Genomic DNA, 42,859 nt, shown 5'->3' on the forward strand with positions numbered 1-42,859 from the left:
TACAAGGAGTTAAAGGAAAGGCCCCAGTCATATCAATTATGCTTGGAGATTTACAAAATAACAAAAAGACTTAAGAGTGATATCGAGGAGGTTGAGCGGATGCTCAAGGCACTGATCAAGTCACTGGAAAACAAACACTTGACCCCTTGAACCCTGGAATCCTTGACCCCTTTTTTTACCCACTAAATGGGAGAAGAACCTATATATTGAAATCCGCATAATTGTAAACTTTACATAAAAGTGGAAAAAATTTACATAAAAGTGGAAAAACTTTTCACACTCATTTTTAAGCGGTTCCTGATGCCGGGGACGGAGCTTGGATCCCATGAAAATATCTTCAAGGAAAACAGATAGTTAAAAAAAACAAAAAATATTTTTGCGGTAGGGAAAGTTGGTACGATAATTGCTCACTAAAAGCATGAAGGTTTAGCGTTTTCAAAAAAGGATACGAATAAAACTATTTTTGTTTTGAAATTTTTTTGAAACAAAGCAAGGGGGATTACTTATGTTTAAGCCAAGAAAACTCTTACTATTACTTCCGGTTCTTTTATTGACCTTTCTCTTATCGGCCGGCGAGGCGTTAGCCATTCCGTTAGCGGATTTCGGTGGGGCTTTTTCTTTCACCATGGCCTATTCGGAGAAAGACAAAGGTAATACTACATACTATCCTTCCACGCTCTCTCTAAATTCCATGGACATCACCGCCGTGGAGACCTGGGCCGGTGGGGTTAATTCAACGGACCCGATCGTGACCAATCGTGCCTACATCTACATCGGGGGAATGCTGACAACCCCGTATGGAAGCCCCGCAAACCCGTTCCAGTCCCTGACCGGGGGAGACGGTGTTTTTAGAATTACCGACGGGACGAATACCTATCTGACCGGTAGCTTAGCCCTTCCGGTTGATTTCTACGTGCAAGGGTCTGCTCAAAAGGCTGTTGTCACTGTAAGCGGGATCTCTGTTTTCAATACCATCGGGTCCGCTTACCTAAGCGAACTCTCCGGCGTCAGTTCGTTCTCCTTTGCACCAAACCTGACTTTTTGTAACCCACATGCCAATAATTTTCTATCCAGCGGTACGGGAAGCATAGGGGGGAAACTTAACGCCTATACGGCCCCGCCGGTAATTCCTGAACCGTCCAGTCTGGTCCTGCTGGGGTCGGGGGTGGCCGGGCTGCTGTTGCTGCGCAGAAAAAAATAGAATAGAAGGGTTTATACCCATTAGCTTTATAAAACGATTATAACCTAAAGGAGGAAGACAAACCATGAAGCGCCAAATCAGAAATCTAAAATCGTTCTTGCTCTTGCCCATATTTTTTTTACTTACGGGGTCAATGAGCGCCTATGCAACCCCTTCACTTCCAAGTGCCAATATCACCGGCCGTCTGGTGACCGATGCCAACAACACTCTATCACTTTCTTTGAGTTTCATCAGCCAGGTTAATTACCTGGACACAAGCTATGCCCAGGGCAATACCCCGGGGATTGAGAGTATCATCGGGGCAACGGTGACCATGACCGGGGCCACAAGGGTTTCACCGGGAAGCCTGACATTTACTGATGGCCTGCTGGAGGTCAAAGGTTCGGACAGTTATACCTACATCAGTGCCACGGTTAACAGTATCTCCCTGACGATTTTCCCGGATGGGACCGTGGCCCTCAATCCGAATCTGGACGCAACAAACCCCGCCACGCTGAACCTCGTCATGAGTGCCCTGAACACGGACACAACCCACCCGTCCCGGTTTGTGGATGAGTGGAGAACGGCCCTGAATGGGGGGACAATAGCCGGGATGCTGATCATGGCCGAGCTTCAGAGGGATAATTATGGGAATATCATCGGCGATCCCACGGGGGTCAGTAATTCGAACATCTCTATGGGCCTCCTGGATGGGTCGCCTGCAGCCCCTCCGGCTCCGATTACGGCCAGAAGCATGGGGTATTGGAAGACGCATGATGCGGAGCGCGGGCAGTATCTGTCTTCGGCAATTGCCGTGGATAATAGACACAAGGGAGCGTTTCATAACTCATCCTCCCAGTTGGAAGATGCCGTGATCACCAAAGGTAAGAAGACCATGTTACAGAAGGCGCAGCAGGAGTTGGGCGCGCTTTTGTTGAATATCGCTGCGGGATTGAGTGAGGGCAATCTACTGAGTGTTTCACAGCTTGAACTGATTGACCCGGTACTGAATACGCCAACGGTTGTGGAGGATACAGTCGGTGAGGCCGTGGATGATATCGAGGCGGTGATCCTGAATCCTCTCAGCACTTCAAGCGACCTGGAAAGGGTCAAGGATCTTGCGGAATCGATCAATACGGCGGAATAGATCAGGTATTTAAGGTATTACCGTAAAAGGCGGCGTATCGAAAATCATACGCCGCCTTTTTTTATCCCTCCCTGAGAAGAGAAGAAAATCCTATAATTGACAAATATATTGCAGTTGTTTAGAGTACCTCCTGCAGATTGAATCATAAGAAGGACCCTGCGGCCTTTTGAAGAGACGTGCAGGAACACGTCATACAAAGTTGACGGCTTCGTAAAAAGTCCGTCTGCGGCGTTGCGCTTCATTCTTCGTCGTTGCAGCGTACTTCTAAGTACGCCTCATTCCTCAGAATTCGCGCGCCTGGCATCCGGAGCTTTTTACTGTGCCGTCCCACTTGTGGACTTTTTACGAGTCCATCAAAGTTGATCAGCCCATGTTCACGGATCGGGTTGAAGGGGCATTCAGTTCTCTATGGTCTTAAAAATTCTTAAAAAAAAGATCCTTTTACCCCTGATCCTGGCGTCTGTCCTGATTCTCTTCCTTTTCACGCTTCAGACTACGCTTCAACGGATACTTCCCCGGAATACGATCACAAACTGGGCCGCCCAAACCATGGGAAAAAAGCTTTCCGTGCGGACCTCCATCGAGGATGTGCGCCTGAGCGTCTTTCCCCGCCCGTCCATACGGATGCGCAACATCCGGCTCTCGGACCTGAAGACGGGCACGGACTGGATCAGGGCCGAATCCCTGGAGGTCAAACTGAAAATTTTTCCCCTTCTCTTCGGCCAGGCCCTTGCTTACAAGGTCTATCTGAAACACCCGGAGATCCAAATCCTGAGAGACGACCATGGACGATGGCTCTTTATGAGCCCCGCCCCACCCGTAACTTCCGAAGAAGGGGTCAAAAAACACGAACCGGCGCTTAACCTGCAGACGACGATCAAAAGCATCTTTTTCAAGAACGCCTCCCTCGTGATTCTGGACCGGCGGGATCCATCTAAAAGGCCTCATCTTGTGCTTCAGGAAGTTGACGGTTCCTTGAAACGGCCCTCCGAAGGGGCCCCGGTCCAACTGAAGATCAAGGGGCGGTTCCCGCACAGGCTCCTCGAGCTGAACTCCTTTTCCATCAAGGGAGAGATCGAGCCTGATGCCGGGACACTGGACCTAAAACGCGTGAAGGTTGATGCCGGCCTTGACCTCTACCGAATGCCGGCGGAAATCTCCAGGCCCTATCTGCGTGAATTCCTCGATCTCCAGCAGATTTCAGGAACGACCGATCTGAAGGCACATTTTATCATCCATCCGGACCACGGGCTCGACCTATCCGGAGATCTCTCGATGAATCATTTTCATTTCGTGGTCCCTCAATATGCCTCCCATCCCCTCATGGGGAAAGAGGCCCTCCTGAAATTTTCCCTCCATACCGCTGAAGGCATCGTCAACGTCAAACACCTGGATCTCAGGCTGGGGGATCTCTCGGCCTGGGGGCATGGCATCTGGACCGGGAATCTCAATGGAAAACCCTGGTACGGGATTTCCCTGCACGCATCGAATCTCTCCTTCGAAGGAGTGCGGGGTTACCTTCCGGACCGGCTCCTGCCTGAAAAAATAGCACGCTCCATCAGGCATGTCTCTTCAACCGGAAGCCTGGATATTCCTTTACTTGAGATCACGGCAGCCGGCAAACCGCCATCGGAGACCGCCCAGGAGATAGCCGCCGGAGAAGGTCTTGCAGGATACGAAAAGCGTTTCTCCATCAAGGTCGCCTTTCATGATTTCGGTTTGAAACAGGGCGGAGACATCCTGACCCTCTCACCGGTCAACGGGGAGATCTCCGTGGACCAGGATGCCGTTCAATTCCTGGACCTGAGCGGGGGGTATGGGAACTCCCGCTTCAATAAAATCACCGGGACTTTTTCCAGGACCGGGTCCAGGGAGACGGACCTTGAGATTGATGCAGGCCTGAACCTCCAGGAGATCCAGACTCTTCTTCTGCAATTACCGGAACCCATACGCGATACACTCCCTTTCTCACACGTCCGTCAGTCCATAGGGTATGCCGGCGTACAGATCAGCCTGCGCTCTTCAAAAAACAAGGAGACGCCGTTTTCAATCCAGGGAACCATGGACCTAACTGGGGCGGGGTTCGCTTTCCCCCTGTCTCCTTTTGCCATCTCCGGGATCGAGGGAAGGCTGACCTTCAAAGAGAACGAAGTCCTCCCCTTCTCCCTGAAGGCAAAGATCGGCAATCTCCCGACCCTGATCCAAGGGAAGGTCTCCAGGGTCGGGAGCAACGACCCCTCTATCCGGCTGAAAATCTCTGCCATCCCCACGGAACAGGATCTGACCTCATGGTTTCCCATATTTCAGAGAATCCTGAAGATCAGGGATGGGAATCCTGAACTCATCCTCCTGCTGGACGGAACCCCCAGCGACATGAATATGGATACCAGTCTTGACCTGACCAAGACCTCCTTTTCTCTCTCGGACTGGATGTCTAAGACCGCCGGGACCGGGAGCCGCTTAGGTTTTACCGGCCATGTGCTAAACGGGAAGGAGATGATCATTCAGAAGGGGGGATGGAGGCTTGGCGGGGAATCCCTCCTTTTTACAGGGAGTGTCAAGGAGAGCGCCGGGCTTTCCATTAAACTCGACATCAAAAATGCGGGAATCTCATTGCAGTCTCTTGCCGGGATCTTCCCCGTTTTGTCGGACAATCCGCCGGACTCCCATGTGTCAGGAGATCTCACGCTTTCATACAAGCCAAAAGATAAAGACCCCGTGGACGTGAAAGGAGACCTTCTCCTGAACCATGTCTCGGCGCATCCCCGCATGAGCCCCTGGACATTCCGCAAGATTGACGGGACCCTGCATTTTGCCGGCAAGGAGGTCTCGGCCAGGGGTGTCCAATGTGAATGGGGGGATGTTCCCCTTTCTTTTGACCTCAGGATCCCGAGGTTGGGCTCACCGGAACCGGAGCTCCGGATCGTTTTCCCTGACCTGGACCTGGCCCCCTTGGAAAAGGAATTCTTCTCCCCCGAAAGCGCCCTTCATAAGACCGACAGGGCGGCCTTGAAAAAAACCCGATTCAAGGCCGATCTCACCATGAACAAGGTCCGGTACAAACAATATGAACTGCAAAACTTCCTGGCCGGCCTGGACATGAAAGACGGGGCGCTGACGATCCCATCCTTCACAACAGCCGGACTGGAGGGCACAGCAACGGGCAAGGCCGGTATCGACTTCCTTTCCGCAGAGATCCCGCGGTTCCAGGCCGAGGCGCAGATCGCCGGGGTGAGCGCCGAAAAGTACCTCCAGCTTTTCCCGGACAACCGCACCTTCTATACCGGCGAGATCAGCGGATTCATCCGGGTGGAAGGCCATCTTTATCCGTCCCTTGAAGAAACATCCCGGCAAATGACCGGCGGGGCGCATCTTAGGATCCGATCCACACGGGAACGTAATTACCTCTTCAATCTCATCAAAGAGATCATCAACCGTGTTGAGATCATGGCAGGGAGGAAAGACGATCTCTTTCGTATCCTTGAATACGATACCATGGGCGGGGATTTCACCATCCATGATGGAAAATTTCATTCAGAGAACTTTTACATCAGTCAATACAACAAATTCGATGTATCGGGGCTGACCCTGGACAAGCTGACCGCAGCGGTCCCAATCCGTGTCAAATACAACGTCGGGGCGGCAGGGAGCTATAATTTTCTCAATTCATACATCGACTGTTATATCATGGCCCAGCCATTCTCCATGGCCACCGATATCATCAAGATGGTCCCTATCGCCGGCAAGGTGCTGACCGGCAAAGATGAAAGCCTCTATGCCGTTTATTATCATTACAAGGGACTGACTTCCAATGCGTTCCAGGATAAAAAGGAAGAGGCGCAGATGAAGAGCATCTCTTTCAAAGAGATCCCTGAACCGTTCAAAAATTCCCTGATCAAGAAGGAGTGACCGGCATCGGGGTTATCTTCCAAGGATCTCACTGCATAAATTTTAAGCACATTCCCATATTCGGGCATCATGGATAGGCAGCTCGGCGCTTCCTCATAACTATTTAAAATTTCAGATCCATTTATCCACAGGCTGCCGTAAGACCGGGCAGGGTGACTAAGAAATAAGCTCATCACGTATAGGCCATGTCGTGAAGCTGGCATAACTGCCGGATTTCCTATGATATTTCAAATGGTTGTTTTTTCTGTAATTCAGAGGGAGTTGGCATCAGGGTTGCAAAGACCGAATAAAAGGGATCCGTTGTTTTTGAGCCGTATCTCCATAGGATGGAGGGTCGGACGGATGCTGCTTTTTGATTCGTCAAGACTGGATTGGATCAAAGCGGGTTCTAAGATCAGGAGACGAGCGGGAATGATCTCTTGTGGAAGAATCCCGGCTGGAGGAGGTGATAAAGCCTTTACAAAAAAACAGGTTCTGTGATATTTTTTAACCTCTTCATCCGGTTTTATTCCAATAAGAATCAAACAAGGAGACGGACATGAAAAAGGTGGAAGCGATCATCAAGCCCTTCAAGCTGGAAGAGGTTAAGGACGCGTTGAATGAGATCGGAATACAAGGCATCACGGTCAGCGAAGTCAAAGGATTCGGCCGGCAGAAAGGTCACACGGAACTCTATCGTGGAGCAGAATACGTGGTTGACTTCCTTCCAAAGATCAAGATTGAAATCGTCATGGAAGATGATCAGGTGATACGCGTGGTTGATACCATCCGGCAGACGGCGAACACCGGAAGAATCGGTGACGGGAAGATCTTCGTGATCCCTGTGGAGGAGGTCGTTCGCATCCGGACAGGCGAAAAAGGCAAAGAGGCCCTATAAATTTAGATTTTAATTATCTCTCAGAAAGGAAAACGGCAATGACACCACAAAAGGTTCTGGAGTATGCCAAAAAGAACAATGCAAAGATGGTGGATCTTCGGTTCATGGATTTCCCCGGATTATGGCAGCATTTTTCCGTGCCCATCTGCAAACTGGAGCTTTCCATATTTGAGGAGGGATTGGGATTTGACGGGTCCAGTATCCGGGGATGGCAGGCCATCCATGCCTCGGACATGCTGGTCCTGCCGGACTCTGAGACGGCCATCATGGATCCCTTTACCGAGCAACCCACGCTCATCTTGATCTGCAACATCGTGGACCCGATCACCAAGGAACGCTATTCCAGAGATCCGAGATACATCGCCCATAAGGCCGAGGCCTATCTCAAATCCACAGGGATCGGGGACACGGCCTATTTCGGTCCGGAGGCGGAGTTCTTCATCTTCAATGACATCCGTTACGACCAGAACCAGCACTGCGGTTACTATTTTCTGGATTCCGACGAAGGGATATGGAATTCCGGCCGGGAGGAAACCCCCAACCTCGGCTACAAGCCCCGAAACAAAGAGGGTTACTTCCCTGTTCCCCCCACGGATAAATATCAGGACATCCGAACAGAGATGAGCTTGGTGCTCGAACAGATGGGGATTGATATCGAGGCGCAGCACCATGAAGTCGCCACAGCCGGGCAGGCCGAGATCGACATGAAGTATGCCCCCATGTCCAGGATGGCGGATCAGCTCCTTGGTTTCAAGTATGTGGTCAAGAATGTGGCGCGGAAACACGGCATGACCGCCACCTTTATGCCGAAGCCGATCTTCGGTGACAACGGTTCGGGCATGCATGTCCATCAATCCATATGGAAAGATGGTAAGCCCCTTTTCTCCGGCAACAAGTACGGCGGCATGAGCGATATGGGCCTTCATTACATCGGCGGGATCTTGAAGCACGCGGCAAGCCTCGTGGCCCTGACCAACCCCACCACCAACTCTTTTAAACGGCTGGTGCCCGGATACGAAGCGCCGGTGAACCTGGCTTACTCATGCAGGAATCGAAGCGCCGCCATCCGAATTCCCATGTACTCTGCCAATCCCAAGGCCAAAAGGATTGAGGTCCGCTTCCCCGATGCATCCTGTAACCCATACCTGGCCTTTTCGGCCATGCTCATGGCCGGTCTGGATGGAATAGAGAACAAGATCGATCCGGGAGACCCGCTCGACAAAAACATCTATGACCTTGCGCCTGAGGAATTGGCCGGGGTCCCGTCGGTTCCAGGCTCTCTTGATGCGGCCTTGGAGTCGCTCGAAGAGGATCACGAATACCTTCTCAGGGGGGATGTCTTTACTCAGGACGTGATTGACACCTGGATCTCTTACAAACAGGAAAACGAGATCGATGCCATCCGGCTTCGCCCTCATCCCTATGAGTTTTACCTTTACTTTGATATTTAAGACGCAAGACTTTTCTCCTCTCCGGCGGCCATAAACACGGCCGCCGGATGATCTTCTCACGGCATCGTTATCCCTCAATGAAGATTTTTTAGTTTGTGCTTTACATTCTTTAAAAACGTGGTATATTCTCAGACTTAAAAACAGAGGAAAAAATTTTATTTACACTCTGTTATGAAAGGAGGTGATACATGATGAAAAAATCCATACTCTTTTTATCCTTGGCTGTAAGTTTGTTTATTATGATCGGTCTTTTTGGACTGACTTCGTGCAAAAAAGCAGAAGAACAGGCACAAGACGTCATGGGGCAGGCTGGACAGGCGGTTGAGGAGACAGGATCGGCCAAAGAGGAGAAGGCCGGCGAAATGGGGAAGGCTGAAGAAGCGGGTCCCGCGCCCACTGAAGAGGTAGCCCCTCAGGCTGAAACCCCGCCGAGCGCAGGAGCACCCGAAACAGAGCCCAGTGGAGTAGCGACCGAAACCCCGCCGGCCGAGGAGGCCCCTGCAGGCGCCGCCAATCCTGACACGGAGGCCGGTCAGCCCATGGAGAAAAACACCCAGGAAAATATGCCGGGAATGCCAGAAACTGAGCCAAAATAACCCAAAGCTCAGAACGATTGTTTGATGAAGAGGGGCTCAAAAAAAGTGAGGCCCCTCTTTTTTTTACGCCTCTTGATTTGAACCCCTTCAAACAGAAGGACCCTCTCCCACCTTCAATAATCTCTTGACAAATTCCATAAGATGCATATAATACAAATATGATATTAGTAATATGTATTGTATTGTATTATGACTCTTTATAGAATATGGAGAAAAACATGACCTGCCCAAAATGTTCATCAAAAATGTATAAGACCAATCTCATGTATGAATCCAATGGCACGGGTAATTTTTCAATTTCAGACGAGCCTTTTTTTTATAAATGTCTGATGTGCGGTCATAATCATTTTCTGACAGAGCCGGGCTCAAAGAAGACTTTTATTAACGGCCAGAAAATCAAGGGGGTCCTGGTGGACGTGGATTAAGCGGGTTTCATTCCCCCCCCGGATTCCGGATGATACAAAAATTTGCATGCTTCCTTTCGGGCCGGGCATTCCAAGTGACAGGGCTCTACATGGATGACCACATCAGAGTTTTTGATGAGCGCCTCGATCTCCTTCTCAATATGGTCCGTAATCCTGTGCGCCTCGTCCAGGTTTTTGTCCTTGCAGGTAACCAGGTGAAGGTCGATCAGTTTCAGGGAGCCTGACCGCCTTGTTCTCATCTTGTGATATTCAATGATTTCCGGGGAGTGGCTCAGAATAATTCTGTTGATCTCTCGTTGAATATCCTCGGGTATATATTTGTCCATGAGGGCATCCGTGGAAGAACGAAAAATCTTAAATGCCGAATAGATCACCCAGAGCCCGATCAGGATCGCGATGATCTGGTCGAAGATGATCCTCCCTTGCAGTTGAGCGAGGATCAGGGCGATCACTACACCGGTGTTGGTGTAGGTATCCATGACAAAATGAAAGGAATCGGCTTGCAGGAGCGGAGAATCGGTCTCCTTGCCGATCCTTGCCAATCTCCTCCCCACCCAAAAGCTGATGATACTGGAGCAGATCATGACCAGGATGCCCGCGCCGAAATCAGGGGCCCGGCGAACGTAAAGCGCCTCACGGATGCCCTCTCCGATCAGGAGTAATCCGGCGATCCCAAGGAACAGGGCTTGAAACAGAGAGGCGATGTTCTCGACCTTTCCATGACCGTATGGATGTTCCGAATCGGCCGGCTGGACCGATTGCTTCATGGAAATAAAATTGATCGTCGAGACAAGAACGTCCATCAGAGAATCCACGCCTGACGAGAGCATCCCCAGAGAGTTGAGCATCAAGGCGGTTGAAACCTTGGAGACAGAGAGGAAAATGGCTGCCGCAACTGAAAATCGCGCAGCTTTCATTTTTTTCACTTCATCCGCAAGCTTCATGATCCCATATCTCCGAATCTCTTACCGGGTATCCCCGCAGATGCGGCGCTCCAGGTCCAGGAGAGATTTTTTGATCTTCAATCCTGCGCTGAAACCGCCCAGGGCGCCATCCTTGGAAATCACCCTATGGCATGGAATCAGGATGGGAACCGGGTTGGCCGCGCAGGCCGCACCCACGGCCCGGCATGCCTGGGGATGACCGATCTGCTCCGCCACCCATTGATAACTTCTTTTCGCCCCGAAGGGGATCTCACGCAAGGCGTTCAGGACCCGCTGCTGGAAAGGGGTCATCCTGTTCAGATCGATTTTTGAGTGAAACTGCCGGATTCTCCCTTGGAAGTAGTTCTCCAGTTCTCTTGCCGTCTCATGCAATGGGTCACATTCACGCGCGGGTGTCATATGGAACGCATTTACGGCCTCGTTTAAAAAATCCTGGAATGTGCTTTCCTGTAATGTAATCCTGCAGATTCCTCTCCCCGTGGAAAAAACGCCCACGGCTCCGAAAGCCGCAGGAACCCGGATATAAGATAGGGATAACGGGCGGGCCATCACTGCTCCTGATTCAATTTTTTCAGGTTAACACAAAAATCCGATATATCACAATGATTTTTGAATGGGGCGCTTGAAAGGTCCGCCCGCAAGGTCTTTTCAAAACGTTTTGACCTTGACACGTCTTCACCCCTATTATATATTTCATCAGAATTTTATCGTTATTTTGGAGGTGTTATTCATGAAAGTCATTCTCAGAGAGGATGTTGAAAATCTTGGAAGGATCGGCGATATGGTGCAGGTCAAACCCGGCTATGCACGGAACTATCTGATCCCTCAGGGAAAGGCCGGCGAGGCTACGGTGCGTAATATCAAGGCGCTTGAACATCAGAAGAAGCTGGTGCAGGACCGGATCATGAAGACCGTCAAGTCGGCCGAGGCGCTTGCACAGAGGATAGAATCCGTTTCCGTGACGATCTCACAAAAGGTGGGTGAAAACGACCGCCTCTTCGGTTCCGTCACGACCTTGCATATTGCAGATGCCTTGAAGGAAGAAGGGATCGAAGTCGACAAAAAGAAAATCCTTCTGGAAGAACCGATCAAACAACTCGGAGTCTATAGTGTCCCCATCAAACTGCATACGGAGGTGACTGCGAATCTGAAGGTCTGGATCGTAGAAGATAAGGAATGACTTCTTTTGATGTCTCAACCATGAATTGATCGGAAAGATTCGCCGGCTGCTTCCCAAAAAAAACTTATGAATTCGTGAGGAAACAAACCTTGCTCCCATCCGGAGAAATCCTGGAGAAAGTCCCTCCTCAGAACATCGAGGCCGAACAGGCGGTGCTGGGGTCGATCCTGCTTCAGAACACGGCCATGAACAAGGCCCTGGAGCAGATCGTCAGCGCCGATTTCTATACGACCGGCCACCAGAAGATCTTCGCCGCCATGACCCAGATGAACATGGCCGGCGAGGCCATAGACCTGGTGACCCTGCGGGAGCACCTCTCACGAAAGAACCTCATGGATAGCGTGGGCGGAACGGCGTATCTCTCCCAACTGACCGATGTCGTTCCTACGGCGGCAAACATCCTGCATTACATCCGTATCGTCAAGCAGAAATCGATCGCCCGCAGATTAATCCACGTGGCCACAGATATCGTCCGAGAGGGATTCAGTGAGGGGTTGAGCGTGGAACAACTGCTGGAGTCCGCGGAAAAGCGGATCTTCGAAATCTCAGGCGAGAACATCCGCAGGGGATTCGTGGATATCCGCAGCATCCTTAAAGACAGTTTCGAGGTCATCGAGCGCCTTTATGAGAAGCAGGAACTGATCACCGGCATTCCGACCGGATTTACGGATCTGGATATCAAGACATCGGGATTCCAACCCTCCGACCTGATTGTCGTCGCAGGACGTCCATCCATGGGAAAGACGTCCCTTTGTCTGAACATCGCCCAGTATGCGGCAATCAAGGCAAAAAAACCCGTGGCTATTTTTTCCCTGGAGATGTCCAAGGAACAGTTGGTCTTACGCATGCTTTGTGCAGAAGCAAAAGTGGACGCCCACCGTTTACGCACCGGCCAGCTTTCGAAATCCGACTGGCCGAGGTTGACGCTGGCAGCGGGAGAACTCTCCGAGGCGCCCATTTTTATCGATGATACGCCGGCCATCTCCGTGCTGGAGATGCGGGCCAAGAGCCGAAGACTGACCATGGAACACGGCATCTCTCTGATCATCGTGGACTACCTGCAACTGATGCGCGGGCAGACCTCCTCGGAACGGCGTGAACAGGAGATCTCCGAGATCTCCCGTTCTCTCAAGGCCCTGGCCAAGGAACTGCGTATTCCGGTCATCGCGCTGTCCCAGTTGAACCGGGGCGTGGAGACCCGGCAGGATAAAAAACCTCAGCTTTCGGACCTTCGCGAATCGGGCGCCATCGAGCAGGATGCGGATGTGATTCTATTTGTCTACCGGGATGAAGTCTATAAAGAGACCGAGGACAACCTGGGCAAGGCCGAAATCATTATCGGGAAACAGAGAAACGGACCCACAGGAATGGTTCCCCTTCATTTTGAAAAGAAATATACCCTGTTTCAAAACTACAGCCCCCGGGAACAGGAAAAGGACTATGCCGAGTCCACGTCCCACTATAGCTGAAATCAACCTGCAGGCCCTGCGGCATAATCTTCATCAGGTCATGCGGTTGGCGGGCCCTGAGAGAGCAATCCTTGCTGTCGTCAAGGCGGACGCCTATGGGCACGGCGCCGTCGAAATCAGCCGGGCGCTGAAGGAGGAAGGGATCCGGTTCTTCGGTGTGGCGACCGTAGAAGAAGGGATCAAACTCAGGGAGGCCGGCATAGATGGATCCATCACGGTTTTAGGGGGGGTCTTCCCTGAAGAGCATAGCCTGCTTTTGGATTGGAATCTCACCCCGGTTCTCTACCATCTTCCCTGGGCCCAAGAACTCTCCCGGATGGTTCAGGGCCTGGGACATGGGATCCCGGTCCAGATCAAGGTGGACACCGGCATGGGACGCCTGGGGCTGAACCCGGATGAGGCCCTGAAGGACATTCCGAAGATCGCCCAACTCCCGGGGCTGAACGTGGAGGGGATCATTTCCCATTTTGCCGATGCAGACCTGGAGGACAAGGCCTTTACAGAAGGGCAGCTCAAGAAGTTCCAGGCGCTTCTCGATCATCTTTCAGATCTCGGGATCCGGATTCCATTCCGGCACATCTCCAACAGCGCGGCCGTCATGAGTTTCCCGCCGGCGCTCTTCAATATGGTACGGCCGGGGATCATGCTCTATGGGTATATGCCGTCGGATTCGTTTCCAGGCAAAGTGGACCTGCAGCCGGTCCTCTCGTGGAATACCAGAATCATCCACCTTAAGGAAGTCCCGGCCGGAACCCCGCTCAGCTATGGGCGCACCTTCGTCACCCGGCGGAAGAGCCGCATCGCCACCCTTGCCGTGGGATATGCAGACGGGTATTCCCGATCCCTCTCCAACCGGGCCGAGGTCCTGGTGAACGGGAGAAGGGCCCCCGTGGTGGGGAGGGTCACCATGGACATGACCCTGATTGATGTCACCGATATCCCGGAGGCAAACCTGGGAGGCCGGGCGACCCTCATCGGAGAGGACAAAGGAGACCGAATCACGGCATGGGACCTCGCCCGATGGGGGAATACCATTGCCTATGAGGTCCTCTGCGGCATCGGCCGCAGGGTCCCCCGTGTCTACGGAAGAGGTGAACATGGAGAATAAAGGTCAAGGGACCGGTTATGTGTCTGACTTCCTGGAACTCCTGGGCGGCTGGATCCTGAATGGCATTGAAGAGATCGGAAAGGTGATCATGCTTTTCTTCAATGCCCTGGTCTGGACTTTCCAGCCCCCTTTCTTTTTCAAGAATACCATTAAACAGATGCTGGAGGTCGGCGTCCATTCGATCCCGGTTGTCCTGATCACGGCCACCTTTACCGGGATGGTCCTCGCCCTTCAGACCCATACCGGATTCCAGCGCTTTAATGCAGAAAGCCTGGTCGGCACGGTAGTGGCCCTCTCCATGACCCGGGAACTCGGACCTGTGCTGACCGGATTGATCGTCGCCGGCCGGGCCGGATCGGCCATGGCGGCGGAACTCGGAACCATGCGGGTGACCGAACAGATTGACGCCCTCTACACCCTGGCAACCAATCCGATCAAATATCTGGTCGTTCCCCGGCTGATTGCCGGCCTGGTGATGCTCCCGATCATGACGGTCCTTTCGGATATCGTGGGAATCTACGGGGGGCTCTTTGTGAGCGTGACCATCCTGGACGCGAATCAGACGGTTTATCTCCGTAGGACCTGGGACTACCTGGAGTATAACGACATCTACAGCGGCCTCTTGAAGGCCGCCGTCTTCGGCCTGATCATCTCCCTGATCGGCTGCTACAAAGGTTTTTACACCCAGGGGGGAGCCGAAGGGGTGGGAAAAGCCACCACGGGTTCCGTGGTCATCTCCTCCATGCTGATCCTGATCTCGGACTATTTCATGACGGCCATCCTGTTTTGATCCGGTCCGGAGCAGGGGAAAGAAAAAAACCGAGATGGGGAGAACCCGGACTGCTGGAAATTAAAAAGCCATGATTAAAATTGTAGAGTTGAGCAAATCCTTTGGCGAGAACCATGTGCTTCAGGGAGTGGACCTGGAGATCAAGGAAGGTGAGAGCATGGTCGTTATCGGGGGGAGCGGATCCGGCAAGAGCGTCCTGATCAAGCACATCATCGGCATCCTCCGTCCGGACACGGGGCGGATCTACGTGGCCGGAGAAGATATTGCTCAGGTCAGTGAACATGAGCTGAACCAGGTGAGAAAAAAATTCGGGATGCTCTTTCAGGCGGCCGCCCTGTTCGACTCTCTGTCCGTATGGGAAAACGTGGGGTTCGGTCTGAAACAGCATACCCGCCTGTCGAACAAGGAGATCCGGGAAAAAGCCCGTGAAAAGCTGGCCATGGTCGGGCTCTATGATGTGGAAGACCTTCGCCCGTCGGAACTTTCCGGCGGTATGCAGAAACGGGTGGGTCTGGCCAGGGCCATCGCCATGGAACCTCAGATCCTCCTGTATGATGAACCGACCACCGGCCTCGACCCCATCAACGCCGATATGATCAACAACCTGATCATCGACATGCGGGAAAAGCTGAATGTGACCTCCGTAGCCATCACCCATGACATGGTCAGTGCGTACAAGATAGCGGACAGGATTGCCATGCTCTACAGGGGGAAGATCCTGCAGATCGGCGCCCCCTCGGAGATCCAGGCCACGGAGAATCCCTATGTCCGCCAGTTCATAGCGGGCAGCGCGGTGGGCCCGATCACTGAAGATCTTGAAAAAGAATTGATGGAAAGGAGCGCCAAATGAAACTCAGTGCCGAGGCCAAAGTAGGCCTCTTCGTATTCATGGGGATCCTGATCCTGACCTATATGTCTTTTCGTGTCGGGGAAATTCATGTAGGGAAAAAATCGGGGAAGATGATCAATCTTCTCTTCGATTCCGCGGCCGGGCTGAGCAAGGATTCCTCGGTCCAAATCGCCGGTGTGGAGGTGGGCAAGGTCTATGACATTCAGCTCAAGGATGGGAAGGCCAATGTCATTGCCAGGATTGATCCCGGGATCTCGATCGACCGGGACTCCAAGGCCTATATCCGCTCGCTCGGCCTCCTGGGCGACAAGTATCTGGAGATCTCGCTCGGCAAATCCGGGGAGTCCATCAAGGAGGGGGAGACCCTTATGGCGCCGCCGGGAAGCGAGGATATCGGGAAGCTGGTCAGCAAGCTCTCCTCGATCGCGGACGACGTCAAGGCCGTCTCCTCTTCCCTCCGCGGGGCGCTGGGAACCCAGGAAGGCGAACTCTCGATGCGTGAGATCGTGCAGAACTTTCGGGACCTGAGCGGAAACCTGAACCGTATTGTGGAGCGGAACAATGAACGCTTTGACCGCGTTCTTGCAAACATCGACGAACTCACAGCGAACCTGAACCAGACGGTCAAGCAAAACAGGGATGATTTCCGAAAAACCGTAAGCCACGCCCGAACGGCAAGCGAGTCCATCGACAGCATCTTCAGAAAAGTGGACGAAGGCAAAGGGACACTGGGGCGGCTGGTCAATGAGGACGACATCTCGGGAAACCTGAACAATGCCCTGGTCTCGGCCAACGACGTTCTCGGCGTCAAGAAAAAATACAAGACCTTCGTGTCGCTGCGCAATGAAGATCTTGTTGAAGCCAAGGATTCCAAGGCATACGTCTCCCTCAAGCTGCAGCCCAGAAAAGACAAGTTCTACCTTTTCGAGCTGGTCAGTCCTGAAGGGTCCAAGGGTGATTTTTCCCAAACCTTGACGACCTCCCATATCACCAATACCGGAACCGGCGCCGGGTCGGCCTACTACCCGACCGACGTGACCCAGACCGTATTGGAGGAGAAGACCTCGGACAGGTTGATGTACACGGCGATGTTCGGAAGGAGTTTCGGCCAGACCTCCTTCCGGATCGGCCTTGAGGAGACTACCGGCGGTCTCGGGGTCGATCATACCTTCTTCGGCAATCAGGCAGCGCTCCATCTGGATGTCTGGGACCTGAAGGGAGAAAACAGCTTCGGGGGCGGGCCCCATTCCAAGGTCCGAGGCGATTACAATTTCCTGAAATTTTTCTATCTGACTGCCGGATATGACAACTTCCTGAACAACGAGGACTCTTCCCTGTTCTACGGGGCGGGGATCCAGTTCGAGGACGAGGATATCAAGGATCTCTTGAGCCTCCTCCCGGTCAAGAACTGATCCGGTTGACGTTTCATGTTTAAAAATATTGATTTCCAATTTCTGCATGGTTAAACTTAAACACGGAAGAGAGTAAAACCCCATCATGACCAAGATAAAGAGCTATTTCGCCTGCCAGTCCTGCGGATACCAGACTTACAAATGGATCGGCCGGTGTCCGGACTGCGGCAAATGGAACAGTTTCATAGAAGAACGTGAGGCATCCGGAACTTTTTCCAAAAATCATGTCCGGCCCGAACCGGTCTCGCTCGGTGAGGTCAGCAAGGATCAGGAAGAGAGGATCCCGATCGGACTTTCTGAAATGGACCGCGTCCTGGGGGGCGGGCTGGTCCAGGGCTCGGTGACCCTGATCGGGGGCGACCCCGGCATCGGAAAATCCACCCTGTTGCTTCAGATCGCCGACTCCTTGTCACGTCAGGGACAGGAGATCCTATATGTCACGGCCGAAGAATCCCTCCGGCAGGTGAAGATCCGAGCCGACCGTCTCGGCATCAACCGCTCTTCACTTAAGCTCTTATCCGAAAACTGTCTTGAGGGGGTCATGCAGGTCATCTCCGACCTTTCCCCCGGCATGGTCGTTATCGATTCGGTACAGACGGTCTACACGGACACCATCCAGTCCGCCCCGGGCTCTGTCAGCCAGGTTAGGGAGGTCGCCGGCATCCTCACCCGCATGGCCAAGCAAAAGGATATCTCAGTCTTTCTGATCGGCCATGTGACCAAGGACGGAAGCATTGCAGGGCCCAGGGTCCTCGAGCATATCGTGGATACGGTCCTCTATTTCGAGGGGGACCAGGGACATGCCTACCGGATCATCCGAACCATCAAAAACCGTTTCGGGTCCACTCAGGAGATCGGCGTCTTCGAGATGAAGGAACAAGGCCTTGTAGAGGTCAAGAACCCTTCGGAGATGTTTCTTGCAGAACGCCAGAGCGCCGTCCCCGGGTCCGTGGTCGTGGCCAGCATGGAGGGAACCCGGCCGATCCTTGTCGAGCTTCAGGCCCTGGTCACACCCGTGGAGTTCGGCGTTCCGAGGAGGATGACCACCGGAGTGGACAAGAACCGGGTGAATCTCCTGATCGCCGTCCTGGAGAAGCGGGCCGGCATCCCCCTGAACAGCCAGGACGTCTTCGTCAATGTGGTGGGCGGGATCACCCTGACCGAACCGGCCGCGGAGCTTGGAATCATCTCCGCCGTGGTCTCCAATTTCAGGGGGATCCCCATGGGAGAGAAGACCCTTGTTTTCGGAGAGACCGGTCTCGGAGGAGAAGTCCGTTCGGTCAGCCGGCCCCAGGCCAGGATCCGTGAGGCCGCCAAACTCGGATTCAGGCGCTGCATTTTACCCAAGCGTTCACTCTCCGAAGTGGATGCCCTCGGCATGGAACTCGTCGGCGTGGACGGGATCGATGCCTTGCTCGAGATTCTTCTATGAGGGGACAGGGATGCTCCGTGATCTTCGTATCCAGAATTTCGCCATCATAGAAGATATCTCACTCACATTCGACCTCGGACTGAACATCATTACCGGAGACACCGGGGCGGGGAAATCCATCCTCGTGGGCGCCCTGGGCCTGATTCTGGGAGGACGGGGCTCGCCTGAAATGATCCGGACCGGAGAGGAGCAGGCCCGCATCACCGCCTGCTTTGATCTGCGCGGACAGCCCGAACAGATCCAGCGGATCCGGGACTTGGGCATCGAGATACCGGACGGAGAGCTCATGGTCCACCGGAACCTCAGCCGATCCGGAAAAGCAAAGATCACGCTGAACGGGGATCCTGCCACGGCCGGGATCCTTTCCCAGATCAGCGAGAACCTCGTGGACATCCATGGTCAGCACGAACACCATTCCCTCCTGAACCGGGAGCATCATATTGATCTCCTCGATGCGTTCGGCGGTCTTTCCCCCATATTGTCGCAATACAAAGAAGTCTACCTTGAACTCACCCGCCTTAAAGAAAAGCTGCATCGTCTTGAGAGAGAAGGGAAGGACCTCCCGCGCCGGATCGATTTTCTTCAGTACCAGATCAGGGAGATCATGGATTTCAATCCGGAACCCGGCGAAGAAGAGGACCTAATCCGGGAAATCCAGGTGCTGAGGAACACGGAACGGATCGCATCCCTGGCCCAGGGGGCCTATGCCGAGCTTTATGAATCAGAAGGCGCGGTTTCGGACCGGATCGGCCGGATCATAGGGAGCCTGAGCGAACTCTCCTCCATCGATATGAGGATCGAGGCATTGTCCAAGCAGGGGGAAGAGGTAAAGTACCGTATCGAGGACATGGCGCGTACCCTCCGGGACTATCTCTCCCGCATAGAACCGGACCCGGACCGGCTCGCAGCCGTAGAGGAGAGGCTGGAGGGCCTTCGTCACCTGAAACGTAAGTACGGCCCGACCATCGAAGAGATCCTGCAATTCAGGCAGGCCGCGGAAGAGGATCTGAAGGGGCTGACCGGAGACGAGGCGGACCACTCTCTCTTGAATGAGGCCTGCAATAAGGCCCTCACTGCCGCAGCAAAGCTGGCTGAAGATCTCTCGAAATCCCGCAGGAGCTCAGCTCGAAGCATGGAGCGCGCGCTGGAGAAGGAACTCGCCGTCCTGGGGATGTCCGGGACGCGGTTTGTGGCGCAGATGGAAAAATATCCGGCCAGGCCCGAAGATCCTGCGGATACACGAGGCCGGGCCCTCACCTCAAAGGGCATGGACCAGGTGGAATTCCTGGTCTCACCCAATGTGGGAGAGGAACCCAAAGCGCTCTCCCGGATCGCCTCCGGCGGGGAACTCTCTCGGATCATGCTGGCCATCAAGACGGTGCTCGCCGGCGTGGACCGGGTCGGGATCCTGGTTTTCGATGAAGTCGACTCCGGTATCGGCGGGGGCATTGCGGAAGTCCTCGGGAAAAGGCTTGCCTTTGTGGCCCGGGACCGCCAGGTCATCTGCGTTACCCACCTTCCCCAGATCGCCAGTCAGGGAAACACCCACTACCATATTGCAAAAGAAGTTCAGGACGGACGGACCCGGGTCACGGCCCGCCGCCTCGAGAGCAAGGATAGGATTCAGGAGATCGCCCGGATGCTCGGCGGGATCGAGATGACCCGGACCACGGTACAGCATGCCAAAGAGATGTTGAAACTTTCAAATGGCCTATGAGAAAAGGGCATACCGCAGCTTCATGCAAGGCGCCGGCCTTGTCCAGTTCCATGTGATGGTCAAGGAGACCGACCTCTGGATCTCCGCCGACTCCGACCTTAAGGACTCGGCCCTCTCAATCGTCAGGCAATATCGCCGCCATCTCGAGCATTATATCCGGAATCATCCCGAATTCCTGACTACCCTTGAACCCCTGGACGTGGAACCGGAGGCCTTTGATCTGATTCAGGTCATGGCCACGGCCGGCAAGACCGCGGGCGTAGGCCCCATGGCCGCCGTAGCCGGCGCCATTGCCGAATTTGTGGGAAGGGACCTTCTCAGGGAATCCAAAGAGCTGATCGTGGAGAACGGAGGGGACATCTTCCTCGCGTCCGCTGAGGAGCGGACGGTCTCCATCTTTGCAGGCCGTTCCTCTTTCAGCCGCCGGATCGGAATCCGGATTAAACATGACCAAACCCCTTTGGGGATCTGTACCTCCTCCGGGACCGTGGGGCACTCCCTCAGCTTCGGGAAGTGTGACGCCGTCACGGTTCTCTCCTCGTCTGCGGCCCTGGCCGATGCGGCCGCCACGGCTGCCGGAAATCGCGTGCAGAGCCCCCGGGATATCCAGAAGGGGCTCGATTTTCTTGCATCCATCCCCGGCGTGCAGGGCGGGCTCATCATTGCAGGAGAATCCATGGGGGTTTGGGGGGACGTGGAGCTTATGAAGCTATAAGCGTCACCCTCAAATCCCATTCTTTTTATATCTTTGAACAAACCGCTCCCGCATCCGGTGAAAGATCTCCAGGGTCTCCCCGGAACGGTAGTCCGGATAGGTATGATCAAACGGGCGGAAGCTCCCCCGGACAAAGCACAGGGTCACCTCGGCATAGATCCCATGGGCCAGATAGATCCTGTGGGAAAAATCCTTGGTCGTAGCCAGAACAATCCTCGATGCGTCGAGATACCCGGGGTCCAGATTGATCCGACGGAGAGGCTTCCCCTCTACTCTCCTCATATACCGTTCTTCGATCCGGTTGGTCTCGACCTTGATGCCGGCGATCCTGTCCGGCAGGATCAGGTCTTGAAAAAACAGAAACCTCCGGAAGATATTTTCGCCCAGCTCTTCAACATAATAATCGGTGTGCCTCCAGGAGAGATCCGAAGTTTGATGAAGAATCGGGCCGAACGCAGTCTGAAGCAGCATGACTGCTTCGTCCATAAGGACGACATCCGAGGAGAGCATCCCGATAAAAAGCATGACCGGATGCGGTTTTCTTATCTTACCCATTCCCTTTTCACTCCTTCTTTCAATCTCGGATTGTAGAATTTCATACCCACGGCAATACCTGTTTATCATACGGCAAAGAGAAGAGAGAATCAATCTTGAAGAAGGCCCTTCTGATCCATCCCTGGATTTACGACCGGCACGGCCGGCTTATGATTTTCTGAATCAAGCCTGACGGTCTTCCAGCCATCGTGACTCGGTTCAGCGGCCGTCTCTTGTTTCAGAAAAGCGCTTTACAAACCCGCAAAGGTTGATTACAATCCCGAACATATTCATAATCGGCATAGGAGGAAGGAATGATCCGTCATATCTTGATTATCGGCTCAGGACCCGCAGGCTATACCGCGGCAATCTATAACGCGAGGGCTGATCTCGCACCCCTGCTGATAGAAGGACCCCAGCCCGGCGGGCAGCTGACCATCACCACCGAGGTAGAAAACTTTCCCGGTTTTTCCCAGGGGATCATGGGCCCTGAGTTGATGGAGGAGATGAAGAAACAGGCCCTCCGGTTCGGCGCCGAAATCATCTCCGCACAGGTCGAATCCGCGGACTTCTCAACCCGCCCTTTTATGATCCGGCTGGATAACCATGAGGAGATCCGGTCCAAGACGGTGATCATCGCCACCGGGGCCTCGGCCCGGCTGCTCGGAATTCCGAGCGAAAGACGTTTGATGGGCCGAGGGGTTTCGGCCTGCGCGACCTGTGACGGGTTCTTTTTCCGAGACAAAGAGATCACCGTGATCGGGGGCGGAGACACGGCCCTGGAAGAGGCCATCTTCCTTACCCGATTTGCGAGCAAGGTCACGGTCGTACACCGGAGAGATGAATTCCGGGCCTCGAGAATCATGCAGGACCGGGCCTCGGCCAATAAAAAAATCCATTTCGTTTTGGACTCAGTGATCGAACAGATCCTCGGCGAGGACAAAGCACAGGTCACGGGACTCCGGATCAGAAATGTCAAGAGTGGAGAGGTCACGGACATCCCCTGCGAAGGGGTCTTCATCGCCATCGGGCATGCGCCCAACACCAAAGTCTTCCAGGGACAGATCGAGCTCGATGCAAAGGGGTACATCGCTCTCAAGGGGAAAACGCGCACCAGCGTATCCGGTGTCTTCGCGGCAGGTGACGTGGTCGATCCGGTCTACAAGCAGGCCATCACCGCGGCGGGCATGGGGTGCATGGCCGCCCTGGATGCAGAGCGCTTTTTAACTGAGGAGGGAGAGACATGAAAAATTTCAGCCGGCGGGAATTTATGGAAACGGGGATGGCGCTGACTGCAGGAACTTTGGCTCTCATGGAAGCACATCCTGCCTTCCCCCAGATGACTCAACCATCGCAGGAAGTCTATCAGACCCTGAAAGACCCGAAGATCATTTCGGAACTGGAGATGAAGCACGTCCCCTTGATCGACGTCCCCGACCTGGTAAAAAAAATGGAGTCCTTCAACCTCCATATCCGAATCGGCAGGGTCATCCACCCCATGGAAAAGCCGCACCATATCGAATGGATTCATGTCATGAAAAAGGGCGGCATCCCTCTGGCCGAGATCAATCTCTCTTACGAGGGGGTCACCCCGTCCATTGTCCTGAATCTTGCTCTTTCAGAATCCACGGAGATCCATGTCAAGATCCTCTGCAATATCCACGGATACTGGATGGAGACCAAAAAGATTGAGGTGGTCTGATCCCGAGGCGAGGTTTTTCTATATCAGAAAGACCCCGTGATGGAACCTATTTTGTAAAAATGAAAAAACAAATTTCTCCTTTTTCAAATTCTTTATTAAGGAGAGCGAAAAACCTTGAAGATCCTGGTCATGGGCGCTGGATCCATCGGAAGCGTGTTCGGCGGGTTTCTGGCCGAAGGCGGCCATGAAGTGACCCTGGTCGGGCGTCCCTGGCACATGGAGGCCATTCAGGCCAAAGGCCTGCACATCTCCGGGATCTGGGGCGATCATACGGTCACCAACCTGCGGACACTGAGTTCGCTACCAGACGAAGGGGGGCTCGATCTGGTCCTCCTCACGGTCAAGTCCTACCAGACCCGGGAGTCGGTTTCCGAACTTGACCGCCATATCCTGGATCCGGTTCCGATCCTCTCCCTGCAGAACGGTCTGGGAAACCTGGAGACCATTGCCGAAATCGTGGGCCCGGACAGGACCCTGGGGGGGCGGGTCATCTTCGGAGCGGAGATCCGCAATCCCGGCGAGGTTGCGGTCACGGTCTATGCAGACCGCGTCGTGGTGGGACCCATGAGGGGGAGCCGGTTTCCTGCCCGGAAAACAGAAGAAATTGCGGCGGCCGTCGATGGGGCCGGAATCCCCTGCATGGCTACGCGGGAAATAGAACGGTATATCTGGGGCAAGGTGCTCTACAATGCGGCGCTGAACGCTCCTGCATCCATTCTTGAGATCAACTACGGAAAACTTCTTGAAAACGAATCTACAAAAGCGCTGATGCGGGAGATCATCGTGGAGGCCTTTGCCGTGGCCAATGCAGATCACATCACTCTGGACTGGCCCTCCCCGGAGGCCTATCTGGAGATTCTGTTTGACAGGCTGATCCCCCCGACCGCTTCTCATTTTCCTTCCATGCTCCAGGATATCCGCCATGGGAAAAAAACGGAGATTGATGCCATAAACGGCGCCATTGCCCGCCTGGGTCAAAAACATGCGATACCCACGCCGGTCAATGAGACCCTATCCGGACTGGTTCGGTTCAAGGAGTCCGGCAGGAGGAATTTTTTCAGGGAATCAAAAAAACAAAATCAATGAACCATGCCCGATCCCCCCAGAGGGGGCATAGAGTGGGCGGTGTAATTAAAGCTGATCTTGTCCTGGGCGAGAACCTGGCGGACATACTGGAAGAACTGAAGGCTTTCCGGGCCGGGATTCTTTGTACAGAAGAGGGTAATCATCACATTCTCGGGTTGGATCCCGGGATATTCCCTGGCAAAGGCCGGATCCATGATGTAACCGTAGTAGGTATCGATCTTGGCTCTGAGCTGTCTGTGCATGGTCCGGACATCGGCCCACGGGCGGTCCTCCTGAATAATCAGAACCAGCTTGTTATGGACCTCGTCCTTGGCCACATAATCAATGACTGAAGGGTCCGACATCATGGCTGGATCTCCTTGACCTCTGAAGACAAGACATGAATCCCCTGAATAATGAGTTCGCTTTCCTGTTTCCTCTTTTCCGCTTCCATAAACAAAGCGTCCACCATGTCGGAGACCTGGGTCACCATCCGGTATACGGTCTGAAGCCCATCAGACTGGTCGGCAGTGGCTTTGGCCACATCCTCGGTAAGCTTTCTCATGTTCTCATTGGCCTGGGCGATGACACGGCTCCCCTGATTCTGTTCACCGATACTCTTAGTCATCTGCTGGATCATTTCCTTGACCCGGTCAAAAGCATGGGAGACCACCTCTGTGCTCTTGACCTGCTCACGAGCGGCCTGTTCAATTTTCTGTGTCATCTCCATGGAGTTGAGCGCCCGCTTCAATATCTTGTCCAGGGCATCGGCGGATCGGCGGGAAAGCTGGACACCGACTTCAATATGGCTGGGAATGGACTGGATCATGGTGACGGCCTTACGAACCTCATCCTGTACCGATATGATCATGAGTTCAATCTCTTTGGATGAGGTCGCCGTCTGTTCTGAAAGGGCCCTGATCTCGTTGCTGACTACAGCAAAACTCTTCCCCTGTTCGCCGGCCTGGGCAGAAATGATGGATGCATTCAGCGCCAGGACATTGGTTTTTTCATTAATATGATTAATGACCTCTAAAAAATGCCCGATCTCTTCTGCTTTCCGGCCGAGTTTCCCCATGACTTCAACGGACTCCATGACGATATCATGGATTTTCCCAATCCCCCGGATCGAGTCCTGTACCAAGGAGACCGCTTCATCGGCTTCCTTCTTGACCTGCTCGGAGAGAGAACTGGACTCCTTGGCGTGGGTTTCCACCTCCCGGATCGACTGGTTCATCTCCGTGGTGGAGGAAACGGTATTCTCCGCCTCTTCAAATAAGATCTTCACACCCAAAGCCACTTCATTCAGCGAACCGGACATCTCGTGCACAGAAGCGGATGTATTGTTGACCGTCTCTGAAAGTCCTTCGGTGCTCCTTGCAAGCTGCTGAATATGGGTTGATATCATCTCGGCCCGGTTTGAAAGTTCCTTGACGATCTTTGAAAACTGCCCTTTCTGATTGAGAAGTTCCGTGAAGTTCCGCCCCAATTCCCGGTGCAGCCCATGGATCCCTTGAAACAGAGAGATGTTGGTCAGGGCAATAGACCCCTGATCGGCAAGGATCTGCAGCGTCGAGAGGTTTTCGTCCCGAATCGGATTTCTCCGGTACTTATTGTCCACCGCGATCAGGCCGATCGGTACGCCCCGCTCCCGGAGGGGGATGCAGGCAAAGGATTTGGACCGGAGTTCGGGGATCCGGTCAAACGGCGGTCCCAGACGAAAGTCGGGAGACATCTCTGATATATCTTGGATGAGATAGACCTTATTCTCCTGGATCGTCTTGATCAGGGCCCCCCTTTTTTCGGAAAGGGGAATCCGCAGGTTTCTCCAGCCTGTCCCCTGATGCCCTCTGGACTCCCTGCATTCGAGAACCTTTCTCTCCTGATCAAGCATGAAGATATTGATCCTGTCAAAGCTCAGGATTCGGTTCGCTCCCTCGGCGATCAGTTTCAAAACCTGGTCCTTGCTCAGGGTCCTTTGTATGTCGGCTCCGATCTGATACAGATTGGACATGTCGCTGCGGAGCTGTTTAAACCGGGATTCGAATTCCTTCTTCTGTTCTTCAATCTGACTTTGAACCCGGTGCAGTTGATCCGTTTTCTCTTCATTCCAGTCAAAGCCTCTGCCGACCAGATACCCGGTCACACTCATCACTAAAGAGGTTCCGAAGGTCATATACAGGTATAGAAAAACCTGCTGTGGTGAATACGTGATCTCATGAATCATGAAATCCGCTATGGAGAAACCCGGAGGACGGAAAAACAGGAGGAGTATAAAAAGCCAACCCAAAGGCGCTCCCAGTCCCATGATCACGCCGTTGATGGTATAGGAAATTCTCTTATATGGAGACCAGATCGAAAAAAGATCGTAGATATCCTTTGGTCTTGTCATATCGTCTGCCCGATGACGCTATTGAAGATTTTTAAAATGTTTGGTTATCTTCTAAGTTGTTTATATACATTATAATTCAACTTTTTAAACATTCAAAGAATTATCTCGAACTTTCGGCCCTTATTTGGAATAAATAATTCTTTTGTCATGCTCTTCCTGAAACTCTCCGGAACCTCACCGGGCGATTCCGTGATTCCCCTATTCGACTCTAATCGCATACTCATGGGTGTATAGAAGCATTGACAAACTGACATAATTAATCTATAATAAAACTATAAGTCAGACAAAATGATATTATAAGTTAAAATAGTATTATATCCACCGATAAAGGCGACCCGTCACGGGGAGCAAAGCCATGGGCCGGAAAATAAAGGCATCCATGGCTGCCGAAGTGGATAGGAAATCAGGAAGGCCTATCCATAGAATTTTAGATGGATAGGCCTTTTTTTAATTTCGTTTTGATAACCGGCAGCAAAAGGAGAAAAGACCATGAAACGACTTCTGATCTTAGGGGCTGGCACAGCAGGAACCATGATGGCACACAAGATGCGCCGGAGACTCAAAGTCTCTGAATGGGACATCACCGTCATAGACAAAAGCGAAAAACATTATTATCAACCGGGCCTGATTTTTGTTCCTTTCAAATTACACGGTTACACCGATGAAAAAGGAAGCGTGAAAAATACCAAGGATCTTCTCCCCAAGGACGTAAACTTTATAAATAAACCTATCACCCGACTCGACCCGGAAAATAACCGCGTGGAGACCGCAGATGAGTCGTTTGAGTATGATTGGCTGATCCTCGGCCTCGGCTGCAGGATCGCGCCGGAAGAGGTTCCGGGGCTTGAGGAAGGCTACGGCAAAAACGTATTTTATTACTATACCATGCCGTCAGCCCTGGATATGCAGAAGGCCCTGGAGGATTTTGATGGAGGGAGGCTGGTCCTGAACATTGCAGAATATCCCATAAAGTGCCCGGTTGCGCCGATCGAGTTTATCTGCCTGGCCGACTACTTCTTTCACCTCAAAGGGATCCGCCATAAAGTGGACTTGGAAGTGGTCACCAGCGCGCAGGGAGTTTTTACCAAACCGGTGGCCGGACGTATGCTGGGGGACATGTTCAAGGCAAAGGGGATCAAGGTAACCCCTAACTTCCCTGTGGCCGAGGTCCGTTCGGACCAGGGGAAGATCATCTCCCATGATGGGCAGGAGGTCCGTTTTGACTTCCTCGCCTCCATTCCGCCCAATGTGGGGGCGGAAGTCATCGATCAGGCCGGCATGGGAAATGGAAACGGCTATGCCCTCACGCATCCGAACACCCTGAAATCCCAGAAGTACGACAACATCTATGTGATCGGCGACTGCACCAACGTCAATACCTCCAAGGCCGGATCCGTGGCCCACTTCGAGGCAGGAATCGTGGAGAGAAACCTCCTGAGGGAGATGGAAGGAAGGGCGCCGCTCCCGGATTTTGACGGGCACTCCAACTGTTTTATTGAAACCGGCTTCAAAAAGGCGCACTTGATTGATTTCAACTACAAGCAGGAGCCGATTCCCGGAAGATTCCCGCTCCCTACTTTCGGCCCCTTCTCATTGTTGAAAGAGACACGGCTAAACCACATGGGAAAGCTCTTTTTCCGGTGGTTTTACTGGAATATGCTGCTGAGTGACTTGGTGGATCTGGAGATGATTATTCCTACGAGCATGAGCTATCTCGGAAAGGATCTCTCATACGTAACAAAGTAGTGCATGGCCTCTTGCACCACAGGCCGGCAGACAAGAGGCCCGTTCCGGAGATATGACGAAGCATCGTTTGACCAGGCGCTGTCCTTGAAAAACATGCCTCCTTGCCCGGTATGTCTCAAAGCCTTTCTTGAAATCATGGATGGCGCATGAGACGCATCGGCATATCTCCGGGACGGGCCGCAGAGTCTGCCGGCCTGCCCTCCCTATTCAATTGAACCTCATCGAATATCCTTTTCTGGACGGCAGATCCAAAATATGAAATACTCATGAACCGTCTTCATCCGATCGGTTTTTTTCTCTCATTAGTTTTTTCAACTTGACAGCCGGAAAAACTTGGTTATAATTAAGACAAATTGGACACTTTTTGTCCTGTGTTCAGGGAGATTTTATGAAACTCACACGGGCTGGAGAATATGGCATACGAGGAATGCTTTACCTGGCCATGCAGCCCAAGGATCGGGTGACGCTTCTCAGTGATATCTCCAATACCCAGAATATTCCTGAAAGTTATTTATCAAAAATTTTTCAGATACTGACCAAGGCCGGGCTCGTCCGATCCCACCGCGGGTTTAAAGGGGGATATACCCTTGGGCTCCCTCCGGAAGAGATCACGATCAAAGATATCATCGAAGGAATTGAAGGCCCCATTGCGCTAAACCGCTGTGCCATGGAAGAGAGCCTGTGCAGTGAGGACACCGGCTGCCGGATTCAGGATGTCTGGAAAGATGCTCAAAACGCCATGGTCGGCGTCCTCGCAGGGACTACCCTTGCGAATTTGGTGGAAAAGTCGTTGTCCGGAGGGTCATAAAGATCTCAAAAGAGGTCTTTCTCAGCAAAAGGAGCGCGCCATGAACAGAATCGTCTACCTTGATTATGCTGCATCTACACGCCCTTATCCCGAGGTCATTGAGGCCATGCAGCCCTTTTTTCTGGAGCATTTCGGGAACCCTTCCAGCTTCCATGTTTTCGGTACGGCCCCGAAGAAGGCTATCGAGCAGGCCAGAGCGGAATTGGCGGACCTCATCCATGCCAAACCTGAAGAGATCCTCTTCACGGCATCCGGCACAGAGGCCAACAACCTGGCTGTCAAAGGGATTGCCATGGCCATGGAAAAGAAAGGAAAGCATATCATCACATCGGCCATTGAGCACTACGGTGTGCTTCATTCCTGCAAGATGCTGGAACGGCTGGGCTTCGAGATCACCTATCTCCCTGTGGACGAATATGGGATGGTAGACCCTGATGAGGTAGGCCGTTCCATCAGGAAAGATACCATCCTGGTTTCCGTGATGCTGGCCAACCATGAAGTGGGAACCATCCAGCCGATCCGTGAAATTGCAGAAATCACACGCGGGAAAAAGATCCCCCTCCATTCCGACGCCCGCATGGCCGTGGGACATATCCCGGTCGACGTGGGAGCATTGGGCGTCGACCTGCTCACCATCTCAGGGCAGCACTTTTACGGACCCAAAGGGTCCGGCGCCCTTTTCATCAGTAGGGGGACCCGCATCCAGCCGCTGATCCACGGGGGCATACAGGAACAGGGGCGGAGAGCCGGCACCGAAGATGTCCCCGCCATTGTCGGGCTGGGAAAAGCCTCGGTCATGGCAAAAGAAAAAATTCTTGAAGAGATGAAACGTATCGCCGCATTACGAAACAAACTGGAAAAGGGGCTGATCAATCAAATCGATGAATTGAAGGTGAATGGTCATCCGGAGAAACGTCTTCCCGGCTTTCTGAATATTTGCGTTAGATATGTGGAAGGTGAAGGGATGATCATGATGCTGGTCTCCAGGGGGATCATGGCGGCCAGCGGTTCAGCCTGTTCTTCCAAGGCATTGAAGGCGTCTCATGTATTGACGGCCATGGGTGTGGACCATGCCACGGCACAGGGATCCCTCCTGTTCAGTCTCGGCAGGGAAACCCAAGAAGAAGATATTGATTATGTCCTTGCCGAGATGCCCCCGGTCATTAAAAGGCTCAGAATGATGTCTCCCATCTATCCCGGGAATCGTTCCTGACATGGATAGGGAATCGAAAGGAGAAGACTATGCAGCATTCAGATTACAGTGAAAAGGTCATGGACCATTTTAATAATCCCAGAAACATGGGGGAAATCCGGAATCCGGATGGAGAAAGCCAGGTCGGAAATCCAACCTGCGGGGATATGATGCAGATCCAGATCAAGGTGGAGGATGGCAAGATCAAGGAGGCCAAGTTCAAGACCTTCGGCTGTGTTGCGGCCATTGCCACCAGCAGCATTTCAACGGAAATGATTATCGGAAAGACCCTTGAAGAGGCTGAAAAACTGACCAACGATGCCGTGGCCCTGGCTCTTGACGGGCTTCCTGCGCATAAGCGGCATTGCTCGGTTTTGGCGGCGGAGGCTATCCAGGCCGCCATCCAGAACTACCGGGAACATGCCCTCGGCGGCGCGAAATAAAAATAAAAAGGAACCTGTATGGCGGAAAAAATGGCCCTGATCGTCTTCAGCAATGAGATTGACAAACTGATCGCTACCTTTAATCTTGCCTTGGGCGGGGCTTCCATGGGGATGGATGTGGTTCTCTTCTTCACCTTTTGGGGGCTCGAACTCCTAAAAAAAGACAAGACCGGAGACAGTTATCAGAAACCGAATCCTTCACTGGAGAAGATGATGGCCCATCCTAAGTTTCCATCCATCGACCAGATGGTGAAGATGTGCAAGGAGATGGGGGTCAAGTTTATCGCCTGCACACAATCCATGGAATTCATGGGACTCACCAAGGATGATCTCCTCCCTGTGGTGGACAGTATAGCCGGCGTTGCAACGTTCCTGGCCGATGCTGAAAACGCTAAAATCAATCTTCTGATATAAGGTAAGGAGGAAGCAATGGGAACAAAGCAAACGACAGCCGTAAAAGCGGATGTAGTCCTTGACGCCTTTGGATTGATCTGCCCGATGCCGATCGCCAAGACCTGTCAGGCCATCAAGGGAATGGAGGTCGGACAGGTCCTGGAGGTCATCGCCGACGACCAGGGAATCGTTGAGGATATGCCGAGCTGGTGCCATACCACGGGGAATGAATTCCTCGGGATTGCGGAAGACCATGGTGAATATCATGCCTTCGTACGTAAGAGAGTCATCGACAGCAAAGAATGCCGTAGGCCCCCATGCAATCATCCGTCTCAATAAGGTTTTTCTATTGCTTTATGCAATTTTTTTTGTTACAAAGATATACAAGATGATCCCTATTTGAGGAGCCTATGTCCGAAAAGAGAAGGGTTGCAAGAAAGATCAGCCGGACCAGAATCAGGTTCGGACAAGGCCGATGTGACAAAACCGCATTTACCAGCAACCTTTCAGTCAACGGCTTCTTTATTCGAACCAACCGGCCCTTTGCCCCGGGAACCCTGCTCGAGTTCGAGATAGATCATCCCAACGGCCATGTAATCCGTCTGGAGGGGCAGGTCGTGCATGCCAGCCGTACCCTGGCGTCAATCTCCAGGGTCCGCCGGAGCGGAATGGGGATTGAACTCTTGGAAAAACCCGAAGAATATCTTGACTATCTTAAAAATCTAAGAAAAACGACCATCAGAGAAGAACCTGAAGACCCATCCTAAGTGGCCCTATTCGTAAATACGGTCGCATTCGAGTGCCGTAGGGCGGTCGGATCAGCGTTCCGCTCCTTGCGGCGTACCACAGGGGTACACCTCAGTCGCGCGCCTTGATGAGACCGCCCTACGACCCTCTCGGTACGTTACCATATTTACGAACAGGACCACTAAGGATAAGACTTTCCCTTCATTTTCGTGCGCCTGCCTGTTACAGACAAAATAAAACTTTTCATTTATTTTTCAGAAAAAGTCGGTTTTTTATCATTTTTTTTGTGACTTTCCCCCTTTTCAAACCACTATATAGACAGAAACGGATTGATTAACCAGGCAAAATTAGGGGGCGATATGCAATTTCCGGATACCACGCTTATTGAGGGGGTTCTCTCAAAGGACAAGAAGGCATTTGAAATGATGTATGAGACCTATTTCCCGAAGATTTATAATTATACTTTTTTTCATGTGGGCGAGAAAAAACTGGCCGAACAGATGACCGAGGAGATTTTTATCGAATTGGTCGGCACACTCGATCAATATACCAAGGGATTCTCTCTGGATCAGTGGATCTTCAGGATCACTAGAAGGCACATGAACCCAGTTAAATCGCGGCAAAAGGAGGGGGATGCCCATCCGATCCGGAATGAAGATATCAGCCTCACCGATTTTTTTAAATTCGAGGAGGCCCTGTTGGCACATCGTCATCATGAAGTCATATACGGAGGTTAAAGCAGCATGGCAAAGAAAGTCACCAAACATTCATGGCTGCATGATCCTGATCAGAAACAGCAATTGAACTGTTCAGATGAGATTGAGGAGCTTGAAAAATTTCATGAGGCGGATCAAATGCCGATTAAACCGTCTGAAAAGTTCAAATCAGATCTCAAGGAAGAGCTTTGGAAAATCCTGAAGAATAAATACTACATCGTCTTTGCCTTAAGTATATTCTTCTTCGGGTGAGTTCTTCTTCCGGAATTTTTAGAACCCCCCTGACAGGTAGTTAAAGAATAAGCTATAAATTCTCTTTATTCTTTCCCAAATAATACTTAATTGCTTTTCCCGCCCTATCATCCCATACTGAATGATATGGATACGAGTCTTCTGGCCATACTCTTCTTGCTCGGCCTCTCCGGAGGTTTTGTCTCAGGACTTCTGGGAATCGGGGGAGGGATCATCATGGTCCCCCTCCTGCTCTATGTCCCCCCGGCGCTGCGCCTGGGCGCCCTCTCCATGAAGGAAGTGGCCGGCATGACTTCGGTCCAGAGTTTTTTCGGCGCAGCGTCCGGAGCCGTCGCCCATAAAAGACATCGACAAGTCAGCGCTCCTTTGGCCTGGGTCATGGGATCCGGCATGGGAACCGGGTCCCTCGCAGGGTCCTTCGGCTCCAAGGTCGTCTCTTCGGAGGCCATCCTCATCCTCTTTGCGCTCATGGCCCTGACGGCTTCCATCCTGATGTTCTTCCCAATTCCCGAATATGACGGGCAGGAGTCCGATGTACGGAATCTGATATTCAACAGGCCTCTTGCCTTGGCCGTCGGCTTGTCCATCGGCCTTCTATCCGGCATCATCGGTCAGGGAGGCGCCTTCCTGTTCATTCCGGCCATGATTTATATCCTCCGCATCCCCACAAGAATCACCATCGGGACAGCCATGGTCATCGGTATGGTCTCCTCGGTCTCGGTTCTGATCGGCCGGATGGGAACCAACCAGATCCCCTATCTAAAAGCAGGGGTCCTGGTTGCAGGGGTACTGATCGGGGCGCAGGCCGGCGCGGCCGTAAGTCAGAAAACACCGACAGCCGTCCTCCGTAAAATCCTGGCTGTGATCATTGCAGCCACGGCCGTCAAGATCGGGTATGAACTTCTCATCACATAAAGGATTCATAGAAAAGGAGAAAAACATGAATAAAATTAAAGTTAGATTCTTCCTAAATGAACCGAATGGCAAAACGTGAAACCATTTTAAGCAAATGATGCCCAGTTTGGGCATCAAATACGAAATAGAAATAGAAACCATCACAAAACCCCGGGCGGAATACCGCACCAGAGAGTATCTTAAGCAGGGTTTACCAGCGGCGCCGGCCATTATGGTGGGGAACGAAATTGTTATCGCGGGATCGAATATTTCGGTGGATAAACTTGAAGCCGTTATCTGCCGACATTTGGGATTATCCACACCGGAGCCGCAAAAGAAAAGTTTGACTGATCGTTTATTCAAGAGTAACTAATGCAATAACCGGGATGAAGACATAGTATCAGATATTGAGGGGCTGTTAACTACAGATGGGGGTGTAAAGATGGAGAAGATAATAAAGAACGTGTCGGTAATGTGTTTTCATGATGAATTATGTCAGGTTTACAATGCGCTTATGACGGCGCTGAGCCTTCTGAGGGAGGGCTCAAAGGTAACTATCTTTTTCGGCTCGCGCGGCGTAAATGCGATTCACAAGGATAAAGTAAAAGACCTTAAATGTATGCCCGACGCACCGGAAGAGGTAAGCAATGCAGTGATGAAGAAGATGGAAGAGATGAACCTCCCGACCGTGGAAGATCTGTTTGTTATGTTGCATATGGAAGGTGCAAGGCTGCTCGCCTGCCCTTTGAATGTCCCGTTGTTCGGTATGAACAGAGACAACTTTGTGGAAGGAGTTGAAATCGCGGACCCCGCTACATATTATAAAGAAGTGGTTGTGAAGGCTGACATGAACCTGACATTTTAAAACCAAAAAAAGAGGTTGTCCCTGATTTTCCTTTGAGAGTCTCTATGATACCTAAAAAACATGGATGAAGATGTCTTAAAAAATTCATCAGGAAGGTTCCCAAGCAAATTACGCTGTGAGAATGGAGGTCAAAGATGACGGCAAACTTAGGTATCACCTTATTTACCCTTGGCCTGGGCGGCGGGTTTCTATCCGGTCTTCTCGGTCTCGGCGGTGCGATCTTCATGATTCCCTTGCTGCTTTATGTGCCGCCGTTCCTCCACGTGGGACAGCTCACCATGAAGACCGTGGCGGCCATCTCCATGGTCCAGGTCCTGTCCGCGTCGATCTCGGGTGTGATCGTCCATCATAAGAACCGTTTTGTCAGCAAGAAACTGATTGCAACCATGGGAATCACCATGGTCGCCGGCGCTCTTTCCGGTTCTATCTTGTCCAAAAGATCGAGTTCTATCTTTCTTCTCGGCATCTTTGCTGTAATGGCCTTGATTGCAGCGGTGATGATGTTTATCCCGAAACGGGAACAGGGTTCGGAGATTGACCCGGAGTCTATCACTTTCAATAAGCCGGCCGCGGCGCTTGTCGGTTTGTTTGTGGGTTTTTTCGGCGGAATGGTGGGCGCGCCCGGTGCGTTCATTCTCATCCCGATCATGATTTATATCCTTAAGATTCCAACACGAATTGTCATCGGATCCACACTCGGGATTGTCTTACTGGGGGCTGCTGCCGGGACCATTGGAAAACTTGCGACTGGGCAGATTATCTGGCCCATGGCGCTTTTGCTCGTTGCAGGAACCATACCTGGGGCGCAGATCGGCGGCGCCGTGAGCAAAAAGACAAAGGTTCAGACGCTGCGTATTCTGATCGCCGTCATCATTGCGATCACCGGTTTGAGAATGTTCTATCAGGTCTTTACCGGGAGGTAGAGAATTCGGATGCACATAGGGAGTAACCCCGTATTTGCGAATCCATGAAAAGAAAGGGAAACACCATGAGCAAAAAAATCACTTTAGTCATCACGCACTCCACGGATAATCACGACCGGGCCAACGCGGCGATTGCCTTGGCAGCGTCTCTGATCAGTGAAGGGGCTGATCTGACCCTCTTTTTTATTTTCGAGGGGGCCCTAATGGCAAGAAAGGGCGTGGCCGAGACCATTGAAGGGAGATATTTGACGCCGGTTCGGGAACTCTTCCCCATGATTCTTGAAGCAAAGATCCCTATGTATGTCTGCGGGGCCTGTGTGAAGGCTTATGAGATCCCTGCGGACGAGATCATGGATGGGTTCCTGATCACCCATATCCCGACATTGGCCGGAGAGATGATGCAGGGAGAAACCATCACCTTCTAAAAAATCGGCGTCCGTTTTCCGCTCTTTTTATGCTGTAAACAACGCGGGTTATTTCTTTATTGTTTTTTTAATTCATATTTTCCTTGACTTATCGTTATTCCATGCTGTATATAACGCTAATGCACAAAAAGCACAAAGGAAAGATATCGCCGGGTTTTCGAGGACGTATCTGGATTGATGGGGAAAAAGGAACCTTCCTGGGATATGGAAGAATTGTCCTTCTCGAAAGAATCCATGAGTACGGCTCTATTACAAAGGCTGCCAAGTCTATGGAGATGTCTTACCGAAACGCCTGGGAACTTGTGGACTCGATGAATACACAATCCAGTCAGCCGCTTGTTGAAGCAGCGACCGGCGGCAGGGGAGGCGGAGGCGCCATTCTGACTGTTGAAGGAGAGCATGCAATCAAACTTTTCTGGGAATTTCATAAGGATTTCCAAAACTTCCTCAGGCATGAGGAACAAAAACTGATGCGGTCGAAAAGTAAACGGTAAATTAAGACAAAAGATAAGAGGCGGTAACAATATGCTTAGAGGATTTTCACGTATATCAGTAGTTGTGCTTTTTATCGCAGTGATATTCTCATCTGTGACGTTTGCAGAATCACCAAAGGAAATAATCGTATCGGCGGCCGCTGATTTAAGCCGTGCCTTCAAGGAGATCGGGGCAGTATATGAAAAGGAAACCGGAGTAAAGGTGTTACTCAATTTTGGCTCCACAGGCCTGCTGGCGCAGCAGATAGAAGGTGGCGCTCCAGTTGATCTTTTTGCCGCTGCAAACAAAAGCTACATTGACTCCCTCGAAGGAAAAGGTCTCATACTGCCTGAAACCAGGAAGCTTTATGCAGTCGGACGAATTACCCTCGCCACGCCAAAGTCATATGCAAAGTTAAGTTTTTTGCAGGATTTATTAAGGCCTGAGGTCAAAAAAATCGCTATTGCCAATCCGGCTCATGCGCCTTACGGAATGGCTGCGAAGGCTGCAATGGAGAAGATCGGCATCTGGAAAAGGCTAAAAGATAAGTTGGTATTGGCTGAAAATATACGTCAGACCCTTGATTATGTTGAAACCGGGAGTGTGGATGCAGGAATTGTCGCCCTCTCCGTCAGCATAGGTTCAAATACAAACTTTACCCTTATTCCTGAAGAACTGCATCCTCGGATTGAACAGGCAATGGCTGTAATAAAAAACGGCCGCAATCCCAAAGAAGCAAAGGGATTTGCTGATTTTATAAACGGACCGGCAGGCAGGCCAATCATGAAAAAGTATGGCTTTGTTCTTCCAGTTGGAATGAAGTAATAACATGGATGGGGACTTGAATAATTCTATCCTTTTTTCAGCGAGACTTTCACTACAGGTGGCATGGGTTGCCACGGCGTTCATCATCGTGACCGGTGTGCCGGCCGCCTATTTTCTCGCACGGAAAGATTTCAAGGGCAAAGAGCTTATTGATATTATTTTTACCCTTCCTCTTGTTCTTCCGCCTACGGTTACCGGGTATTATCTTATTGTTATATTCGGGAGAAATGGATTGATCGGTAAAATGATATATGACCGGACAGGCTTCACAATCATGTTCACATGGTATGCCGCCGTCCTTGCGTCATTTGTTGTTGCCTTGCCGCTTATGGTCAAGACAGCCAGAGCGGCGATTGAGTCAGTGGATAGAAATCTTATCAATGCCTCTTATACACTCGGACACGGAGAGATTGAAACAGCGCTCAGGGTTATTCTGCCTCTTGCCAAAAAGGGCATCATTGCCGGGATCGTTCTTTCTTTTGCACGGGCTATGGGAGAGTTCGGGGCGACTCTTATGCTTGCAGGCAATATACCGGGCAAGACAGACACGATGCCGCTTGCTATCTACAGCCTTGCAATCAGCGATGAATGGACTCAAGCGCATACCATGGTTATCCTGCTTACTATCATGTCCGGCCTATTTCTCTATATCGCAAATATCTACACGAAGCGGAGCATATGATGGGACTCTCGGTCAGTCTGAAAAAGAAGGTCAAAGGCTTTACTCTTGATGCGGCATGGGAGATTGGGGATGAACTCGCAGTCCTGTTTGGATACTCCGGGTCGGGTAAGTCACTGACCTTGCAGATGATCGCAGGACTGATAAGGCCTGATGATGGCATGATCCGTTTGGATAGTAAAACCTATTTTGACAACTCCGCCGGTATTGATGATCCGCCACAGCTTCGCGCGTTCGGCTATGTATTCCAGGACCTTGCCTTATTTCCTCACATGACGGTTTTCAGAAACATTATCTTCGGAGCTCCTGAGATACCCAAAGACGAAAAAGTCTCAAGGGCCAAAGAAATGATCGAGGCATTTAAGCTTACAGGCCTTGAGGACCGCTATCCTTCCGAGATATCAGGAGGACAGAAACAGAGGGCCGCCTTTGCGCGTGCGCTTATCCGTCAGCCGGATGCTTTGCTGCTTGATGAGCCGTTCTCCGCCCTCGATCATCCCCTCCGGCTGGAAATGCGGGGCTTCCTCCAGGAGGTGAGGAAACGGTTTGCCATACCCGTCATCCTCGTAACCCATGATTTTGATGAAGCCTCATTTCTTGCGGATAAAATTATCGTGTACTCTCATGGGAAGGTTGCTCAGGTTGGTTCACTGAAGGAGGTGATGAATCAACCGTCAAGCGCTGAGGTTCAGATGCTTGCCGACACAAAGAAAGTTTAAATATTTTTCTATGAATTTAAAAAAGGAGCCATAATATGGAGGTCAAATATCCTCAGCCGACCCTGCTACGTATATTTCTTCCTGTCTGTTTGACCGCTTTAATGTTTCTGCCGGGAATCTCCTCGGCAGACGGCATGGAAAACAGCGGCACGGACACCCAGCAGCTCATTCAGATCCTCAAGGATAAGGGGCTTCTGACGGACGAGGATCTCGCCAAGATCCAGACTCGGATCAAGGAACAGAAAGAAAAAAAAGCACAAGATGAGATGGCCCCCGTGAAGATCCAGGGGAGGGTTCAGTTCCGATATATGAATATCGAGGACTTCGACCCATCCACGAAGATCCCCCCTCTCGACGCCAACGGCTTTCGACTGCAACGCGTCCGACTCTTCTTCTCGGGCACGGCCGTTCCCAAGGTGGACTATTACATCCACCTGAATTTTGACCAGGGGACGGACGGGCGTGTCTGGGATGCCTATCTGCAGTACAATATCAGCCCGGAATGGGGGCATGTCCGCATGGGCCAATACAAGGTCCCCTTCGGCAGGCAGTGGCTGGCCTCCTCTGCCAGGTTTCTATTTATGAACCGGTCCAACATAGGAGACTATGCGGGTTTCCGGAGGGACATCGGGGTGATGTACGAGAAGTATTCCTTTACCGAACATTATCAGGATGCCTTTGCCGAAGCGGACATGACGGAGCCGAGCGTAAATTATGCCTTCGGTATTTTCAACGGGAATCACATCGCCGACGGGAACGGCTTCCTCTCCGGGTCCGATCTGACTTCAGCGCGTGTGGGTTCTGGAAACGATAATGATCAGTATCTCTACGTAAGCCGCCTGAGCCTCACGCCGGTGAAGAGGGAAGAGGGATTCAAATACCTTACGTTCGGTGCCAGCGCCGCCTATCAGAAACAGCCGACCAACGGTGAGCGGTTCATTCAGGACGACACCAAGAAGGCCTTATTCGATGTGACTTCGGGGAACCCCTGGAAGGCCTCGGATTGGGAGGCGGCATGGGAAGTGGACAGCCAGTGGATCATCGGACAGGCGGTGTTCCAGGCCGAATATCTGCGGAGAAAACTCGCTGCCGATGGTCTGCTCACGTTCACCAATGCACGGCAGGCCAGGTCCGTGACCGCTGACGGATGGTATGTTCAGGGAGGGTATTTTGTGGTCCCCAAGAAGCTCTCTTTGAATGCACGCTATGAAACCTATGACCCGAACAATCAGGTGAAATCCCAGAACGATTATGACCGGTATACCCTCGGGTTTAATTACTACATCAACGGGAATAACTTCAAACTCCAGGGGGACTACAACTGGCAGGACGAGGCCGTGGAAGATCTGAATAATGATTTCTGGGAACTTCAGCTTCAACTGCTTTTCTGATTATGCAGAGCCGGCCACAATCCTCCCTTCGGAAAAACGATAGGGATGGTTCTGCGAGAGACTGGAAATTTCGGCTTCGGAAAAATGGTCCGGATGGTACCGGCAGATCAGGACAATCGGTTTCCTGCACTGCTTCAAATAATCATCCATCTTCTTTTCAAAATAAAAGATCTCCTGCTTTGCCTTTTCATCCGGTATAAGCCTTGTCATGTCCCTCGCAATCACAAGCCCATTCCAGGGGAGCTGCATGATCCGGTCGCAGAACCGGCTGGCGCATTCATACAGGTGCTCGCCGTCGCACTTTCCATGACTCAGAAGCGGCTCCTTGGCAGGACTGAAGATGATCTGTTCGTTTTCCATGAGTTCATAGACATTGAGGCTCTGGGCTGATAGGGTTTCCTTCATCCGGTCGATATCCATGGGCGAGCCGAAATAGGCACAGATGTAATTTTGGTCCAGATAATCCTTCCAGATCGGTCCCATCTGCCGGATAAGCTCCGTGGTATCTCCATTCACGGAAATCACGTGCTGCACCTGGACGGATCCTCTATCCAACGGGAGTGTGAACATAAAGCAGGAACCTTCCCCCTTCCGGCTCTCCACCCATACATTCCCGCCATAATGTTTTACAATGGTCTTGACGATGGAAAGCCCGAGACCGCTCCCCTGGTACTGCCGGATGTCTCGGTCCATGGCTTTGCCGAACTTTTTAAACAATATTTTCTGATCCTTTTCGTCAATCCCCGGTCCGGAATCCTGAATACTGAAACGGAGGAGCCGCTGTTTTTCCAGGACTTCTCCGACGATATGAATCTCGCCTCCTGCGAGGGTGTACTTGACGGCATTGTCTATGAGATTGACAAAGACCTGCCGGATTCTGTCGGCATCCGCTTTCAAACCGGGCATGGACGAAGGAAGTTTAGAGATCATCCGGATCTGCTTGGCTTGAATTCTTGATTCAAAGGCCGGTAAAATCTCTCTGATCAGCGTATGAATATCGACCTCTTGTTCCTGAAAGTCCACAAAACCCGATTCCAGTTTGGAGAGATCCAGATAATCATTGATCAACTGCTTCATCCGGAAGCTCTCTTTCATGATAATATCCAGAAATTCCGTTCGGGTCTCCTGGGACTCTTCATGGTATTTAAGCAGGAGGTCGGCGTAGCTGATGATGGAAGTCAACGGGGTCCTGAGGTCATGCACGGCGATATCGATAAAATCCGATTTTTCCCGGTTCAGTTCCTTGAGCCTGTCGTTTACCACCCTTAATTCCGTATTGGCCTTGCTGAGCTCCAGGGTCCTTTTCTCAACCTCTTTCTCCATATGCTGGTTGATCTGTTCAATCTGTTCCGTATATTGCTTCCGCTCCTCTTCAAATTTCATCTGCTTAGTCACATCCTGGCGTATCTGGATCATGGAGAGGGTCCCGTCCGGATTCTTAAGCGGGGCGGAGGTCATTCGGTAGTATTTCCCGTCTCCGTTTTTCTTGGTGATTTCATATCTCATCTTTCCTTTGATTAAAATCTCCTGCAAAGAACAGATTTCTCCCGGACAGGCGCTGTTGAATCCCCTGAGCGCCTGATAGCATTTCTGTCCGACGACCTCTCCGAATTCCCTTTTCAGCGGATCATTGGCAAATTCGATATCGTGGTTCTCTTTGATAACCACAACCCCTTCGGCCATATTCATCAGAATGGAGCTCATCTGATCCTTCTGATCCTGTAGCTCCCGGTTCAGCCTGATTACTTTGGTGACGTCGTTGATGGTCTCAAGGACACGCGCCACATGGTTTTCCTTGTCGAAAAGAGGGGTCGTCGCAACATCAAGAATGATCTCGGTTCCGTCATTCCGGACGTGCGTGTGATGGTACTTGGTCGTGGTTCCTGTTTGAAAGGTCTGTTCTACGGGGCACTTTGGGCAAGGTTCTGAAGCGCCATGAAAGATCCGATAACAGTAGGAACCGATCAAATCGGATTCCGTATAACCCATCATCTCTTCCAGGGCGTGATTTACGGATTCGATTTTGTAGTCACGGCCGATCACACAGATCCCGCTATGGGTATGACGGATCATGCTGTCCAGATAGTCTCGGGCATCTTTCAACTCCTCATTCTTCCTCTCCAGAAGTTCTCTGGCCTGTGTCAGATCTCTCGCCGTGGTCTCCAATTCCTGGTTGGAGACATTCAGTTCTTCGTTGGTTGACTCCAGCTCTTCGCTTGAGATCTGGAGTTCTTCATTGGTTGACCCCAGCTCTTCATTGCTCAATTGAAGTTTTTCATTGGTCTCCTCTAATTCTTCAATCACCTTTTTAAGTTCCAGGTTTTTACCGACCAGGGCGCCTTCCCGTTCCTTCAGGGCGTTCAACATAAAATTAAAGGTCTTGTTCAAGGTTCCGAACTCATCTTTCCTCTTTTCATCCAGCAATTTAGAGAAATCCCCCTCCCCTACACGTTTTGCCGCCTGCATCAAAAG

The 42,859-nt window shown here is 51.9% G+C and carries 46 protein-coding genes; 38 read left to right on the forward strand and 8 right to left on the reverse strand.

Going from position 1 to position 42,859, the window contains the following annotated elements; all coding sequences use genetic code 11:
* The first annotated feature begins 505 nt into the window (after nucleotides 1-505).
* Nucleotides 506-1,201: a hypothetical protein gene (locus tag AUK29_01855; GenBank protein ID OIP65818.1), complete on the forward strand. Its 696-nt coding sequence runs from the start codon at nucleotides 506-508 to the stop codon at nucleotides 1,199-1,201.
* Nucleotides 1,202-1,265: 64 nt separating this feature from the next.
* Nucleotides 1,266-2,327, forward strand: a complete 1,062-nt coding sequence (locus AUK29_01860) for a hypothetical protein (GenBank protein OIP65819.1) — start codon at nucleotides 1,266-1,268, stop codon at nucleotides 2,325-2,327.
* A gap of 44 nt (nucleotides 2,328-2,371) precedes the next feature.
* Here the strand turns inward: AUK29_01860 and AUK29_01865 are convergent, their stop codons facing one another.
* Nucleotides 2,372-2,569, reverse strand: coding sequence for a hypothetical protein (locus AUK29_01865; GenBank protein OIP65820.1), 198 nt, complete (start codon nucleotides 2,567-2,569; stop codon nucleotides 2,372-2,374).
* Nucleotides 2,570-2,735: 166 nt separating this feature from the next.
* Here AUK29_01865 and AUK29_01870 point away from each other — a divergent pair, with 166 nt between their 5' ends.
* Nucleotides 2,736-6,236, forward strand: coding sequence for a hypothetical protein (locus AUK29_01870; protein OIP65821.1), 3,501 nt, complete (start codon nucleotides 2,736-2,738; stop codon nucleotides 6,234-6,236).
* A 251-nt stretch (nucleotides 6,237-6,487) separates the two neighbouring features.
* Here the strand turns inward: AUK29_01870 and AUK29_01875 are convergent, their stop codons facing one another.
* Nucleotides 6,488-6,760 carry a hypothetical protein gene (locus AUK29_01875; GenBank protein OIP65822.1) on the reverse strand — a complete coding sequence of 91 codons (273 nt, stop codon included), beginning with the start codon at nucleotides 6,758-6,760 and terminating at the stop codon, nucleotides 6,488-6,490.
* A gap of 14 nt (nucleotides 6,761-6,774) precedes the next feature.
* Between AUK29_01875 and AUK29_01880 the strand changes: the two genes are divergently transcribed.
* The 4 genes from AUK29_01880 to AUK29_01895 all read left to right on the forward strand — a co-directional run bounded on the left by AUK29_01880 (nucleotide 6,775) and on the right by AUK29_01895 (nucleotide 9,585).
* Complete coding sequence (locus tag AUK29_01880) at nucleotides 6,775-7,113, forward strand: transcriptional regulator (GenBank protein ID OIP65823.1); 339 nt, start codon at nucleotides 6,775-6,777, stop codon at nucleotides 7,111-7,113.
* 38 nt (nucleotides 7,114-7,151) lie between these two features.
* Nucleotides 7,152-8,564, forward strand: coding sequence for a type I glutamate--ammonia ligase (locus tag AUK29_01885; protein OIP65824.1), 1,413 nt, complete (start codon nucleotides 7,152-7,154; stop codon nucleotides 8,562-8,564).
* A gap of 188 nt (nucleotides 8,565-8,752) precedes the next feature.
* Entirely contained in the window at nucleotides 8,753-9,160 is a 408-nt protein-coding gene (locus AUK29_01890; protein ID OIP65825.1) for a hypothetical protein, read from the forward strand.
* 245 nt (nucleotides 9,161-9,405) lie between these two features.
* Entirely contained in the window at nucleotides 9,406-9,585 is a 180-nt protein-coding gene (locus AUK29_01895) for a hypothetical protein (GenBank protein OIP65826.1), read from the forward strand.
* Here AUK29_01895 and AUK29_01900 read toward each other — a convergent pair.
* Together AUK29_01900 and AUK29_01905 are read right to left on the reverse strand one after the other, a co-directional pair.
* A complete protein-coding gene (locus AUK29_01900) occupies nucleotides 9,582-10,529 on the reverse strand; it encodes a hypothetical protein (GenBank protein ID OIP65827.1) in 948 nt (315 codons plus the stop codon). The two genes, AUK29_01895 and AUK29_01900, sit on opposite strands and share 4 nt — an antisense overlap.
* Before the next feature lie 21 nt (nucleotides 10,530-10,550).
* The gene (locus AUK29_01905) at nucleotides 10,551-11,078 is read right to left on the reverse strand and encodes a hypothetical protein (GenBank protein OIP65828.1); all 528 of its coding nucleotides are present in this window, start codon (nucleotides 11,076-11,078) and stop codon (nucleotides 10,551-10,553) included.
* Between the two features lie 181 nt (nucleotides 11,079-11,259).
* Here AUK29_01905 and AUK29_01910 point away from each other — a divergent pair, with 181 nt between their 5' ends.
* From AUK29_01910 to AUK29_01950, 9 genes are all read left to right on the forward strand, one after another.
* Nucleotides 11,260-11,709, forward strand: coding sequence for a 50S ribosomal protein L9 (locus AUK29_01910; protein OIP65861.1), 450 nt, complete (start codon nucleotides 11,260-11,262; stop codon nucleotides 11,707-11,709).
* A gap of 107 nt (nucleotides 11,710-11,816) precedes the next feature.
* Nucleotides 11,817-13,178: a replicative DNA helicase gene (locus AUK29_01915; GenBank protein ID OIP65862.1), complete on the forward strand. Its 1,362-nt coding sequence runs from the start codon at nucleotides 11,817-11,819 to the stop codon at nucleotides 13,176-13,178.
* A complete protein-coding gene (locus AUK29_01920) occupies nucleotides 13,150-14,286 on the forward strand; it encodes an alanine racemase (protein ID OIP65829.1) in 1,137 nt (378 codons plus the stop codon). The genes AUK29_01915 and AUK29_01920 overlap by 29 nt, the downstream gene beginning before the upstream one ends.
* Before the next feature lie 55 nt (nucleotides 14,287-14,341).
* Entirely contained in the window at nucleotides 14,342-15,076 is a 735-nt protein-coding gene (locus AUK29_01925) for an ABC transporter permease (protein OIP65863.1), read from the forward strand.
* A 70-nt stretch (nucleotides 15,077-15,146) separates the two neighbouring features.
* A complete protein-coding gene (locus AUK29_01930) occupies nucleotides 15,147-15,926 on the forward strand; it encodes an ABC transporter ATP-binding protein (GenBank protein ID OIP65830.1) in 780 nt (259 codons plus the stop codon).
* A complete protein-coding gene (locus AUK29_01935) occupies nucleotides 15,923-17,338 on the forward strand; it encodes a hypothetical protein (GenBank protein ID OIP65831.1) in 1,416 nt (471 codons plus the stop codon). Before AUK29_01930 ends, AUK29_01935 begins: the two co-directional genes overlap by 4 nt.
* 85 nt (nucleotides 17,339-17,423) lie before the next feature.
* Complete coding sequence (locus tag AUK29_01940; GenBank protein ID OIP65832.1) at nucleotides 17,424-18,770, forward strand: DNA repair protein RadA; 1,347 nt, start codon at nucleotides 17,424-17,426, stop codon at nucleotides 18,768-18,770.
* A gap of 10 nt (nucleotides 18,771-18,780) precedes the next feature.
* Nucleotides 18,781-20,487, forward strand: coding sequence for a DNA repair protein RecN (locus tag AUK29_01945; protein OIP65833.1), 1,707 nt, complete (start codon nucleotides 18,781-18,783; stop codon nucleotides 20,485-20,487).
* Nucleotides 20,477-21,202 (forward strand): hypothetical protein, encoded by a 726-nt coding sequence (locus AUK29_01950; GenBank protein ID OIP65834.1) that lies wholly within the window; start codon nucleotides 20,477-20,479, stop codon nucleotides 21,200-21,202. Before AUK29_01945 ends, AUK29_01950 begins: the two co-directional genes overlap by 11 nt.
* A 9-nt stretch (nucleotides 21,203-21,211) precedes the next feature.
* On the opposite strand, the gene AUK29_01955 is transcribed toward AUK29_01950, so the two are convergent.
* The gene (locus AUK29_01955) at nucleotides 21,212-21,757 is read right to left on the reverse strand and encodes a hypothetical protein (GenBank protein OIP65835.1); all 546 of its coding nucleotides are present in this window, start codon (nucleotides 21,755-21,757) and stop codon (nucleotides 21,212-21,214) included.
* Between the two features lie 293 nt (nucleotides 21,758-22,050).
* Here AUK29_01955 and AUK29_01960 point away from each other — a divergent pair, with 293 nt between their 5' ends.
* The 3 genes from AUK29_01960 to AUK29_01970 all read left to right on the forward strand — a co-directional run bounded on the left by AUK29_01960 (nucleotide 22,051) and on the right by AUK29_01970 (nucleotide 24,524).
* On the forward strand, nucleotides 22,051-22,983 hold the full coding sequence (locus AUK29_01960; GenBank protein ID OIP65836.1) for a thioredoxin-disulfide reductase: 933 nt from the start codon (nucleotides 22,051-22,053) through the stop codon (nucleotides 22,981-22,983).
* Entirely contained in the window at nucleotides 22,980-23,438 is a 459-nt protein-coding gene (locus AUK29_01965) for a hypothetical protein (protein OIP65837.1), read from the forward strand. Before AUK29_01960 ends, AUK29_01965 begins: the two co-directional genes overlap by 4 nt.
* 114 nt (nucleotides 23,439-23,552) lie before the next feature.
* Nucleotides 23,553-24,524 (forward strand): hypothetical protein, encoded by a 972-nt coding sequence (locus AUK29_01970; GenBank protein OIP65838.1) that lies wholly within the window; start codon nucleotides 23,553-23,555, stop codon nucleotides 24,522-24,524.
* Here the strand turns inward: AUK29_01970 and AUK29_01975 are convergent.
* Both AUK29_01975 and AUK29_01980 read right to left on the reverse strand, forming a co-directional pair.
* A complete protein-coding gene (locus tag AUK29_01975) occupies nucleotides 24,518-24,871 on the reverse strand; it encodes a hypothetical protein (protein OIP65839.1) in 354 nt (117 codons plus the stop codon). The genes AUK29_01970 and AUK29_01975 overlap by 7 nt on opposite strands.
* Nucleotides 24,868-26,895, reverse strand: coding sequence for a hypothetical protein (locus tag AUK29_01980; protein OIP65840.1), 2,028 nt, complete (start codon nucleotides 26,893-26,895; stop codon nucleotides 24,868-24,870). Before AUK29_01980 ends, AUK29_01975 begins: the two co-directional genes overlap by 4 nt.
* A 489-nt stretch (nucleotides 26,896-27,384) precedes the next feature.
* On the opposite strand from AUK29_01980, the gene AUK29_01985 reads away from it, so the two are divergent.
* The 19 genes from AUK29_01985 to AUK29_02075 all read left to right on the forward strand — a co-directional run bounded on the left by AUK29_01985 (nucleotide 27,385) and on the right by AUK29_02075 (nucleotide 40,387).
* Complete coding sequence (locus tag AUK29_01985; protein ID OIP65841.1) at nucleotides 27,385-28,641, forward strand: hypothetical protein; 1,257 nt, start codon at nucleotides 27,385-27,387, stop codon at nucleotides 28,639-28,641.
* Between the two features lie 388 nt (nucleotides 28,642-29,029).
* A complete protein-coding gene (locus AUK29_01990) occupies nucleotides 29,030-29,449 on the forward strand; it encodes a hypothetical protein (GenBank protein OIP65842.1) in 420 nt (139 codons plus the stop codon).
* A 40-nt stretch (nucleotides 29,450-29,489) separates the two neighbouring features.
* Nucleotides 29,490-30,662: a cysteine desulfurase NifS gene (locus AUK29_01995; GenBank protein OIP65843.1), complete on the forward strand. Its 1,173-nt coding sequence runs from the start codon at nucleotides 29,490-29,492 to the stop codon at nucleotides 30,660-30,662.
* Nucleotides 30,663-30,691: 29 nt separating this feature from the next.
* On the forward strand, nucleotides 30,692-31,084 hold the full coding sequence (locus tag AUK29_02000; GenBank protein ID OIP65844.1) for a Fe-S cluster assembly scaffold protein NifU: 393 nt from the start codon (nucleotides 30,692-30,694) through the stop codon (nucleotides 31,082-31,084).
* 18 nt (nucleotides 31,085-31,102) lie between these two features.
* Nucleotides 31,103-31,498 carry a hypothetical protein gene (locus tag AUK29_02005; protein ID OIP65845.1) on the forward strand — a complete coding sequence of 132 codons (396 nt, stop codon included), beginning with the start codon at nucleotides 31,103-31,105 and terminating at the stop codon, nucleotides 31,496-31,498.
* Nucleotides 31,499-31,513: 15 nt separating this feature from the next.
* Nucleotides 31,514-31,816: a hypothetical protein gene (locus tag AUK29_02010; GenBank protein OIP65846.1), complete on the forward strand. Its 303-nt coding sequence runs from the start codon at nucleotides 31,514-31,516 to the stop codon at nucleotides 31,814-31,816.
* A gap of 71 nt (nucleotides 31,817-31,887) precedes the next feature.
* Nucleotides 31,888-32,244: a hypothetical protein gene (locus tag AUK29_02015; GenBank protein ID OIP65847.1), complete on the forward strand. Its 357-nt coding sequence runs from the start codon at nucleotides 31,888-31,890 to the stop codon at nucleotides 32,242-32,244.
* Nucleotides 32,245-32,583: 339 nt separating this feature from the next.
* Nucleotides 32,584-32,961: a hypothetical protein gene (locus tag AUK29_02020; protein ID OIP65848.1), complete on the forward strand. Its 378-nt coding sequence runs from the start codon at nucleotides 32,584-32,586 to the stop codon at nucleotides 32,959-32,961.
* A gap of 6 nt (nucleotides 32,962-32,967) precedes the next feature.
* Nucleotides 32,968-33,192: a hypothetical protein gene (locus tag AUK29_02025; protein OIP65849.1), complete on the forward strand. Its 225-nt coding sequence runs from the start codon at nucleotides 32,968-32,970 to the stop codon at nucleotides 33,190-33,192.
* A gap of 126 nt (nucleotides 33,193-33,318) precedes the next feature.
* Nucleotides 33,319-34,107 (forward strand): hypothetical protein, encoded by a 789-nt coding sequence (locus AUK29_02030; GenBank protein ID OIP65850.1) that lies wholly within the window; start codon nucleotides 33,319-33,321, stop codon nucleotides 34,105-34,107.
* A gap of 94 nt (nucleotides 34,108-34,201) precedes the next feature.
* The gene (locus tag AUK29_02035; GenBank protein OIP65851.1) at nucleotides 34,202-34,459 is read left to right on the forward strand and encodes a hypothetical protein; all 258 of its coding nucleotides are present in this window, start codon (nucleotides 34,202-34,204) and stop codon (nucleotides 34,457-34,459) included.
* A gap of 69 nt (nucleotides 34,460-34,528) precedes the next feature.
* Entirely contained in the window at nucleotides 34,529-34,951 is a 423-nt protein-coding gene (locus AUK29_02040; GenBank protein OIP65852.1) for a hypothetical protein, read from the forward strand.
* A gap of 134 nt (nucleotides 34,952-35,085) precedes the next feature.
* Nucleotides 35,086-35,874 carry a hypothetical protein gene (locus AUK29_02045; GenBank protein ID OIP65853.1) on the forward strand — a complete coding sequence of 263 codons (789 nt, stop codon included), beginning with the start codon at nucleotides 35,086-35,088 and terminating at the stop codon, nucleotides 35,872-35,874.
* Nucleotides 35,875-35,918: 44 nt separating this feature from the next.
* On the forward strand, nucleotides 35,919-36,299 hold the full coding sequence (locus AUK29_02050; protein ID OIP65854.1) for a hypothetical protein: 381 nt from the start codon (nucleotides 35,919-35,921) through the stop codon (nucleotides 36,297-36,299).
* Nucleotides 36,300-36,418: 119 nt separating this feature from the next.
* Nucleotides 36,419-36,793, forward strand: coding sequence for a ModE family transcriptional regulator (locus AUK29_02055; protein ID OIP65855.1), 375 nt, complete (start codon nucleotides 36,419-36,421; stop codon nucleotides 36,791-36,793).
* A 31-nt stretch (nucleotides 36,794-36,824) separates the two neighbouring features.
* On the forward strand, nucleotides 36,825-37,598 hold the full coding sequence (locus tag AUK29_02060; protein OIP65856.1) for a molybdate ABC transporter substrate-binding protein: 774 nt from the start codon (nucleotides 36,825-36,827) through the stop codon (nucleotides 37,596-37,598).
* A gap of 4 nt (nucleotides 37,599-37,602) precedes the next feature.
* A complete protein-coding gene (locus tag AUK29_02065; protein ID OIP65857.1) occupies nucleotides 37,603-38,280 on the forward strand; it encodes a molybdenum ABC transporter permease subunit in 678 nt (225 codons plus the stop codon).
* A complete protein-coding gene (locus AUK29_02070; GenBank protein ID OIP65858.1) occupies nucleotides 38,280-38,996 on the forward strand; it encodes an ABC transporter ATP-binding protein in 717 nt (238 codons plus the stop codon). The genes AUK29_02065 and AUK29_02070 overlap by 1 nt, the downstream gene beginning before the upstream one ends.
* A gap of 35 nt (nucleotides 38,997-39,031) precedes the next feature.
* On the forward strand, nucleotides 39,032-40,387 hold the full coding sequence (locus tag AUK29_02075; GenBank protein ID OIP65859.1) for a hypothetical protein: 1,356 nt from the start codon (nucleotides 39,032-39,034) through the stop codon (nucleotides 40,385-40,387).
* Here the strand turns inward: AUK29_02075 and AUK29_02080 are convergent, their stop codons facing one another.
* Nucleotides 40,388-42,853 carry a hypothetical protein gene (locus AUK29_02080; protein OIP65860.1) on the reverse strand — a complete coding sequence of 822 codons (2,466 nt, stop codon included), beginning with the start codon at nucleotides 42,851-42,853 and terminating at the stop codon, nucleotides 40,388-40,390. It abuts the gene before it with no gap.
* Nucleotides 42,854-42,859 lie beyond the last annotated feature (6 nt).

It is taken from the genome of Nitrospirae bacterium CG2_30_53_67 (assembly GCA_001873285.1).
Classification (GTDB): Bacteria; CG2-30-53-67; CG2-30-53-67; order CG2-30-53-67; family CG2-30-53-67; genus CG2-30-53-67.

What these genes read in the sequence shown, in the direction of transcription:
- AUK29_01855 (OIP65818.1), top strand. Translation starts at nt 506, where the DNA reads ATGTTTAAGCCAAGAAAACTCTTACTATTACTTCCGGTTCTTTTATTG.
- AUK29_01860 (OIP65819.1), top strand. Translation starts at nt 1,266, where the DNA reads ATGAAGCGCCAAATCAGAAATCTAAAATCGTTCTTGCTCTTGCCCATA.
- AUK29_01865 (OIP65820.1), bottom strand. Translation starts at nt 2,569, where the DNA reads ATGAAGCGCAACGCCGCAGACGGACTTTTTACGAAGCCGTCAACTTTG.
- AUK29_01870 (OIP65821.1), top strand. Translation starts at nt 2,736, where the DNA reads ATGGTCTTAAAAATTCTTAAAAAAAAGATCCTTTTACCCCTGATCCTG.
- AUK29_01880 (OIP65823.1), top strand. Translation starts at nt 6,775, where the DNA reads ATGAAAAAGGTGGAAGCGATCATCAAGCCCTTCAAGCTGGAAGAGGTT.
- AUK29_01885 (OIP65824.1), top strand. Translation starts at nt 7,152, where the DNA reads ATGACACCACAAAAGGTTCTGGAGTATGCCAAAAAGAACAATGCAAAG.
- AUK29_01890 (OIP65825.1), top strand. Translation starts at nt 8,753, where the DNA reads ATGATGAAAAAATCCATACTCTTTTTATCCTTGGCTGTAAGTTTGTTT.
- AUK29_01895 (OIP65826.1), top strand. Translation starts at nt 9,406, where the DNA reads ATGTATAAGACCAATCTCATGTATGAATCCAATGGCACGGGTAATTTT.
- AUK29_01900 (OIP65827.1), bottom strand. Translation starts at nt 10,529, where the DNA reads ATGAAGCTTGCGGATGAAGTGAAAAAAATGAAAGCTGCGCGATTTTCA.
- AUK29_01905 (OIP65828.1), bottom strand. Translation starts at nt 11,078, where the DNA reads ATGGCCCGCCCGTTATCCCTATCTTATATCCGGGTTCCTGCGGCTTTC.
- AUK29_01910 (OIP65861.1), top strand. Translation starts at nt 11,260, where the DNA reads ATGAAAGTCATTCTCAGAGAGGATGTTGAAAATCTTGGAAGGATCGGC.
- AUK29_01920 (OIP65829.1), top strand. Translation starts at nt 13,150, where the DNA reads ATGCCGAGTCCACGTCCCACTATAGCTGAAATCAACCTGCAGGCCCTG.
- AUK29_01930 (OIP65830.1), top strand. Translation starts at nt 15,147, where the DNA reads ATGATTAAAATTGTAGAGTTGAGCAAATCCTTTGGCGAGAACCATGTG.
- AUK29_01935 (OIP65831.1), top strand. Translation starts at nt 15,923, where the DNA reads ATGAAACTCAGTGCCGAGGCCAAAGTAGGCCTCTTCGTATTCATGGGG.
- AUK29_01940 (OIP65832.1), top strand. Translation starts at nt 17,424, where the DNA reads ATGACCAAGATAAAGAGCTATTTCGCCTGCCAGTCCTGCGGATACCAG.
- AUK29_01945 (OIP65833.1), top strand. Translation starts at nt 18,781, where the DNA reads ATGCTCCGTGATCTTCGTATCCAGAATTTCGCCATCATAGAAGATATC.
- AUK29_01950 (OIP65834.1), top strand. Translation starts at nt 20,477, where the DNA reads ATGGCCTATGAGAAAAGGGCATACCGCAGCTTCATGCAAGGCGCCGGC.
- AUK29_01955 (OIP65835.1), bottom strand. Translation starts at nt 21,757, where the DNA reads ATGGGTAAGATAAGAAAACCGCATCCGGTCATGCTTTTTATCGGGATG.
- AUK29_01960 (OIP65836.1), top strand. Translation starts at nt 22,051, where the DNA reads ATGATCCGTCATATCTTGATTATCGGCTCAGGACCCGCAGGCTATACC.
- AUK29_01965 (OIP65837.1), top strand. Translation starts at nt 22,980, where the DNA reads ATGAAAAATTTCAGCCGGCGGGAATTTATGGAAACGGGGATGGCGCTG.
- AUK29_01975 (OIP65839.1), bottom strand. Translation starts at nt 24,871, where the DNA reads ATGATGTCGGACCCTTCAGTCATTGATTATGTGGCCAAGGACGAGGTC.
- AUK29_01980 (OIP65840.1), bottom strand. Translation starts at nt 26,895, where the DNA reads ATGACAAGACCAAAGGATATCTACGATCTTTTTTCGATCTGGTCTCCA.
- AUK29_01985 (OIP65841.1), top strand. Translation starts at nt 27,385, where the DNA reads ATGAAACGACTTCTGATCTTAGGGGCTGGCACAGCAGGAACCATGATG.
- AUK29_01990 (OIP65842.1), top strand. Translation starts at nt 29,030, where the DNA reads ATGAAACTCACACGGGCTGGAGAATATGGCATACGAGGAATGCTTTAC.
- AUK29_01995 (OIP65843.1), top strand. Translation starts at nt 29,490, where the DNA reads ATGAACAGAATCGTCTACCTTGATTATGCTGCATCTACACGCCCTTAT.
- AUK29_02000 (OIP65844.1), top strand. Translation starts at nt 30,692, where the DNA reads ATGCAGCATTCAGATTACAGTGAAAAGGTCATGGACCATTTTAATAAT.
- AUK29_02005 (OIP65845.1), top strand. Translation starts at nt 31,103, where the DNA reads ATGGCGGAAAAAATGGCCCTGATCGTCTTCAGCAATGAGATTGACAAA.
- AUK29_02010 (OIP65846.1), top strand. Translation starts at nt 31,514, where the DNA reads ATGGGAACAAAGCAAACGACAGCCGTAAAAGCGGATGTAGTCCTTGAC.
- AUK29_02015 (OIP65847.1), top strand. Translation starts at nt 31,888, where the DNA reads ATGTCCGAAAAGAGAAGGGTTGCAAGAAAGATCAGCCGGACCAGAATC.
- AUK29_02020 (OIP65848.1), top strand. Translation starts at nt 32,584, where the DNA reads ATGCAATTTCCGGATACCACGCTTATTGAGGGGGTTCTCTCAAAGGAC.
- AUK29_02025 (OIP65849.1), top strand. Translation starts at nt 32,968, where the DNA reads ATGGCAAAGAAAGTCACCAAACATTCATGGCTGCATGATCCTGATCAG.
- AUK29_02030 (OIP65850.1), top strand. Translation starts at nt 33,319, where the DNA reads ATGGATACGAGTCTTCTGGCCATACTCTTCTTGCTCGGCCTCTCCGGA.
- AUK29_02035 (OIP65851.1), top strand. Translation starts at nt 34,202, where the DNA reads ATGATGCCCAGTTTGGGCATCAAATACGAAATAGAAATAGAAACCATC.
- AUK29_02040 (OIP65852.1), top strand. Translation starts at nt 34,529, where the DNA reads ATGGAGAAGATAATAAAGAACGTGTCGGTAATGTGTTTTCATGATGAA.
- AUK29_02045 (OIP65853.1), top strand. Translation starts at nt 35,086, where the DNA reads ATGACGGCAAACTTAGGTATCACCTTATTTACCCTTGGCCTGGGCGGC.
- AUK29_02050 (OIP65854.1), top strand. Translation starts at nt 35,919, where the DNA reads ATGAAAAGAAAGGGAAACACCATGAGCAAAAAAATCACTTTAGTCATC.
- AUK29_02055 (OIP65855.1), top strand. Translation starts at nt 36,419, where the DNA reads ATGCACAAAAAGCACAAAGGAAAGATATCGCCGGGTTTTCGAGGACGT.
- AUK29_02060 (OIP65856.1), top strand. Translation starts at nt 36,825, where the DNA reads ATGCTTAGAGGATTTTCACGTATATCAGTAGTTGTGCTTTTTATCGCA.
- AUK29_02065 (OIP65857.1), top strand. Translation starts at nt 37,603, where the DNA reads ATGGATGGGGACTTGAATAATTCTATCCTTTTTTCAGCGAGACTTTCA.
- AUK29_02070 (OIP65858.1), top strand. Translation starts at nt 38,280, where the DNA reads ATGGGACTCTCGGTCAGTCTGAAAAAGAAGGTCAAAGGCTTTACTCTT.
- AUK29_02075 (OIP65859.1), top strand. Translation starts at nt 39,032, where the DNA reads ATGGAGGTCAAATATCCTCAGCCGACCCTGCTACGTATATTTCTTCCT.
- AUK29_02080 (OIP65860.1), bottom strand. Translation starts at nt 42,853, where the DNA reads ATGCAGGCGGCAAAACGTGTAGGGGAGGGGGATTTCTCTAAATTGCTG.